Consider the following 41406-nt stretch of genomic DNA (forward strand, 5'->3'; position numbering starts at 1 on the left):
ATTCATCAGTAACTTTGTCCTGTATATTTTTCATCACTTTTTATAAATTTACCATTGGTAAAATAATGAAAAGATCCTCCACCTGCACTTTTACGACTTATGCTTGAAAAGCTAAATCCTCTTCCTTCATCTCCAAATAATCCATAATTTTTTACTTTATAATCTATCATGGTAGCAAAAACAACAGGATATTTTTTACCCTCACACACATAATAAGTTGTCATACCTAAATAAGGTCTTAATTTTTTATAGTTTTCTTCACCCATATATGCTTTAAATTGATCTTCATAGTATGCAAATTCGGGTTTATCATCGAAGTTAAAATCATAATCTGGGTCTTTTACATCATAATTATAATCATTACGATAATATTTACAACCATTAGAAAGGACTTGGGGGAATTTTTTTTCTATGACTTTTAATTGATCCCAAAAATCATCCCCTAAAGACATTTTTTCATTGCCTCTCCTTTCTTTCTTTCATTTTCCAATATCTCTTCTCTTATTTTTTTATCAAAGATATAAATTCCACCATAATTACTTGCAAGAGTTTCTATGTTCACTTGCTTTTTTTTCTTTAAAAGCACATGCACTTAAAAATACTAAAGAAAATAAGCTTAGAATTATCATTGTGATTTTCATTTAATGCTCCTTTGTTTAAAATAAGCATATTATAAAATAATTTTTATATGAATTGATTTTAAACACTAAGCATTTTTTCATAGTTTATAAACTACATGCTTGCTTGTTAATTATGTATGATTTGAAAAATCTAGATTTAGATAAAAAATATTTTACCCATTTTATCTAGAAATTTCTTTTATAGTGCATTTGTTTTTATATTGATAAACAAAAACAAACCAAATAAAAACATAACAATAAGTCCAAAATATTCTAAAAAGATTCTTATTTTTGTATGTGAAATGCTTTTATAAAATTGATTTGCTCCTAATGCAAAAGCAAACAATACTAAACACATTCCCAAAGTGATAAAAATAGCAGAGCTTAACGCATACCAAAAACTAAACTCATAGGCAAATACTATAAGTAAAACAACCCCGGGACAAGGCACTAAAGCAGCACTAAGTATAATACCCCATTCACTGCTTTTATGATGAGCACAGCAGCATTGCTTTTTATCGCTTAATATCTTTTTACTAATCATAAATAAAGCAATAAAAATAATAAACAAACTCGTAATCTTAGTCAATACAAAACCAGCTTCATTATTGACATCTTTTAACAAATGCTCAAGCAAAACTACTCCAACACTTACCAATAAAAACGCACTCAATATATGAATAACCCCTATCCTAGATACAAAGTACAATATCTTTAAGGGTGTACTTTTATGGGTTAAAAAATACGAACTTGTCAGCATTTTAGCATGACCTGGAGCACTAGCATGAAAAACACCATACGCAAAAGAAATCACTAATAAAATCAAAAAGGATTTAAAATCAAATTCTTTTCTTAATATATCTTTAATATGGGCAAAAAGTGTATTATTAAATTCAATCAATTTTTCTAAAAAATTTTTTGAAGGAGAAGGACTTGGAGCATTATCTATATATACATCTTGAGGTAATTGCCCTTGATATACTTCAAAAGATGCAGTGCTTGAATCAATACTAGAAATGATATAATTTTGCGAATTTAGGCTTATAGAATTTTGATTTTTTATATTAAAATTAAAAAATCCTCCATCATCGTGAATTTTTATGCTAAAGGTGTTATAATCTTTAATGGGCATATCTAAAACAACTTGATAACTAAAGAACAAACGAGGAGACTTTATCTGCAATTTAGGATTTTTAAATTGCTTGATATTTATATTTTTTTCCAAGCCATTAAAGCTAAATTGAGTTAAAAAATGCTTAGGTTTTATGTAGTCTAAAAGTGTGTATTTTACAATTTCAAGTTCATCAGGATCAAATTTATCATTATAATTAAAGTCATAATTTTCAAGCAAAACATTAAAAAATTCTTCTGAAAATTCCCAGCTTATATCTACTTGTTTGATTTTTTCATTGCTCATATTAAAATCTAAATTTACATCTACATTTGGGGTGTAAGTTGCGCACAAGGCGCAAGAATATAAGTTGCTTAAAGCTAGAAATATTAAAACAAAAATCGCTCTCATTGCAAAGCCGAACTTAAAGCTTGGATACTTTTTAGAAGCTCCTCATCCCAATTTCTAGCCAAATGATTAATAGAAACAATTTGAGCATTTAATTCTTTAGCTAACACTTTTGCAGAATTTTCTGGAAAGCCAGGCTGAACAAAGATAACGCGTATATCTTTTTCTTTTGCAAGCTTGATAAGATTTTGCAAATCTTTACTTTTAGGTTCTTTGCCATCAATCTCTACAGGAATTTGCACGAGATTATATCTTTTAGCCAAATAAGCCCAACTTGGATGATAAACTATAAATTCATTTCTTTTAATATTTTTAAGTTTCTCTGCTATTTGAGCATCCATTTGATCAAGCTCTTTTAAAAAATTAGCCAAATTTGCTTCATAAAATTCTTTGTTGTTTGGAAAACTTTGCACTAAAACTTGGGTAATATTTTGTGCCAATTTTTTAACCAAAATAGGATCAAGCCAAACATGAGGGTCATTATGCTCATCATGCTCTTCTGCGTGATGTCTATCGTGATCATGATCGTGTTCATGCTCATGATCATGCCCTCCTTCAAGAAGATGAATACCTTCATTAATATTAACAATTTTTACATTTTTTAATACACTTTTAAATTTTTTTTCCAAAATTTTTTCAAGCTCTAAATCTGCTAAGAAATAAATTTCACTTTGCTCTAATTTTTTCAATGCTTGAGGCTTAAACTCCATAGTATGCTCATCTGAATTTGGTAGTATGAGTATATTTATTTCAACGCTGTCTTTAGCTATTTTTTCCACAAAAAAAGCTTGAGGTGGAATGCTGACACTAATTATGGGCTTTCCAAAAGCAAAAACACATAATACACTTAATAATAAAATTCTCAACATAGATTTTCCTTATAATAAAATATTTTGAAATTATACAAAATGCAACTTAGTTGCAACTTAAACACAAAGTTGCAAACATAAAGCTTTTTTTATGCTACAATAAAATATAATTTATATTTTAAAGGTAAATCTTATGGAAGCTCTTGAATTATTAAAAAAACACGATATAGCTATAACAGACCTACGCGTAGAATTACTACAAATTTTATCCCTTGCAAAGGCTCCATTAAGTTACGATCATTTTGATATCAAAGCCAATAAAACCAGTTTTTATCGTAATATGGAACTTTTTGAAAAAAAGGGTATTGTTAGCAAAAGTGAGTTAAACCGCAAAAGTTTTTATGAATTAGCAGATCACGCTAAGGCACATTTTGTTTGTGATAAATGCCATAAAATTAGCGATGTTCAAATGCCAAAAGTAAAAGGTACGATTAAAAGTGTGCTTATAAAAGGCATTTGTAGTGATTGCGAAAAATAAAATAAGCCAAATTTAAGAAAGTGATTTTATTTACTGTTTATACAGAAAACAAAATCAACTCAATTTATCCTCATCATCATGATCATGAATGTATTCTTCTTCATTTTCCAAAGTATCAACAAAACGCCCTATCCTTTCCCAGCGAACATTTTTATCTTGATCCCATGAAAAATAAACAAACCAAGGCTTTCCTACTATCAAACGATAAGGAACAGAGCCCCAAAAACGGCTGTCATAAGAATAATCTCTATTGTCCCCTACCATAAAATATTCTTCTTCGGCCACATCAAAAACATAGGCATTACCACCACTAAAGCCTATATTATTTCCAAGTTCTTTAAAATAAGTTGGCGACATAGCAAATTTGCCCGCACTAAGAAAACGCAAAATATCACTTTCTATATCTTTGTTTAAATCATAATGAATCCCTTTTTGCTTATAAGGCTCTTTAACATAAATTTGCCCTCCAAGGGTTGCCAAATCATCAGGATAATGTTCTTTCATAAATTCATCACCCTCATGCATTCTTACATAAAGTGTTTTATTAGCATAAACGATTCTATCTCCGCCCACTCCTACACAGCGTTTTACAAAATGCTCTTTTTCATTTTTAGGGTTTCTAAAAACCACTATATCGCCTCTTTGGGGGCTTTGCCCTTTGATTAAATGTCCATCTTTATCAAAATCCGGTAAAACTGGAATTTCAAGCCACGGAATATGTGGAGTTGGAATTCCATAGCTGAATTTTTTAACAAATAAAAAATCACCTACAAGCAAGGTATTTTTCATCGAACCTGAAGGTATAACAAAGGCTTGTATAAAGAAAAAGATTACTAAAAGAACGATAACAACCGTTCCTGTCCATGATTGTGAAAATTTATAAAGTTTTTTTAAAAAATTCATTTATATTCCTGATTTTAAACTATTTTTAGCTGATTTTACTGTGTTTTCCAAAAGCATCGCTATAGTCATAGGGCCTACACCGCCTGGAACAGGGGTTATAAAACTGGCTTTTTTTGAAACCTCTTCAAAATCCACATCGCCTACTATTTTGCCATTTTCAAGGCGATTAATTCCTACATCAATTATAATAGCACCCTCTTTAACCATATCTGCACGAAGCAAATTAACACATCCTGCTGCTACTATAATCAAATCTGCTTTTTGAGTATAAGCGCTCAAATCTTTTGTTTTTATATGACAAATACTTACCGTACAACCCGCATTTAAAAGCATGGTAGCCATAGGACGACCTACTATATTTGAAGCACCGATTACAACGCTATCTAGTCCTTCAAGATTGATATCATAAGCTTTTAAAAGCTTCATAACGCCAAGTGGAGTGCAAGGTAAAAATCCACTTTCTAAGCCTAAATTTAAATAACCCACATTAATAGGATGAAAGCCATCCACATCCTTACTACTGATGATACTTTCTAAAATTAAATCCTTGCTGATATGTTTTGGTAAAGGAAGCTGAACTAAAATTCCATGAACACTGTCATCGTGATTTAAGGTATTAATAAGAGCTAAAAGCTCATTTTGAGTTGTATTTTCATCCAAACGATAAACCAAAGATTTTATATCACATTCTTCGGAAGCTTTAGCTTTAGAATTGACATAAGTTTGACTTGCTGGATCATTACCTACTAAAATTACCGCAAGGCAAGTTTCTACTCCATTTTCTTTTAACATTTTGTTTTTTTCTTTAAGTTCTTGTTTAATCTTGGCGCTTAAAGCTTTACCATCAAGCAAAGTCATTCTTTTCCTTTATAAATTTATCACTTTTTTAAAGTAAAAATTGTATCATATTAAAACTTCATTAACAAGGTGAAATTTTGAAAGCTGTTTTAATATTTCTAGGAGCTATTTTAAATCTTTTTGCTTCCGATTTCATAACACTTAAAGAGTATTCGAAAATGCTCTATGAAAACCCAAGGGGTATTAGTTGTAAAAAATGCCATGGTAACGATGGAAGCGAACAAACTCTAGGTTTTTATATGAAAAATGGAGTTAAAACAGCCTATAAAGTCCCAAGTATTCAAAATCTTAGTTTTGAAGAATTTCGAAATTCTCTTAATCAAGACAAAGATGCAAAATCAATCATGCCAAATTACTCATTAACCAATGATGAAATTATAACCTTATATAATTACATCAAGCAATCTAAAAAGGAGCAAAAATGACAAACAAAAAAGCTTTTAAAATAGCTTGCAGTCTTATTGCAGGAGGTGTAAATTCTCCTGTGCGTGCTTTTGCCAATGTGCAAAGTGAGCCTAGATTTATATCCCATGGAAAGGGAGCTCATATTTTTGACATAGAAGGCAATAGCTATATTGATTATGTACAAAGTTGGGGACCTTTGCTTTTTGGGCATTGCGATAAAGATATATTAAAAGCTTGCAATGAGGCTTTAAAAAAGGGTTCAAGCTTTGGTGCGCCGACTTTGCTAGAAACACAATTGGCCGAGCTTGTTTTAGAAGACTTTCCGCATTTAGATAAAATTCGCTTTGTAAGCAGTGGTACAGAAGCGACCATGAGTGCCATACGCCTTGCTCGCGGTTTTACCAAAAAAGATAAAATTCTAAAATTTGAAGGTTGCTATCACGGGCATTCAGATTCTTTACTTGTAAGCGCTGGAAGTGGCGCTGCTACTTTTAATTCACCGAGCTCTTTAGGGGTTTTAGCAGATGTAGCAAAGCATACTCTAGTAGCAACTTATAACGATATAGAAAGCGTAAAAGAGCTTTTTGAGAAGAATAAAGACATTGCTTGTGTTATTATCGAACCTATTGCAGGAAATATGGGATTAGTTCCTGGCAAGCAAGATTTCTTAGAAGAGCTTGCCAAAATTTGCAAAGAAAACGATACCTTGCTCATCTTTGATGAAGTGATGAGTGGATACAGAGCTTCATATCTTGGCTCTTATGGTATCAATCACATACAAGCAGATATCGTTACTTTTGGCAAGGTTATAGGTGGAGGCTTACCTGCAGCAGCTTTTGCGGCTAGAGCAGAAATCATGGATATTTTAAGTCCATTAGGAGGAGTTTATCAAGCAGGAACACTCAGTGGAAATCCTTTGGCAATGGCCGCAGGAATTGCAAGTTTATCTAAAGCCAAAAAGAAAAAAGATCTTTATACTAAACTTGGAAAATTAGCCAAAAGGCTTACTAAGGGAATGAAAGAACTTGCAAATGAAAGAGGTATTGCTTTACAAACTTGCTATGTGGGTTCTATGTTTGGATATTTTTTCACGCAAGATCCAGTATATAATTATAAAGATGCTTTAAAATCTGATCTTAAACTCTTTTCTAAATTTCATCAAAACATGCTTAAAAATGGAATTTATCTAGCTCCTTCTCAATTTGAAACAGGATTTATCTGCGCTAAAATGAATAAAGAGCATATCGATAAAACCCTACAAAGTACACATGAAAGCTTTAAGAAACTATGAGTAAAAATTCTAATAAAAGACAAAAAATCATTCGCAAGACTATAGAAGCCGCAGATGGGCTTAGTCTTGGAATTTCTATGGTGGTGGCTATTTTAATCGGGATTGGCGTGGGGTATTTGTTGAAAAAATTTACACCCTACCCTTGGCTTTTTTGGTTGGGTGTATTTTGGGGTGTTGCAGCAGCAATACTTAATGTTTATAAAGCCTATAAATCACAAGTTAAAAGCTATGGAGAATTTCAACAAAGAGACGAGTTTATAAAAGAGAAAATTCGCCAAAAAGAACAAGATAATGGAAAATAAAAAAGCTTTTTTTATTATCTTGTGCTTAATTCACGTCTTGTTTTATTGCATTCTTGTTATTTTTAAATGGATAAATTTAAATATAATTTTAAGCTATGAATTTGCTTTTTTTAGCATTTTATTGATCGTTTTTACTTCTTATTCTAATTATAAGAAATTTATCCTAGCTCAAGCAAAAAACCATCAAAAAGATTTCATTTATCCGAGTTTATTTTATATAAAAAAGATAGAAAAGTTACCTAGAATTGTTAAATTTATTTCCATTAAAGACGATTTATCTCTAAATTTTAAAGATAGGTTACGCTTTTTTACTTTGTTTTTTGCCTTATTTAAATTGATAGCCTATGGGGTTTTAGTTGCGGGATTTTTATTTTTACATCGTCAAGATAAATTAGATATTTTATCCTATATATGTGGAATTTCATCCTTGCTAGTATGTGTTTTTATTTTTATGCTGTATATAAGAAGGTATGAGTCCAAAAAAAATCATTAGATCCATGACAGCACTTTTTGCCAGTATGACATTTTTGTTTGCAGGCAATGCCTTGATCGTAAGCTCCATAGGTGTTATTTTAAAAGAAAATAAAGAAAGCTCCTTGGCTGTTGGAGTGCTAAGCTCTTGCTTTTTTATAGGAGCCCTTATAGGCACCATCGGAGCACATAAAATCATCTCTCGCATAGGACATATAAGATCTTTTGGTTTATTTGGTGCGGTGTTTGGAATTTCTGCTATGCTTCATACCCTTAGTGAAAATCTTGTTTTTTGGGCGATTTTAAGATTTTTTATAGGAATTTGCTATTATGGGCTTTTAATGGTAATAGAATCATGGCTTAATGAAAAAAGCAAAAACGCCGTTCGTTCTAGAATTTTAGGTTTTTATGAAATCGTATTTTATCTTGCATTTGGTATTGGGATTTTGATTATTGCTTTAGATTTAAACAAGCATAATATATTTATTTTAAGTGCAGCACTTATCTTGTTTTCATCATTGCCTTTAAATTTAATCAAGATCAAAGAACCCGTCTTGCCCGCACCAAGTCCTATTTCTATACCTAAAATTTTTGATATAGCTCCTTTAGCTATTGTTACAAGTTTTATAGCTGGAATGCTTATTAATGGATTTTTTTCTATGGCGTCTTTGTTTATACTTTTACAAGGCTTTGGAGCTCAAGAAGTTTGTTATTTTATGTTTTGTGGGGTGCTGGGTGGATTTTTAGCCCAAATTGTAATAGGAAGTATTTCTGATAAAATGGGGCGAAAATTCGCAATCATCACTTGCTCAAGCATAGGTTTTTTTACCATGCTTATCTTTGCTTTTTTTAAACTTCATTTGTATATGCAATATTTTTTAGGCATTTTACTTGGTATAGGAGTTTTTTGTCTTTATGCTCTAGCTCTTGCAAGGGCTAATGATATGCTAACAAACAAAAATCAAGGCGTTGAACTGGGTCGTGGGGTTTTATTTTGCTATTCTTTAGGCTCTTTGTTTGGTCCTTTAATTTTAGGATTTTTAATACAATATTTTAATACAGATGGTTTTGTTTGGTTTTATATAGCCTCTCTTGGATTTCTTATCCTTTTTGCAGTTAATAAACCCAATATTTTAAATAAAAAATTTAAGAAAAAACCAGGAAATATGGTGATGCTTGATGATTAATACTCAACTTACAAGCCAAATTGCAAATGCACAAAAAAATGACATAAAAACCGATAGTGGGATAAGTAAAGATAAATTAAATTCTAAAGATAATCCTAAAGAAGCACTTTCTCAAGCCTTAAAACAAAATTTGGGACTAAGTAAAAATGCAAGCGATGAAGAAGTTTTAACTCGTTTTGTTCAAAATGAAACAAGCGCAAAATTAAAAGAACTTGTCAATAAGCTCTTAGATCAAATCAATGCACAAAAAAATCCTGACTCACCTATGCTTAAACAAGGAAAAAATCTAAATTTAGCCCCTAATTTTGCCAATGAATTAAAAGTCTTAAGCACAGAACTTGCAAAAAGCGATACCTTTACTCAAGTTTTAGACAAATTAAATCAAATTTTAAAACCCGCAAGTGAAATAAAAAATAGTAATTTAGCGCCATTGTTAAAAAATTCGGGTATCTTTTTTGAAGCGAAATTAAAAGACGCTTTAAACGAGGAATTATTACCCAAAAGTTTTCATTCCCTTATAAGCACGATTAAAAGTCTCAGCAGTGAAAAGATTGGTGCACAAATTGCACAGCTTGCAAATGCAAATTTAAGTCCTAAAGACACCTTAAAAGAATTAAGAAATATTATTTATTCTAATAAAAATGAAAATAAGCAAATTTTAAATCAAAGCTCTTTTAAAGCTCTTTTAAATTTAAGCTCAAAACTAGAGAATTTTAAAAACTATATCGCTAAAAATCCAAGCCATACTCAAGAAAAAATTCTTCCTATAGCTAGTAAAATTGCAAAAGAATTAAATGCGATAAAAAATGATTTTTTTAAAGCTTTAAACAGACCAGAAAATTTAATGATAAAAGATACCGAGCTTTTAAAACAAAGTGCAAAAGCTTTTGAAAAATTAGAAAATACCTTAAAAAATATCCTAGGTGATCATTTTCCTAAAACACCCCAAAAAGAAAGTATTTTAGAAAGTCTTTTAAATCATAAAGAAAACATTAAAAATGAAAATATTAAAGAAGATATAAAAGCTCAAAACGAAGACATTAACAAGAATGATGAATATACCAAAGATGAAAGCCCCGACTCTAGCATCAAACAAGAAGAAAGTGAAGAAAAATCCCCTCAAGTACCAAAAAAAGAAAATTCATTAGATGATAATGATGCGGATATAAAACAAGATATCAAAAAAGAAGAAAATTTAGAATCTCAAGAAGATTTTCATCCAAAAGAGGATCAAGATTTGGATTCTAAAACGGAAAATCGTAAAGACAATACTCAAGATTCAAAAAATAAAACAGAAGAAAATCAAGCAGAAAACAATACAAAAAATTCCACCTCAAACCAGGATAAAATCAAAGATGAAAAACAAGAAAAAATTAAAGAAAATATAACCAAAGAAAATCCTAAATTTTACGAAACAAAAACAGAAAACAAAACTTCAGCAAACACCCATAACCCAAACAATAATCCAAGCAATACACAAAATACAAACAATACTCAAAATACACAACAATTAAACAACCAAACCACTCAAAACATCATAAAAAATCAAGAATTTATAAAACAAAATATTGTAAAAAATTTGGCCTTTAGCGTAGAAAATTTGGACTTAGAGCAAGTGCAGGATTTAAGCAAAAGCTTAAGCAATCTTTCAAGAAAAGTCAATGAAAGCCTAAAAGAACTCGAACCCCATACTCAAAATGCCAAACTCAATCAAGCAGAATTAAAAACCTTAGAACATAAATTAAATTTATCCATAAAAGATTTAGCACAAATTAAACCAAAAACCGAGCAGGATATAGCCGAATCTTTACATCATGATGTAAAATCAACCCTTTTGCAAATTTCAAATTTAGCCAAAAACGAAGGTAACGAAGCTGTATACAATCAAGCCAATCGTCTTTTAGCACAAATTGAACTCAATCAACTCATGTCTTTAGCTAATGATTCTATCAATACCTATCTGCCCTTTTCTTGGGAGGATTTAGATGATTCTAAGATCATGTTTAGGCGAGGAAAAAAGGATAAATTTTTTGCTCAAATCAAACTTGAATTTGCCAAGCTTGGCGATTTGGAAATTCTTATCTCTTTAAACAATGATAAATACATAGATATTAATATCATGGCAGAAAATGTTGAATTTAGAAAAACCATCTATGAAAATGCTCACGAACTTAAAAGAAATATCAATAAAGCGGGACTTTTAAGTGCAAATTTCTTTGTAGGAGATATCATAAGAAGCAAATTTGATACAAGAAATGTCAAAAATTTAGATCTTGAAATGGGTATGGATAAAAAAGTATGAGCAAGATAAAAAAATCAATCAAAAAAGCTGTCGCTCTAGGCTATCAAAAAGAAAAAAATTCAGCACCTAAAGTTCTTGCTAGCGGCAAAGGAGAAAGTGCTGCTAAAATTATCTCTTTAGCTAAAGAACACGGAGTTCCTATCAAAGAAGATGAGGATTTGATAGAAATTTTAAGTAAATTAGACTTAGGAGATGAAATTCCACCCAATATGTATAAAGCTGTGGCTGAAGTTTTTGCTTTTATTTATCAAATGGCAAATAAAACACCTAAAAATTAATCTGCTATTTTTTCTCCAAATTTAACATTCTGCCCTGCTTTAAGCTTGATATCTAAAAGTCCTTTTTGAGCAATTAAAACTATGGTAGAACCTAATTCAAAATTTCCCAATTCTTCACCTTTTTTAAGCTCTAAATTTTCATATTTTCTAGTAAAATTATGAGAAAATTTTGCATTAGTTTGTATGCTTGTATCAAATTTAAAACGCATTTTTCCTACATTTTGAGCTCCTACAAACACAAGCCAAAAAATACCCTTTTCATTTTGACATTTTAAACTCACTCTTTCATTTTTTACATATAAATTACTAATACGCTCTAAATGCTTTTCATTAACACTATAAAGTGCCCCGCTTGTATAAGTTGCACTTAAAATTTGCATATTGCAAGGACTATGATAGCGGTGATAATCTCTTGGAGAAAGATAGATATTAACATAATCAAGCCCATTTTCCAATTCTTCTTTTTTAAAACTATCCTTTAAAAGCTCTTCTATACTATAAGTATGCCCTTTAATCGAAAAAGCAAAGGGTGCATTATCTGCTAAAAAAGCACTTCCGCACTCTAAAATTTTCCCATCACTTGGACTTATAAAACCCTCATTTATCTCTCTTGGAATTTGCAAAGATCTTGTAAAAAGTGCATTTAAGCTTTCATATTCACAAGGAGCTTTAAATTCGCTCATATCGATCTTAAAATAAGTGACATATTTTTCATTGATTATTTTTTGTATAAAACTAGGAAATTTAACCCCTGCTATAAGTCCAAAAATTCTTGAACTCTCATTAGAAAAACTCATTTTTCACCTTTCAAATTTAAAATCGCAATTTCATTGGGAGCAAAAACTCTTAAACTAGGCCCCCAAAAACCTGCCCCACTGCTAACAAAAAGTTTGGTATTTTCTCCTAAATCATAAAGCCCGCGTATAAAACCTTGATGAAGCTTTACTAAAAACATAAAAGGGAAAATTTGTCCCCCATGCGTATGACCACTTAAAATAAGATCAAAATCACTTAAATTATAGAGCAAGGCTGTTTTAGGCTGATGAGCAAGCAAAATACTAGCTTTACTTGTGTTTAAATCTACTTTAACCCTTGCTAAATCAGGAGCATACAAACCCTTACTAAGCCCTGCTAAATCTCCAAGTCCTGCGATATTTATAAAACCTAGATCTAAATTTTGATTGAGTAAAATTTTCATATTGGTGTATTCTTTAAGTAAATTTAAAACTTCATCTACTCCATGATAATACTCATGATTGCCCAAAGCATAAAAAGTTCCATAGGTAGATTTTAAATCATTAAGCCTTGAAATATAATTTTGCAATTCTTTAGGATTTGTATCTACTAAATCCCCCACTATAACCACCATATCAGGCTTTTGCAAATTTACTTCAACGATGAGCCTATCCAAAAAATCCTTATGCAAATTTTTACCCAAATGTATATCTGTAAGCATAGCTATTTTTAAGTCACGATCAAGTTTGGCAAGATAGATATCCGTACTTTGAATTTCAGGCACTCTTATAGCGTTATTTATACTCGTATAAATCAATACTACTGCTAAGCTTATGATAGTTAAATCAAAAACCGAGCGCAGAGCAAGACTATATTTTTTATGCGTCTTACCCATCAACATTAAAATAAGCCTTATAAAATCAAGTCCCAAAGTTATAAAAAATAAACAATAAGTCGGTGCATACAATGCAGCCAAAAATTCGTACCAAGTATCGCTTAGGTATTCATTTCTGCGAAAGATTAAAAATATCGCTTGAGCTAGAAAAAGCAGAGTAAAAACAAAGGCAAAAATTTTATAAAGATATCTAAAGATAAAAATTTTCTTAATCAATCTTTTATAAATATAAATATTTGCCAAACCAAAAATCAATAACGTAACGAAAGAAAAAATAAAAAATATCATAATCCTAATTATAGCAAAGCAAATTAAATATCCATATAAATTTTTCTGCTATAATAAGCTTTTAATAAAATCAAAGGTTATCAAATGTATCGTTTTGCACCTTCTCCAACAGGCGATATGCATATAGGAAATTTACGCGCGGCTTTATTTAATTATATATGTGCTAGACAAAAAAATATGGATTTCATTTTGCGTATCGAAGACACCGATAAGGCTAGAAATATAACAGGAAAAGAAGAAGAGATTAAAGAAATTTTGCATCTTTTTGGCATTTCATGGCAGCATTATTATGTACAAAGTGAAAATTTAAAATTTCATCGTCAAATGGCTTTAAAGCTTGTAAGTGAAAAAAAAGCTTTTGCTTGTTTTTGCACCGAAGAAGAGCTTGAAGCAAAAAAAGAACTCGCCAAAAAGCAAGGCAAGGCCTATCGCTACGATGGCACTTGTCAGAATTTAGCAGACATTGATGTTTTAGAATGTGAAAAACCCTTTGTAATTCGCCTTAAAAAACCTACTCACACTATGAAATTTACAGATTTTATCAAAGGGGAGTTAAGTTTTGAGCCTGAAAATATCGATTCTTTTGTGATTATGCGAACAGATAAAACCCCTACTTACAATTTTGCTTGTGCGGTAGATGATATGCTTGAAAATGTAAGTTGCATCATACGCGGTGAAGATCATGTTTCAAATACCCCAAAACAAGAACATATTCGTGCAAGTTTAGGTTATGATAAAACTATGACTTATGCACATTTACCTATTATCTTAAATGAAGAGGGTGTAAAAATGAGCAAAAGAGAGGCTCATTCTTCTGTGAAATGGTTACTTGAGAGTGGAATTTTACCTAGTGCGATCGCAAATTATCTTATCATGCTAGGCAATAAAACTCCTTGTGAAATTTTTACCTTAGAAGAAGCGATTGAGTGGTTTGATATTAGCAAAATTTCTAAAGCTCCAGCGAGATTTGATCTTAAAAAACTTTTGCAAATCAATCGCGAACATATAAAAATGATGGCAAATAATGAACTCAATACTGCTTTAAATTTAAATAAAGATCTAGCACAACTTGCCAAATTTTATACCCAAGAAGCAAGCACCATCAAAGAAATCAAAGAAAAACTAGAAGCTATCTTTGGTGCTAAAGATTTTAACGAATTTGAACCAGAATGTAAAATTTTAAAAGATCTTTTAAGTCAAATCGAACCTTTTGAGAGTTATGAAGAGTTTAAAAGCTATCTCTTAGAAAAAAGTCAACTAAAGGGTAAAAAATTTTTTATGCCTCTAAGAATTATCCTAACTGGAAATACTCATGGCCCTGAATTAAATGATCTTTACCCTTATATAAAAAATTATATTAACGAATTAGCAAGGATATAAATAATGGTTGTAGATTCTTTGATTATTTCTATTTTTCAAGTGATTCAAATTATTATCAATATTTACACTTGGATTATCATCATCACAGCACTTTTAAGTTGGGTAAATCCTGATCCTTACAATCCTATCGTTCAAATTTTATATAAGCTAAGCTCTCCTGCTTATGCTTTAGTGAGAAAAATTCCAACACGCATAGGAAGCATAGATCTTGCGCCTTTGATTATCGTTTTAGCCTTACAATTTCTTAGTATTTTTCTTGGAAATATCCTAAGGAGCTTATTGTGAGAAAAATACTTATCTTACTTAGCTTAAGCTTGGTATTTTTAAATGCTAGCCCCTATAATTTAGAAAGATTAAAACAAGAGGAAAATTCCATAGCTAAAGATTATTATATCTATCGTCTTTTAGAAAAAAAAACAATAAGTAAAAAAGAGGCTGAAGGCTTAAATTCTCATATCTTCCGCTATGTAGGTAAAATCAAATCCGAACTTGAAAAAATAATTCCTGTAAAAATTTTCATCGATCCTAAATACGCTCCATGCTACAACTACACCAAAGCTAATATACTTGATGCAAATCAAACTTGCCAAAGTGTAAGATTAAACTCAATAGCCTTTATAGCAAGCCTTGATAATGCTAGCCGAAGTGCCTTAGCTCAAAAACTTAGTCATCAAAGAGACGATTTGGCTAATTTACTTTTAGCTTTTAACACTCCCGAACCTATGGCTTATATCATTCAAAAAGAAGATGTTAATGGTTTTTTTAGACTTCGTAATTATTCTAAAAAATATGATTTTGATTTAAATGCTAGTTTTGCCAATAAGCTACCCACTCATGTAGGGTTTAAGAATTTTGCACAAAATATTATCATAAAAAAAGAAAATCCCAAATTTAGGGCTTCAATGCTAAAAATAGATCCAACATTTGTAAATGAGGATTCTGCTTTTTATTTAGGCATTAATGCCTTAGCCTATAATAAAGAGGAACTGGCTTACAATTTCTTTGCCAAAGCAGCACAAACTTTTAAAATGCAAAGCAACAAAGACAATGCTATATTTTGGATGTGGATGATTAAAAAAGATGATAAAGATTTGCAAACTTTAGCCAAAAGCTCTTCTTTAAATATCTATAGTCTTTACGCTAAAGAATTAACAAATTCTGAATTTCTTAAAATTGAAGTCATAGATTCTACAAATAAGAAAAAAAACAATTTCAATATGCAAGATCCTTTTGCATGGCAAAAACTCAACAAACAAATTCGCGAAGCTAATGCAAGCGAACTTGATAGATTGGCTAAAGAATTTGACTCAAAAGAAACTCTGCCTATCTATGCTTATATCTTAGAAAGAAAATCAAAATTTAAAAACCATTATTTTATAATGCCTTATTATGAATACATTAAAAATTATAGCGCCCCAAGACAAGCGCTTATCTTAGCCATTGCTAGACAAGAAAGTCGTTTTATCCCTACTGCGATATCGGTTTCTTATGCTTTAGGTATGATGCAATTTATGCCATTTTTAGCCAATCATATCGGCGAGAAAGAATTAAAAATTCCAAATTTTGATCAAGATTTTATGTTTGAGCCAAAAAATGCCTATTATTTTGGAAATCATCATTTAAATTATTTAGAAAAACATTTAAAATCTCCTCTTTTTATTGCTTATGCTTATAATGGAGGCATAGGCTTTACCAATCGTATGCTTGCAAGAGATGATATGTTTAAACAAGGCAAATTCGAACCTTTCTTATCTATGGAATTTGTCCCTTATCAAGAAAGTCGAATTTATGGAAAAAAAGTATTGGCTAATTATATTGTGTATCGACGTCTTCTGAACGATAGTATAAAGATTTCGGATATTTTTGAAAATTTAACTCAAAACAAGGCAGGTGATTTAAACAAATCTTAGCGATAATTTTGTCTTCTTTTTTTACGCTTGGAAGAGTTATTTTTAGATAACGGGTATAACGATTTTGTATCAAGTATTTAAAAAACTCTTCATCAAGTTCTTCTATATTAGCCTTTCTTTCATTGATAAAAATTTCTAAATTTTCTATCTTCAAAGTATCAGGAGTGATAGTCAAAGCAAAAATATCCTCCTCGCTAGCTTTATCTAAAATAGGATTTAAATAAGACAGGGTAATTATAGCATTCATTTTATCTTGAGTAATTTTATATTTTTGAGCAAACATTAAAGTTTGAGTTTTCAAATTCGCATCCACAACCGCTTCTTCCTTTAAAGAACAAGCACCAAAAATTAACGCTGCAAGGGCTAAGGTATAAATCTTCATATTTTTCCTAATTTTTTTCTATATTTTAACCTTTTAACTCTATTTTTTGGTTTAAAATACTATAATTTACATTTTATTTTAGGAAAATGGTAATGAAAAAATCAATCATAGCTTTTAGCGGTCCCTCAAATTCAGGCAAAACAACACTGATCACAAAAATTGCAAATGAATTTATAAAACAAAACCTAAAAGTTTTGATTATCAAACACGATCCTGCAGATAAAGCTCAATTTGATTTTAACGGTAAAGATAGTTTTAAATTTTTTCAAAGTGGAGCTGAAGTCATGGTTTTAAGCCCTACAAGAACAACTTTTTTTTCTCATGAAAATAGAAATATTTTAAAAGCTTTAAAATTAAGCCCTGATTTTGACATTTGTTTGGTTGAAGGATTAAAAACTCTTGATTTACCACGCATTAGCGTATTTTGCAAAGAAATTGATGAAAGTTATTTTATTTTTTCAAACGCCATTGCAAGCTATGAAAAAATTTCTCACCCTTATCTTACTTGGCTTGATTTAAACGATATACAAGCTATTTGCCAATACATACTTAAAAATGCTAAAAATTTACAAGGAGAATTATAAAATGCAAGAAGTGATTTCTTATATACAAAAAGCGGTTTTAGAAATTTCTAACGCTTTAAAATTTCCCGATACAAGCTACAGTCAAAATCAAAATTTTACAGGCGATACCCAACTCAAATTTGATGTTTTAAGTGATGAGATTATCACAAATACTTTAAGTCAGTGCCCTAGCATTAAAGCTATTATCAGCGAAGAAAAAGATGAAATTTTAAATATCAATGAAAATGCGAAATTTATCGTCGCTTACGATCCGCTTGATGGCTCAAGTTTAATGGATGTTAATTTTGCTATAGGTTCTATTTTTGCTATCTATGAAGAAAAAGCAAGTGCTAAAAATTTAAAAGCTGCGCTTTATAGCATGTATGGAGCTCGCTTGGAGCTTGTGATTTGCAAAGATCAGCCAAAACTCTACCGTCTTGATAAAAACAACGAATTTGTTTTTGTAAAAGACCTTCAAATGCAAGAAAAAGGTAAAATCAATGCTACAGGCGGTACTCAAAAATTTTGGGAAGAAAAGCATGCTAAGTTTATCAAAAAATTATTCGATGAGGGTTATCGTTTAAGATATTCAGGAGCTATGGTAAGTGATATCAATCAAATTTTGCTCAAAGGTGGTGGACTTTTTAGCTATCCAGCAACTAGTGATGCGCCTAAGGGTAAATTGCGCGCTTTTTTTGAAGTATTTCCTTTAGCTTTTATTATAGAAAAAGCAGGAGGTAAAACCACAAATGGAAAAAATAATTCTTTACTAGAGCTTGATTTTGATGAAATTCACGCAACCACACCTTGTTTTTTTGGCTCAGAATATGAAATTTCAAAACTTTTAAAGGCTTATAATGAATGAAGTTAGAGATGAATTTGAGCAAGATATGGATAAAAAAAAAGAAATTTTACTTTCATGTCAAAGCTCAAAAGGCTTAAAGTCTTGCTATAATTGCGATGAAATTTTTAATTGCTCTACAAGAAAAGATTATGTAGATGCGGTTTATAATAGTATGTCTAAGGGTAAAACCGAAGGCGGATTTGATTTTTAAAGGAATAAAATGCGTTATCTTACAACTCCAATTTATTATGTAAATGATGTGCCTCACTTAGGACATGCTTATACCACTATCATTGCAGACACTTTAGCTAGATTTTATCGTTTGCAAGGGCATGAGACTAGATTATTAACAGGCACTGATGAACACGGACAAAAAATAGAACAAGCAGCAAAAATAAGAAACTCAACCCCAAAAGAATACGCTGATAAAATCAGTTCTGAATTTAAAAAACTTTGGGATGAGTTTGAAATCACTTATGATATATATGCAAGAACAACCGATACTAGGCATGTTGAATTTGTTAAAGCTATGTTTTTAAAAATGTGGCAAAAAGGAGATATTTATAAGGATGAATATGAGGGACATTATTGTATTTCATGTGAAAGTTTTTTTGCAAAAAGTCAACTTGTAAACGAATGTGGATGTCCTGATTGTGGCAAAGATACTTCTTTATTAAAAGAAGAAAGTTATTTTTTTAAGCTTTCAAAATATCAAGATAAGATTCTTCAATGGTATGATAAAGAAGATCCTATCTTGCCTAAAAATAAAAAAAATGAATTGATTAATTTTGTCCAAAGTGGACTTAAAGATCTTTCTATCACTCGAACAAGCTTTGATTGGGGTATTAAAATCCCAGAAGAAATTAAAGACGATAAACACATTATTTATGTATGGCTTGATGCGCTTTTTATTTATATAAGCTCGCTTGATTATCAAAGCCAAGGAGAAAATGCTAAATTTTGGCCAGCCCACATACACTTAGTAGGCAAAGACATCTTGCGTTTTCATGCGATTTATTGGCCAGCCTTTTTAATGAGTGTGGATTTACCTTTGCCTAAATTTATCGGGGCACACGGTTGGTGGACTAAAGAGGGTGAAAAAATGAGCAAGTCTAAAGGTAATGTCGTAAAACCTAAAGAAGTGGTAGATGCTTATGGCTTAGAGGCTTTTAAATATTTTTTATTAAGAGAAGTTCCTTTTGGCAATGATGGTGATTTTAGCGAAAGTGTTTTGATTAATAGAATCAATACAGAACTAGGCAATGAATTTGGCAATTTACTCAACCGCATCATAGGAATGAGTATAAAATACAATCAAGGTAATATTTCTCAAGAAGGCGTTTTAGAATTTTATAAAAACGAACTCGATACGGCTAAAGAGCACTTAGATAACGCTATAAACTTTTTAGAAAACCTACAATGCAATCGCTATCTAGAAGAGCTTTTTAAAGCCTTAAGTGTTGCAAATTTAGCCATTAGCAAATACGAACCTTGGAATTTAATCAAAGCAAATAAAATCAAAGAAGCCAATGCTCTTATAGGACTTTGTGCAAATATCTTAGCTAAAACAAGTCTTTTATTAAGCCCTACTTTGCCAAAATCTTGTCAAAAAGTAGGTTTGGCTTTAAATTTTGAAATTTCTCCTACAAACTATCAAAAACTTATCTTACAAAATGAACTTTTAGATTTTAAGGCTAGCACCTGTGAAGCTTTATTTCCAAAAATAGAAAAACCTCTCTTATCTCAAGAAGAAAAACAAGAAGTCAAAAAAGAAGAAAAGCCTAAAATCAAAATCGATGATTTTGCAAAAATAGAGATTAAGGTAGCCAAGGTGATTGATTGTCAAAATATAGAAGGCAGTGAAAAACTTTTAAAATTTAAACTCGAACTTGACAATAAAGAAATTCGTCAAGTGCTTTCAGGTATTGCTAAGTATTATAAAGCAAGTGATTTGATAGGAAAGCAAGTTTGTGTTATAAGCAATCTTAAAAAAGCTAAGATTTTTGGACATGAAAGCGATGGTATGATACTTTCTGCAAAAAGCGGGGATAAACTTGTGCTCATAAGCCCTGAACAACTTGTAGAAAACGGCTCTTTAGTAGGCTAGGATGAATATTAGCAATCTAAGCGAACTCATTCATGCAAATATGCTTAATGAAGGCAGTGTTTTAAGCGTTACAGGCTTTGCATTAAGTCTTCATGAGCTTAAAAATGGCTTCGCTTTTTTTAGCAATAATAAAAAAGAGATAATCCAAGCAGTGCAAAAAGGCGCATTTGCTATTATTTCAGAGCATGAGCTTTGTATTGATGATAAAGAAATTTATTATCTTCAGGTGGATAATCTAGAATCAGCCTTAATTAAACTCTTGCGTTTTTTATGCGAAGAAAAAGAGTGTGAATTTTTAGCACTACAAGCTTATGAATTAGGAATTTGCAAAGCATTTTCTTTAAACATTTTAAAAGGAAATATATTTGTAGATTTTAACTCACTTATCAAGGCTAAAAAGGGTGAAATTTTTTGTTTTAGCGATGAGAATTACCTACTTCAACTTTGCGCATCTTTAACAATCCTAAAAGAAGCAAATTTTACCCTACTTTCTCGCTCTAGCTTTTTTTTTACGACTCTAGTTTGTGATAATTTGTATTTTAAAAACTTAAATCTTCCCTTTATTTATGCCAAAATTTTTGCAAAAATTATGTTTTACCTCAAAGAAAAAAATACAAAAATGAGTTTTGATTTCAATAAAATAGATGATTTTAAAATTTATTTCATGGATGAAAATTTTAATATTTCTGAATTTGGCTCAAGTGCAAGAGCATTTATCATCGTAAGCAATCAAAATACCTTTGATTTTTGGCAAGAAAATTTTAAAAATATAAAGGGTTTTAAAACCGCTTTGCATAATTCATTATTCTGCGATTTTTCATACGACAAACTTTTAGATCTTAAAAACTTAAAAAATTTTAAATACTGCCTGCTTTTAGAAGATTATGAAGCTTTTGAGCGTGAATTTAAAAATGAAGAAAATCAATCTCCGAGCTTATTTTTAAACTGACTTAAATCAACCCCCTCACATTCTAACAAAAATCTTTTTATAGCAAGACCGCCATTATATCCACCCAAGCCATTACTAGCTATAACCCTATGACAAGGAATAAAAATAGGAATTAAATTTTTAGAGTTTGCATTACCCACTGCGCGAAAAGCTTTGGGGTGGTTGATATTTATAGCTATTTCTTTGTAAGTAACAAGCTTTGCATAAGGGATATTTATCAATTCTTTATATACTTTTTGTTCAAAATCACTCCCTTGTATCCATAAAGGTGTTTGAAATTTTTGAAGCTTTTTAGCAAAATAAAGTCTGAGTTCTTCTTTGGCAAATTCAAGCAAGGAGCAAGTATTTTCAATATCCAAACGATCGCAAAAATCGATTTTTGTTAAGAAATCTCCATTACTATGTAGAGATAAGTAACAAAATGGTATTTTATAATAAACTTTAAACATATTTTATCCTTTAAATAGTTAAAATTATACTAAAAAATATTTAAGGAGTAAAAAATGTCTTTTATGCAAGATTACAATAAGCTTGTTGAAGAAAGAGCAGCTTTGGGTATCCCACCCCTTCCTTTAAATGCAGAACAAACTAAAGAACTTTGTGAACTTTTAAAAACCCAAAATGATGAAAAATTGGTATCTTTATTGCAAAATCGTGTCAATCCAGGCGTTGACGATGCAGCCTTGATAAAATGTGAATTTCTAGATGGAATTTTAAAAAATAAATTTCAAGCTCCAGCTATAGATAAAAAACTCGCTTTAAAAATGCTTGAAACAATGCTAGGTGGTTATAATGTAAAAGTTTTAATCGATGCATTAAAAGATGAAAGTATAGCTAGCGATGCAGCAGAAGTACTTAAAAATATCATCTTTGTACATGATAATTTCCATACCGTAGCAGAACTTAGCAAAAGCAATAATCATGCTAAAGCTGTTTTGGAAAGTTGGGCAAATGCAGATTGGTTTAACAAAAAAGAAAAATTACCTCAAGTGATTCAATGTGTAGTTTTTAAAGTAGCAGGAGAAACCAATACAGATGATTTAAGCCCTGCTGGTGATGCTTTTACAAGAAGCGATATCCCTTTACATGCTAATGCTATGTTAAAAGTAAGACAAACAGGCTCTTTAGAAAAAATCAAAGAACTTAAAAAAAGTGGTCGTGAAGTCGTATATGTGGGCGATGTCGTAGGTACAGGTTCAAGTAGAAAATCTGCGATTAACTCCATACAATGGCACTTAGGAAAAGAAATTGATGGTGTGCCAAACAAACACAGTGGTGGTATAGTAATGGGCTCAACCATAGCTCCGATTTTCTTTAACACAGCTCAAGATAGCGGTGCTTTGCCTATTATTTGTGATGTATCTAATCTAGAAATGGGAGATGAGTTTGAAATTCACCCTTATGAAGGAAAGATTGTAAAAAATGGTTCTGTTGTTGCAGAGTTTAAACTCAGTCCAAATACCATTTTAGATGAAGTTAGAGCAGGAGGAAGAATTCCACTTATCATAGGTCGTGGACTTTGTGCTAAAGCTAGAGAATTCTTAGGAATGGAAAATGAAAATATCTTTACTAAGCCAGAACAGCCTGAAGCTTCAAGCGGTGGATATACTTTAGCTCAAAAAATGCTAGGGCATGCCTGTGGAGTTGAAGGTGTGCGTCCAGGTATGTATATAGAGCCTCGCACACTTACTGTAGGTTCTCAAGATACTACAGGTCCTATGACAAGAGATGAGATTAAAGAGCTTGCAAGCTTAGGATTTAATGCAGATTTTGTAATGCAAAGTTTTTGCCATACCGCTGCTTATCCAAAGGTTAGTGACTCAAATTTACACAAAACTTTACCTAATTTTATGACAAGTCGTGGTGGAGTAAGCTTAAAACCAGGCGATGGGGTAATCCACTCTTGGCTTAATCGTTTTGTTTTACCTGATACAGTAGGAACAGGTGGAGATTCTCACACTCGTTTTCCTATAGGAATTTCATTTCCTGCAGGAAGTGGACTTGTAGCTTTTGCTGCAGTAACTGGCTCTATGCCTTTGAATGTACCTGAAAGTGTTTTGGTGCGTTTTAGCGGAGAATTGCAAGCTGGAGTTACTTTAAGAGATCTTGTAAATGCTATACCTTATTATGCAATCAAACAAGGACAACTTACTGTTGAAAAGAAAAATAAAAAGAACATTTTTGCGGGAAAAATTCTAGAAATCGAAGGTTTGCCGAATTTAAAAGTAGAACAAGCTTTTGAATTAAGTGATGCTAGTGCGGAAAGAAGCGCTGCTGCTTGTAGCATTGATTTAAGTATTGAAAGTGTAAGCGAGTATATCAAATCAAATATTTCACTTATAGAAGCAATGATAGAAGCAGGATATGAAGATAAAGCCACTCTTGCTAGAAGAGCAGATAAAATGAGAGAATGGCTTAAAAATCCCACTCTTTTAAGAGCGGATAAGGATGCAAAATATGCGTACATTATCGATATTAATCTTAATGATATCAAAGAGCCAATTCTAGCTTGCCCTAACGATCCTGATGATGTGGCGACCTTAAGTGAAATTCTAGCCGATGATAATCGTCCAAAAAATATCGATGAAGTTTTTGTAGGCTCTTGTATGACAAATATAGGACACTATAGAGCTTTAGGGGAAATTCTAAAAGATAAAGGCATACTTAAAACCAGACTTTGGGTAGTGCCTCCAACAAAAATGGATAAAGCACAACTCACCAAAGAAGGGTATTATAGTATCTTTGGCTCTGCTGGCGCAAGGATAGAAGTTCCAGGTTGTTCGCTATGTATGGGAAACCAAGCAAGAGTAAATGATGGTGCTGTTGTCTTCTCAACCTCTACAAGAAACTTTGACAATCGTATGGGTATGGGTGCTAAAGTATATCTAGGAAGTGCTGAACTTGCAGCAGTTTGTGCGATTTTAGGTAAAATTCCAAGCAAGGAAGAATACTTACAAATTGTTAGCGAAAAACTAAGTGATGAGCATAAGGCAAATATCTATAGATATTTAAATTTTAATGAGATTGAAAATTTCAAACTTGAAAATTAATTCAAATTTAATACTTATTCGGATTAAATAACAAAATTAAAATTTTCAAAGGAAAAATATTGAAGTTATTATTCACTTCCTTTTGTTGTTTTGCAAGTTTAATGGCTAGTGATGCCATTAACTGCGACAACATTAAAAATAATAAAACATTGCTAAATGAAAGTTCAAATTTAGATTATTTAAATATAGCTTCAAGCTGTAAAGAATCTTTAAAAAATCAAGATTTTACAAAAAAACTCTATGCAATTTCCAATGAAATTCGCGGAAGCAATAGCTCTTGTAATGGTGTGGCTTATTTGCCAAAATTACAACAATTTGATTTTTTATTATTAAAAATAGCTATCGATCCCATCGCTTATCAAAAAACTTTAGATACACCCGAAAATTTAGAAAAAAAATATGATATTTTAAGATCTTATTTTAGATATTGGGCATATCAAAGTATAGGAAATTTTAGACTTTACAAAGCTTTTTGGAAAGAATACAATAACGCTATAGAACCTTTAGAAAAGTATTTTGAAAGTAATTTTAATTTTGATAAAGGTAGTAATATTTACTATACTAGCAATGCCTTAAACGAATTTTTAAATTGGGCTGTTGGTGAAACAAAAATTTACAAAGACATTAGTCCTTTAGCAAAAATCATGTCAAATAAAAATTATTCGGTATCTTATATACAAGATTTTATTTTTTCAAATAATCCAAGCCAAGATGATCTTACTATAGCCTTGCAAGCAGCGCTTCTAAATCAAAGAGAAAAAGAAATTTTAGAACTTTTGATTCGTTTTGGTGCTAGGATTGACGAAGGTTATGAAAGTGCTATTTTTTACGCATTGAAAAATTATGAAAATACAAATTTTTTAATCCAAAATGGAGCAAATGTTAATCAAGCCAATGCCTTTGGTAAAACCCCGCTTTTTTATGCCATAGAGTTTAATCGTCTTGATATCATAAAACTACTTCTTGATAATGGAGCAAATGTTAATCAAAAATATATTAATAACAATGAAAAATTAGCATTAAGTGCGAACATAGGTTCAAATACGCCTTATTTTATTACATTTTGCGCTCTAGAGCACACTTCAAAAAATGTTTTAATGCATGCTGCAGCCTATGGAAATGTTGAAATTTTAAAACTTCTTATTTCAAAAGGGGCAAATTTTAACGCTGTTGATGATCTTGGTTTTAATGCACTTGACTTTTCGCTAGCAGCAGGTAAAAAAGAAAATGCTGATTATCTAAAAAGCTTGGGTTTAAAAGCAAACGAAAATCTATTTTACGGAGGTAGTTTAGAATGAAAACCGCATTTATTACAGGAGCGAGTTCAGGTTTTGGTAGAGCTTGTGTTGAAGCTTTTATACAAGAAGGCTACAAAGTAATCGCCCTTGCTAGACGCAAAGAGCGTCTAGAAGAGCTAAAAAATGCTCACAAAGATAAGATTTACTCCCTTTGCATAGATGTAAGAAATCAAAAAGAAATCTTTGAAGCTATTGAAAATTTACCTAAAGAATTTCAAGAAATTGATGTGCTTTTTAATAATGCAGGTTTAGCTTTAGGGGTAGATGAATTTGATAAATTAAACCTTGAAGATATTAACACTATGGTAGATACAAACATCAAAGGATTTTTATATGTTGCAAAAGCTGTTATTCCTATACTTCGTAAACAAAAAAATGCTTATATTTTTAACTTAGGTTCGGTTGCAGGACGCAATCCTTATTTTGGAGGCAATGTGTATTGTGGAACCAAAGCCTTTGTAGGACAATTTTCATTGGCCTTAAGAAATGATCTTAGAGGAAGCAATATCAAAGTAACAAACATTGCTCCAGGACTTTGCAAAACTGAATTTAGTGAAGTGCGTTTTAAAGGAGATATCCAAAAAGCTGATGCAGTGTATGAAAATACGCAATTTATCAGTGCTAATGATATTGCCAAAGTGGTAATGTCTATCATTAACCTACCAAGCCATATTAATGTTAATGAAATCGAGCTTATGCCGGTAACACAAACTTGGAATGGATTTTATATAGAAAGAGATGAATGAATAAATTTTTAGTTTTATTGTTTTTACCTTTAGTTGCATTTGCAAACTCCTCAGAAGCAGCTGCAAATGCTAATTTATTTGGAGCTTTTACGCTTATACCGCCTTTAGTTGCTATTGCTTTAGCCTTTATCACAAAAGATGTTATTTTGTCACTCTTTGCTGGAGTTTTAAGCGGAACTTTTCTACTTAGCCTTTCTGCAAATATTTTTAAAGCACAACATTTAACTTTTGTAAATTATTACAATACTGCAGTAGAATCTTTTTCAAAAATTATTTCCTATATCTTAGGTTCAACTTCAGATCCAGTAAATGCAGGAATCATTTTACAAATTCTTTGTATAGGTGGTCTTGTGGCACTTATCACAAAAATGGGAGGTGCAAAAGCTGTAGCATTAAAATTTGCCAAAAGAGCCAAATCAGCTGTATCAGCTCAAGTTAACACTTGGTTTTTAGGGCTTTTAATATTTTTTGATGATTATGCTAATTTACTCATCGTAGGTCCAATTATGCGTCCTTTGGCGGATAAATTTAAAATTTCTCGTGAAAAATTTGCCTTTATTATCGACTCTACTGCAGCTCCTGTGGCAGGAATAGCTGTAATTTCTACTTGGATAGGCTTAGAAGTTTCCTTAATTAAAACCGCTTATGAACACATAGGCATTAGCGATATTAGTGCTTTTGGAATTTTTGTCGAAACCATACCTTATCGTTTTTATAATATCTTCATGCTTTTTTTTGTAGTCATGACTGCAATCATGGGGCGTGAGTTTGGTTCTATGTACAAGGCTGAAGTGCGTGCAAGAACTACAGGACAAATCGCTCCTTTATCAAAATCAAGCACCCTAGATACCGCAGAACTTGAAGATCAGTTTTTAGCACCAAAAGAAGGTATTAAAATTCGTGCTTTTGATGCTATTGTTCCTATTTTTACTTTAATCATTTTAGCTATATTAGGATTTTATTTTAATGGACTAAGTGCTTTAGAAGGCGAAGAACTTGCAAAAGTAAGTGCCAATCCTTTATCTTTTGAAACTTTTAGGGCTGCTTTTGGAAATGCTGATTCTTCTGTGGTGTTATTCCAAGCTGCTTTGTTTGCTGCTATTGTAGCGATTTTTATCGGGGTGCGTCGTAAAATTTTCAATCTTAAAGAAGCGGTAGAAACTTGGATATATGGCTGGAAAACCATGATTTTTACCATAGTATTGCTTTTATTTGCTTGGTCGCTTTCAAGTATAGTAAAAGATCTAGGGACTTCTTTATTTATCACTAGTTTACTTGCAGATAAATTGCCTGAGTTTATTTTACCTGCTACTATTTTTGCTTTTGCTTCAGCCATTTCTTTTGCCATAGGAACAAGCTATGGAACTATGGGGATTTTAATGCCTTTGGCTGTGCCTTTAGCTCATGAAATCGCCAAAATCAATGGCATGGATGCAAATGCAATGCATCATTATATGGTGATTAATATAAGTTGTGTCTTAACTGGAGCCATTTTTGGAAACCATTGTTCGCCTATTTCAGACAATGTAATCCTTTCATCAATGAGTGCAAAATGTGATCATATGGAGCATGTTCGCACTCAAATTCCTTATGCTTTATTTATTTGTGTAATTTCTTTATTTGCTGGTTATATACCTGTTTCTTTGGGGCTTAGTGTATGGTTGGTTCTTCCTTTAAATTTAATTCTTATTGCATTTTTGCTTAGAATTATCGGAAAGAAAACTTCATGAGTCTTCAAGAATTTGGAAATTTTTTAAAATTAGAAGAAAAAGCTTCTTTTATAAAAGAATTTTTCAAAGATTTTTATCAAGGAAATTTCGAGCTTTTTTCTTCTAAAGATAAACATTACCGCACAAGAGCAGAGCTTTCATTTTATCATGATAAAGACGAAATTTATTATGCGATGTTTGAAAATAAAAAGAAAATCATCATAGAAAGCTTAGATTTTGCAGATGAAAAAATCACCGCTTTTATGCCCAAACTCTTAAAACAAATTCGCAACAATACAAATTTAAAAGAAAAACTTTTTGGTGTAGAGTTTTTAGCGACTAAAAACGAGTTAAGCACCACTCTACTTTATCATAAAAATATAGAGCTTATTTACAATGACTTAAATAATTTAAGCTTAGAACTTGATGCAAATTTAATCGCAAGAAGCAAAGGTAAAAAACTTGTTTTTAAAAAAGAAAATTTAAGACAAGAGCTTGATATACAAGGTAGAAAAATATTTTATGAATTTAACAATGATTGTTTCATACAGCCTAATACCTTCATCAATGAAAAAATGATAACTTGGGTGTGTGAAAATTTAAAAACCCAAGAAAGAAAAGACTTGCTTGAACTTTATTGTGGATATGGAAATTTTACTCTAGCTTTAGCAATTTTTTTTAACAATGTACTAGCCACTGAAATTTCAAAAAGCAATATTAATTTTTCCTTGCTTAATTGCAAGATCAACAATATCTCAAATATCCATTTTACAAGACTTTCAAGCGAGGAATTATCCCAAGCTTTAAAAAAAGAAAGGGAATTTTTTCGTTTAAAAGATATCAATTTAGATAATTTTAGCTTTTCTCATATTTTAGTCGATCCACCGCGTGCAGGGCTTGATAAAAGCGTGATTGACTTGATTAAAAACTATGAAAATATCATTTATATTTCTTGTAATCCTATCAGCTTGAAAGAAAATTTAAAAGAACTTGCTCTTACGCATAAAGTTGAAAAATTTGCGCTTTTTGATCAGTTTGTTAATACTCCGCATTTAGAATGTGGAGTACTTTTAAAATCTTTACATTCTAAGCAATCTTCAATTCGAAAGTTGATAAATTATAAAAAATAATAATTCATTAACTTAGCTAAAACCACGATAAAAATACAAAGCACAAAAACAAAAGGATGTATAAAACGCGTTAAAGGATTTTTTCTCTTTAGCACAAAATGAAAAAATAAAGAAAACACTACCAAAGACAAAATACTAAAGGCTAAAATCAATTTTATCAAAAAAATTAAATTTAAAGGATTAAGATGAAAGCTTATCATCGCACCACCACTTAAAAATAGCAATAATACGATAAAAGGCATAATCTTAACACTCACGGAAGAAAAAAGATTTTTATCAAAATTTGGATTTTTTCTCTTAATTGTATTGAGTATAAAAATATCGACAAATAAATAACCTATAAAAAAGATTGCACAACTTAGATGAATGATTAAAATATAAGGATAAGCTTGAACCATATTTCACTCCTTTTTTAATAGCTTTTAATATTCTAGCAATTTTTTATCTTTAAAAAATTCACTTTAGTTAATTTTATATAAATATATTTTTAAATTAAAATCTATTTTTAAGCGAAATAAGATTATGATTAAATTTTTAAAATTTTTATATAAAGTAACAACGATGGATGAAAATTTAATCATAGATAAAATACTCAACAACACAAAAACCATTACCATAGTAGGACTTAGCCCCGATGAAAGCAAGCCTTCTTTTATGATAGGACAATTTTTACAAGAAAATCATTATAAAATTTATCCTATATATCCTAAATGTGATGAAATTTTAGGAGAACGCGTTTATCGAAGCTTAGATGATATCGATGAAAAAATAGATCTTGTTTTAATGTTTCTCAAGGGCGAATTTGCCTCTTCATTACTCCCAAGTATTATCCGTAAAGGAATTCAAAATTTTTGGCTGCAGCTTGGAATTTGCAACAATGAAGTTGCTAAAGAATGCGAAAATTTAAAGATTAATTTTATACAGGATAAATGCATTATGCGTGAATTGCCACTTTATCAAGATAGGATAAGCAAATGTTAGAACTGAACAAAATTTATCAAGCCAAACAAAAAATTGCTGATTTTGTAAGCAAAACTCCTTTTATACACTCTTCTTTTTTAAGCGAACTTTGCAAAAGTGAAGTGTATTTAAAAAATGAAAATTTGCAAATTACAGGAGCTTATAAAATTCGCGGTGCATATAACAAAATAGCTAATTTAGACTCAGAAGCTAAAAAAGCAGGAGTTATAGCTGCTAGTGCTGGAAATCACGCTCAAGGTGTTGCCATAAGTGCAAAGAAATTTGGCACAAAAGCTATAATCGTGATGCCAGAATCCACCCCTCTCTTAAAAGTTTCTGCTACCAAAAGCTTGGGTGCAGAAGTTATCTTAAAGGGTGATAATTTTGACGAAGCTTATGCTTTTGCAACAAACCATGCGAAAGAAAATGGATTAAGTTTTATTCATCCTTTTGAAGATGAACTTGTAATGGCAGGACAAGGCACACTTATGCTTGAAATGCTTGATGATGTAAGCGATCTTGATACCATCATAGCTCCTGTAGGGGGCGGTGGGCTTATTAGCGGGATAGCAAGCGCTGCAAAGCAGATTAATCCCAATATCAAAATTATTGCAGTAGGTGCTAAAGGAGCTCCTGCAATGCATGATAGCTTTAAAGCAAAAGAGGTTAAAAACTCTAAAAGTGTCCGTACTATAGCAGATGGTATTGCTGTGCGCGATGCTAATCCTATTAACCTAGGTATCATCCTTGAATGCGTGGATGAATTTGTTCAAGTAGACGATGAAGAAATCGCTAATGCGGTATTGTTTTTGCTTGAAAAACATAAAATTATAGTCGAAGGCGCAGGTGCTGCAAGCGTAGCCGCCCTACTTCATCAAAAAATAGATATAAAAGATTCTAAAAAAATCGGCGTTGTTTTAAGTGGCGGCAATATCGATGTGCAAATGCTAAATATCATCATAGAAAAGGGTCTTTTTAAAGCTTATCGTAAAATGCAAATCAATGTTACTTTAATCGATAAACCAGGAGCCCTACTTAATCTTACAGATAGTTTAAAATCAGCCAATGCAAACATAGTCAAGATTGATTATGATAGATTTTCAACCAAGCTTGATTATGGCGATGCTATGATTTCTATTACCTTAGAAACCAAAGGCAAAGAACATCAAGAAGAGGTGAGAAATATCTTAAAAGATAAAGGTTTTGATTTTTACGAAACTTTCTAATAAGAAATTCTACTCAGATAAAGTCCGCAAGGCGGGGCTAAAAAATGATTGTATTGTTTTTTAGCTTCGATTTGCTCTTTTAGCTCTTCTATACTCATCTTATTTTCTAAAACTTTTAAAACACTCGCAACCATTAGTCTTATTTGCGCCCTTAAAAAACCATTAGCCTTAAAACGAAAAATGGTAAAATTCTTATAAGAATACGCTTTAGCTAAAAATATTTCTCTGATAGTCGTTTTATTATCTCCTCCGCTCTTGCAAAAGAATTTAAAATCCTTAATACCTACAAAATTTTGCAAAACAAGATCAGCCTTTAAAACATCAATAAAAGGATAAAAATGAACATAAGAAGCTAAAAAAGGATTATAAGCTCCATGATAAAAAATATAGCGATATTCTCTACTTTTTACATCGTATCTTACTTCAAAATTTGAAGGCATGATTTTTAAATTTTTAACATGTATAAAAGGATGAGAAAATTTATTGATTTGTTTTTTAAGATAGTTTAAATCCCTAAAATGCTCCCCGCATTCCACGCAAGCAACAGCATAGCTTGCATGCACCCCTTTATCTGTGCGAGAAGCCATCAAAACAGAGGAAAAAATTCCAAGATGACTTAAGGCATCTTGCAAGGCATCTTGAACGCTTTTTTTGTGAGGTTGGGTAGCTGAACCTAAAAATTTCGATCCATCATAGGAAAAAATAATTTTTAATTTCATCAATAACGACTCAAAATCATCTTTTTAAAACAAACAATAGACGCGATAAAACTTAAAGCAAATATTCCAATACAAGCTAAAATAGGAGGCTGTGAAAAAGAACTTAAAAGCCCAAAATACACAGCAATAACCCCAAACATCCCAAAATAAATAAAACCTTTTTCATAACGATAAGTTACTATACCAAAAGAAAGGGCAAAAAGCGTGCTTGCGAGTGGAAATAATGCTATGGTTACATAGATTACAAATTCTTTCGCGCGTTTGGGATTTGTATTTAAATCATTCCAATACTCATAAAATTTTTTAGTTTGTAAATTTTGATCATTAAATTGTGTATTGACTATAAGCTTATCAAAATTTCCAATAAAAAGCGTTTGGCCATTTTCAAAATTATACATTTTGCCATTAGAAAGCTTAAAAGCAAAGCTGTCTTCATTTCTTTGTGCTGTTGCTTCTTTTGCGATAATCAATTGCTCTTTGTCTTCTATATTGCGTTTTGGATGATACATGATGATATTTTCATATCTGTCACTTTCTTGCTTCTCAATAAAAATCATCCATTCAAGAAATCTTTGTCCAAATTCACCCGTTTTATAATTAAATTTAACCTGAGTTTTTTTAAAATTAACAAAATTATCTTGCAATTCAAACACTATAGGTATCATAACCAAAGCTATAATTAACATCAATGCACTTACTAAAGCGGCGATTTTTAAAAAAAACTTAGCTAAAATTTTAGGTGAAAATCCCAAGGTAAATAACACTATGCTTTCATTCTCTCTAGAAAGCCTAAAAAGAGCCAAAGTAAGAGCGATAAAAAAAGCTATAGGCAGGGTAAAAATAAGAATTCTAGGCAGCATAAAGCCGTATAATTTAAGCAAATCTGCAAAATTAATCTCTATACTAGAAGTAAGCTTAGCAAGTTGTATAAAAAAAACCATAGAAACTATAGCAAAAAGCACAAAAAAAATCGATAAATTTGTACTTAAAAATTGATTTAAAACATATCTTAAAGCAAGTTTCATATTAATTCCTGAACAATCAAATATATCAAATATATCACAAAAGCAGCATTGATAAAGGGTAAAAATGCTAGTTTTGTATTTTTATTATGGATAAAAAAGGGTAAAGACAATAACGAAGCAAGAAAAAGAATTATAAAAGCACCCTTAAAACCAAATACCCCTGCCATACTAGCAAGGATAATAATATCCGCATCACCTAAATTTTCTTGTATGTCTTTTGTTCTAAAATTTTTTAAAAATGCTATAAAATTTTTAAGTAAAAACAAAAAACCAGCAAAAATAAAAGCTTGAACCATAAATCCATTTTGGAAATTTTCAAATATAAAAAAATACGCAAATTCATCGCTATTAAAAGCAAAAGAAAATGCAATAAAAAAAATCAACCAAAGCAATTTTTGAGGCACAGCTTGAAATTTTAAATCTATGCAAGAGAGTGCAAATAAAACAAATAGAAAAATCAGCAAATGGATAAATTCCTCTATATTTTGGCTTAGCAAATAAGCAATCCAAGCAAAAATCATCCCCAAAACTTCAGTCAAAAAAACATAAAAAGGGATTTTAGCATGGCAAGTTTTGCACTTAAAACGAAGAAAAATATAAGAAAAAATAGGTATTAACTCCAAAGGCTTAAGTTTTTGATGACAAGAAAAGCAATAAGAACGCAAGCTTAATAAGGGCTTGTTTTCACAAAAACGCATTGTTAAGCTCATACAAAATGAACCCAAGCTCGCTCCTAAAATAGCTAAAATCAAAAAAGCTATGGGATTATTTTCCAAAAGTTCTCTCTCTTTTTCTGAATTCTTTTATGATTTTTTTAAATTCTCTTTTTGTAAGAGAAGGAAATAAGGTTTCGCTAAAATAAATTTCTGCATAAGCGCATTGCCAAAGCAAGAAATTAGACAATCTTTTAGCATTTCCCACACGAAGCATCAAATCCACATCCAAAGGCAAATCTAAATTATCGCTTATGTTTTTTTCATTGATTTCCAAACCTTTTTCAATCAAGCGTTTAACCGAACGCACGATTTCATCTTTTGCTCCATAACTGATAGCTAAATTCACACAAAGCAAATCACAATGCTTGGTTTTTTCTTCCACAAGGGCTATTTTTTCTTGTAAATGTGTATCAAGTCTTGATAAATCCCCGATAGCTCTTAATCTTGCATTGTTTTTTTCAAATTCTTTTAAGGCTTCATCCAAACAACGATCCAAAAGCTCAAAAATAAATTCAATCTCATCTTGAGGTCTGTTCCAATTTTCCGTGCTAAAAGCAAAAAGGCTTAAATTTGAAATTCCCTCCTCTACACAAGCTTCCATGAGCTTTTGCATGGTTTTAACACCTTGAGAATATCCAAGCTTAGCTAAAAAACCTTTTGCCTTAGCCCAACGCCTATTGCCATCCATTACAACAGCAAGATGTTTTAATTCATTCATTATCACCCTTTAAAATCAAATAATTTTTTAAATACAAATAAAGGTTGTATATTTTTATCTTGCAAAACATTAAATTGCAAGTGCTCGTTTAAAAATTTTTGCACCTTAAAAAATGGGGTAAATATCGAAATTCCACCCTCATCGATCAGAATTTTCAAAGCTCCAAAAACGCCAAAATAAAGATAAATTTCTAAAAATTTAACCTTTTTTTTCATCTGAAACAAACAAGCTTTACCCTCAAAGATAAAAGGGATATGATAAATATTTTCAAAACTTGCAAAAAGCATTTCTTTTAAAATATGATATTTATTTTTATCTTTGCACTCTAAAAGATTTGAAATAATATATTTTTTATAATCAATCCTACCCTCTAAAATTTCAACCATCAAAGATAATCCCTCTTCAAAGGGATGAAAATCAGGCCTTTTAGATAAATGCTTAAATGCGATCGCGCCGCCTTTTTCTATATAAAGCTCGGCTAAATACTCAGCTCCAATTTCTAATTCTATCATGCTTTTGGTTTGAATTTTTCTATGATTGAGCAAAAGTGTGTAGTGTGCATAGCCTGATTTTGCTAAAACTTTCATTTGTATAGGTAGGGTTGAGTTTATCATATTCATATTTTTTCACACCAAGAAACCAAATCAAAAGCCAAATCTTCCTTGCTTTTTAAACCGCTTTTTTCTATCTTATTTACTGTAATAAAATGAATTTCATTCTTAGAACTTCCAAAATAATTTTCTTCTTCTAAGATATTTAAACAAACCATATCAAGCTTTTTATCATCAAGCGATTTTTTGGCATTTTCTAAAGCATTTTGAGCGTCAAATTCCATCTTAAAGCCTATTTTTTTACCTTTAAAATTTAAATTTTTAAGCAAATCCTCATTTAATCTTAAATGCAAATTTAAACCTTCTAAATGCTCATTTTTTTTGATTTTGCCTTTTTTAAATTCAGGTATAAAGTCACTTACAGCCGCTGCCATGATTAAATAATCTTTATTTGAATTTTGCTCCAATAATTCTTTTAATTCTAGCGAGCTTTCAAAACTCTTAAGAGAATAAGGCGTATCAAAATAAACCGAACTTAAAAGCGTTACTTTAGCCCCCAAAAAATAAAACGCATCAGCGATTGCCTTTGCCATTTTTCCACTTGAAAAATTACTCACACAACGCACATTATCAATCTTTTCTTTTGTCCCTCCACCACTAATGACAACTTCTTTATCACACCAAAATGATTGCTTGAAAAGCTCTCTTTTGCTTATATTAAAGATATCTTTTACTTCAGCCAAAGCTCCGATACCTTCATCTTTACAAGCTAAAATTTTTGAAATTGGTTCTATAATCAAAGCTTGATTTTTTTTAAGTAAGGCTAATGAATTTTGAGTGCTAAAATGATGATACATGTTAGTATTTGCAGCAGGAGCTATGATCAGCGGCTTGTTTGTAGCAATTAGGGTTTGTATGAAAAGATTATCAGCTATTCCTAAGGCCAGTTTATTGATAGAATTTACGCTTGCAGGTGCAAAGAGAATCAAATCCGCATCTTTACTAAAGCCAATATGATTATTTGAGTTTTTCCAGCTCTCATTCTCTTCGCATAAAACTTCATCTGCTAAAGCTTCAAAGCTCATTTTAGAAGCAAATTTTAAGACTCCATTAGAGAGCAAAACTTTTACCCCAAAACCTTCTTTTTTAAACAAAGATATAAGCTCATAAGCCTTATAAAAAGCTATACTACCGCTAATGGCTAAAAGTATGGTTTTCATTTTTGAAATTTCTTATAAAAATAATCTTTGACAAGTTTTTTCTCTGCACGGTTGATAAAAAGAACTCCACTTTCAACATTACAATCAACCGAACTTCCAGCAGCGATAATCACATCATCTTCTATCTTTACAGGCGCGATAAATTGAGTATCAGAGCCTACAAAAACATTTTTTCCTATGATGGTTTTATGTTTTTTAACTCCGTCATAATTGCAAGTTATAGTTCCACAGCCTATATTTGTGCCACTCTCTATCTCACAATCTCCTAAATAGCTCAAATGCCCTGCTTTTACGGTATTTAACTTTGCATTTTTGCATTCTACAAAATTTCCTATATGAGTGTTTTTTAACTCACAATTTGGACGCAAATGTGCCAAAGGCCCTACATCGCTATTTTCTACGATGGAATTTTCTATCACGCTTGAACTTTTAATGATAGAGTTTATAATCTTACTTTTGCCCTCTATCCTTACATTTTCATATACTTCACATTCACCTACAAATTCAACATCTGCACCTATAAAAGTGCTTTGCGGTAAATGAAAAATCACACCCTGTTGCATCCAGTATTTTTTAATTTTTTCTTGCATGAAATTTTCAGCTATACTGAGTTCAAATTTATCATTAATCCCCATAAATTCATCTTCATCTACAAAAACTGCTTTAATCATCACATCTTTTTCTTTTGCTAGTTTTACAATGTCGGTTAAATAATACTCTTTTGCCGCATTATTGTTATCAATCAAAGGTAAAAGCTCTTTTAAAAGTCTCGAGTCAATCACATAAACCCCAGCATTGCAAGTATTTATCTCTTTTTCTTGCGTATTTGCATCTTTAAATTCAACAATTTTTTCAACGCTATCGTTTTTTATCACCACCCTACCATAACTTTTAGGATCTCTTGCTTTAAAAACTGCTAGATTTAATTTTGCATTATTACTCAACAAAGCTTCCAAACTTGTTTGCTCAACCAAAGGCATATCACCACAAAGAATCAACACTCTTTCATTTTTAGGCTCAAACCCACTTAAAGCTCCCGCAGTTCCTGGATAATTTTGCAAATCTTGCTCTAAAATTTGTGTTTTTGGAAAATATTCTAAAATTTCTTTTTCAACGCGTTCTTTTTGATGAGATAAAACCACGCTCACATCTTCACTTATAGCAAAAGCTTTCTCTAAGATATGTAAAATCATACTTTTTTGACACAGCTCTTGTAATACTTTTGGTTTTTCAGATTTCATTCTTGTTCCAAGTCCTGCTGCTAAAATCAAAATGGAAGTTTTCATTATAAAAAGCCTTTTGAGGATAATTTTATTTTAATTTTAACATTTTAAAGTTAAATTTTTCTCTAAATTAAAACAAGTTAAACTCTTTTTTAGTGAGTAAAAGTTAAAATTAAGTTTCATTTTTTAATCAAGGTTTATTTTTGAAAAAAATTTTAACATTATTGTTTATCAGCGGTTTTTTTAGTGTTATTTTCGCTGCCGAAGCAACAATTCCTACAGTAAATTTAAGCCTAAGTGCTCCTGATACTCCTAATCAACTTGTTACAACATTAAACATAGTCATAGTCTTAACCATACTTGCATTAGCTCCAAGTATAATTTTTGTTATGACTTCTTTTTTACGCTTGATTGTAGTTTTTTCATTCTTGCGTCAAGCTATGGGAACTCAAAGTATGCCGCCTAATACCATCTTAGTAACCTTGGCATTGATTTTAACCTTTTTTATAATGGAGCCTGTGGCTACAAAGTCTTATAATGAAGGCATCAAGCCTTATTTAGCAGAGCAAATAGGCTATGAAGAAGCTTTTGCAAGAGGTGTGAAACCTTTTAAAGATTTTATGCTTAAAAATACACGCGAAAAAGACTTAGCTTTATTTTACCGCATACGAAACCTGCCTAATCCTAAAACCATAGATGATGTTCCACTTACGGTTTTAGTTCCTGCTTTTATGATTTCAGAACTTAAAACTGCTTTTGAGATAGGCTTTTTGATTTATTTGCCATTTTTGGTTATCGATATGGTTGTGAGTTCGGTTTTGATGGCGATGGGGATGATGATGCTTCCTCCTGTTATGATTTCATTGCCTTTTAAACTTTTGATTTTTGTATTAGTGGATGGATGGAATTTGCTAGTGCAAAGGCTTGTGGAAAGCTTTGTAACTTAAGATTTATAAAATCTTAAAAACAAAATTCCAAGAAAAAGATACAAAAGCAAAAATAATTCTAAAGCTAAAAGTATATACAAAAACAAGCCTTTAACGCAAAAAAGAGCTATAAAAACAACAAAAAGAATTACTAAGGCTGTTCGCCCTAGAAAGACTTTTTCTAGGGTCTTGATAGAATAAAAAGTAAAATCTAAAATAAGAGTAAAAATAAATTCTAGCATTGTAAAATACACCCAAAAACTAAGCTTAGCGGCATCTTGCAGCCATCATGTCAATTTTTGAATTGTAAGTACTTCCGCCCGGTGCAGGTGCATTCGCAACCCCAGCACCTACTACCCCCAATCTTATTCCATAATTTAAAATTAAAGGTATAGCTCTATCTTCTTGATAAGCATATTTGCAATACTCCCTAGCTGCGTTTAGTACAGTGCAAGATAAAAACAAAAATAACAAAAAAAATGCAACTTTTTTCATTATCTTAAATCCTTTTATTTAAAATTTAGATAATGATATTGTATATCAAGATTTATAAAATTAATATTAATTATCAATATTTTATTAAAAGCCTACAAGAAAAAAGTGATATTATTTTGCTTAAAAACTTCTTTAATGTCTTTTAAATACTTATTGCCCAAAAAATCTAAAAAGCCATTTTTCCTACTCTCATCAATGAAATTATCAAGCTTGTCCTTTAAAGCTTCATCACCTTTTCTTACAGCTATACCCCAAAACTCAGGATTTTCTTGAAAAGGCGCTAAAATGGCTCTGGTTGTATCTTGATGCTTTTGCCAAGTCCGATAAATCGTAAGTTGATCATAAAAAAATCCATCAGCCTTGCCTTGAATCACTTCCAAAATAGCAGCATTTTCTTTATCAAATAAATTAATAGTTGCATTTTTTAAATTTTTAACCGCATATAAATGCCCTGTAGAACCACGCTTTAAAGCCAAAACTTTGCCCTTTTTATCTAAATCTTTGATATTTGTAATATCAGAGTTCAAAGGAGTTAAAATAGCCAAATTTGCCTTAGCATAAGGAATGCTAAAATCCACCACTTTCTTTCTCTCATCGGTAATTGTCATAGAGGACATAATAAGATCTATCTTGGCTGTTTTTAAAGCAGGTATTAAACCATCCCAAGCGATATTTTTTACTACAAGTTTATAGCCGTTTTTCTTTGCAAAAGCTTCTAAAAAATCCACGCTAATTCCACTTGCTTTGCCTGTTTTATCGCTCATTTCAAAAGGCGGATATCCAAGCTCCATTCCTACAACCAAATCTTTTGCACTCAAATTTAAAGCAAAAAAAGAGATAAAAATCAAAATAATTTTTTTCATAATTTCCTTTCAAATTTTTTTGTAAAAAAATTATACTAATTTTATCTTATTTTGTTATTAGAAAGAAAATGAATTTAAAATCTCAAATTTTACAAATCTATTTTACCTAAATCTTTGAATTTTGAAATTGAACCTTTTGGATTTTAATATCAAAATATTAAAATCCTTAATTAAAAGCCTAAACCCTAGTCTGTCCTATAAGATTATTTAATCTATCCATTATAGATCCAACATAAGAATTTATACTTTCACTGCTTGCTTTCCAGCCATTAGCCTTTGCTTGATTAAACTGATTATCAAACCAAGCTCCACCATAGCCTATGCTTGTATTTTGCCAAGCAACTCCTTTTTCCATTGCATATATATCTGCATCAAGCCAACCATCTTGTGCATAGCCTTTTAATAAACTTGCAAAATCTACTTTGCCTGTCATAATGTCATCGAAATCTACATTAGAGTATTTTGGAATACTTTGTTTGGCAACATTAAGATTATAATTCATTGCTTGCGGTGCAATAGTTGTATTTTTTCCTGCAACCATATAACCACCTTCTGATTTTAAAAAGCTCATAAACAAAGCTTCTTTAGAATAACTTCCATCTTCATTTTGTGGATAAACTGACATATCAGGATTAAATCCACCTTCCATTAAAGCTCCTTGTGATAAACTTTGAGTTGATATATTTAATTTTTGCGGATAAAAATCAATACCCATCATTCCCATTTGTATTGCTTGAGCTTCATGAAATTCATCATCTGTTTTAAAAACATTAGTTACTTTTGTGTTAGAATGATTAACTAGTCCTAATGCATTATAAGGATTGGATTGATCTGAAAAATCTAAACCTTTATAGCCAACAGAAATATAACCCTTGGGCATAGAATTTATATCTGCTTCAGTGAAACTTGTTTTATTGGTATCATTAAAAGTATGATTAAGAATTTGATTAAATTGATTATAGTATTGTTTTATGGTATCAGCCATATCTATATTGGTAAAATAGCGAGAAATTCCTAGCTGTTCTTTTATATCTTGATATTGTGCTTCATTAAAGTTATATATCTCATCCAAAGTAGATTTATGTATCTTAAAATCATTTGGCAATCCTGCAGCTTTGTTAAAGTCACTTCCCATATAACCATCTTTATCTACACTATAACCATAGGCTGTATCAGTGCTTAAATCTACTTGTTTATATTTTAGAGTATAAATAGAGTTTTTAAATTCACTAGATATATCATAATTAGGAGAACTTGTCTTACTACTTATACTAAAATTAGTATTATTGCTAGTA

General features: G+C 31.0%; 45 protein-coding genes. 24 read left to right on the forward strand and 21 right to left on the reverse strand.

The features are described from left to right. Nucleotides 1–5 precede the first annotated feature (5 nt). The 3 genes from BGS43_RS09715 to BGS43_RS00245 all read right to left on the reverse strand — a co-directional run bounded on the left by BGS43_RS09715 (nt 6) and on the right by BGS43_RS00245 (nt 3008). Nucleotides 6–452, reverse strand: coding sequence for a hypothetical protein (locus BGS43_RS09715; RefSeq protein ID WP_002826681.1), 447 nt, complete (start codon nt 450–452; stop codon nt 6–8). A 367-nt stretch (nt 453–819) separates the two neighbouring features. Then, nucleotides 820–2142, reverse strand: coding sequence for a HoxN/HupN/NixA family nickel/cobalt transporter (locus tag BGS43_RS00240; RefSeq protein WP_096568344.1), 1323 nt, complete (start codon nt 2140–2142; stop codon nt 820–822). After that, nucleotides 2139–3008, reverse strand: a complete 870-nt coding sequence (locus tag BGS43_RS00245; protein ID WP_025398916.1) for a metal ABC transporter solute-binding protein, Zn/Mn family — start codon at nt 3006–3008, stop codon at nt 2139–2141. Before BGS43_RS00245 ends, BGS43_RS00240 begins: the two co-directional genes overlap by 4 nt. 133 nt (nt 3009–3141) lie before the next feature. Between BGS43_RS00245 and BGS43_RS00250 the strand changes: the two genes are divergently transcribed. Then, nucleotides 3142–3486 (forward strand): Fur family transcriptional regulator, encoded by a 345-nt coding sequence (locus tag BGS43_RS00250; protein ID WP_002825591.1) that lies wholly within the window; start codon nt 3142–3144, stop codon nt 3484–3486. A 54-nt stretch (nt 3487–3540) separates the two neighbouring features. Here BGS43_RS00250 and lepB read toward each other — a convergent pair whose 3' ends face one another. Further along, nucleotides 3541–4389: a signal peptidase I gene (gene lepB / locus BGS43_RS00255; protein ID WP_002825590.1), complete on the reverse strand. Its 849-nt coding sequence runs from the start codon at nt 4387–4389 to the stop codon at nt 3541–3543. Further along, the gene (folD, locus tag BGS43_RS00260; RefSeq protein WP_096568347.1) at nt 4390–5247 is read right to left on the reverse strand and encodes a bifunctional methylenetetrahydrofolate dehydrogenase/methenyltetrahydrofolate cyclohydrolase FolD; all 858 of its coding nucleotides are present in this window, start codon (nt 5245–5247) and stop codon (nt 4390–4392) included. Nucleotides 5248–5324: 77 nt separating this feature from the next. Between folD and BGS43_RS00265 the strand changes: the two genes are divergently transcribed. Genes BGS43_RS00265 through BGS43_RS00295 form a run of 7 tightly spaced genes read left to right on the forward strand, consistent with a single transcriptional unit; the run spans nt 5325 to nt 11483 of the window. Beyond that, nucleotides 5325–5672, forward strand: a complete 348-nt coding sequence (locus BGS43_RS00265; RefSeq protein WP_025398914.1) for a c-type cytochrome — start codon at nt 5325–5327, stop codon at nt 5670–5672. Next, nucleotides 5669–6943 (forward strand): glutamate-1-semialdehyde 2,1-aminomutase, encoded by a 1275-nt coding sequence (hemL, locus tag BGS43_RS00270; protein WP_096568350.1) that lies wholly within the window; start codon nt 5669–5671, stop codon nt 6941–6943. Before BGS43_RS00265 ends, hemL begins: the two co-directional genes overlap by 4 nt. Beyond that, nucleotides 6940–7245 (forward strand): AtpZ/AtpI family protein, encoded by a 306-nt coding sequence (locus BGS43_RS00275; RefSeq protein ID WP_002825585.1) that lies wholly within the window; start codon nt 6940–6942, stop codon nt 7243–7245. Before hemL ends, BGS43_RS00275 begins: the two co-directional genes overlap by 4 nt. Continuing rightward, a complete protein-coding gene (locus BGS43_RS00280; protein ID WP_002776794.1) occupies nt 7235–7738 on the forward strand; it encodes a hypothetical protein in 504 nt (167 codons plus the stop codon). The genes BGS43_RS00275 and BGS43_RS00280 overlap by 11 nt, the downstream gene beginning before the upstream one ends. Continuing rightward, nucleotides 7716–8903, forward strand: a complete 1188-nt coding sequence (locus BGS43_RS00285; RefSeq protein ID WP_096568352.1) for an MFS transporter — start codon at nt 7716–7718, stop codon at nt 8901–8903. Before BGS43_RS00280 ends, BGS43_RS00285 begins: the two co-directional genes overlap by 23 nt. Continuing rightward, nucleotides 8896–11205: a flagellar hook-length control protein FliK gene (locus tag BGS43_RS00290; protein WP_002825583.1), complete on the forward strand. Its 2310-nt coding sequence runs from the start codon at nt 8896–8898 to the stop codon at nt 11203–11205. The genes BGS43_RS00285 and BGS43_RS00290 overlap by 8 nt, the downstream gene beginning before the upstream one ends. Continuing rightward, a complete protein-coding gene (locus tag BGS43_RS00295) occupies nt 11202–11483 on the forward strand; it encodes a FlhB-like flagellar biosynthesis protein (protein WP_002776788.1) in 282 nt (93 codons plus the stop codon). The genes BGS43_RS00290 and BGS43_RS00295 overlap by 4 nt, the downstream gene beginning before the upstream one ends. Here the strand turns inward: BGS43_RS00295 and BGS43_RS00300 are convergent. Both BGS43_RS00300 and BGS43_RS00305 read right to left on the reverse strand, forming a co-directional pair. Further along, nucleotides 11480–12280: a phosphatidylserine decarboxylase gene (locus tag BGS43_RS00300; protein WP_096568355.1), complete on the reverse strand. Its 801-nt coding sequence runs from the start codon at nt 12278–12280 to the stop codon at nt 11480–11482. The genes BGS43_RS00295 and BGS43_RS00300 overlap by 4 nt on opposite strands. Beyond that, nucleotides 12277–13401 (reverse strand): metallophosphoesterase, encoded by a 1125-nt coding sequence (locus tag BGS43_RS00305; protein WP_002825581.1) that lies wholly within the window; start codon nt 13399–13401, stop codon nt 12277–12279. Before BGS43_RS00305 ends, BGS43_RS00300 begins: the two co-directional genes overlap by 4 nt. 84 nt (nt 13402–13485) lie before the next feature. Between BGS43_RS00305 and gltX the strand changes: the two genes are divergently transcribed. From gltX to BGS43_RS00320, 3 genes are read left to right on the forward strand one after another with little or no spacing between them, the layout of a single operon-like run. After that, nucleotides 13486–14781 carry a glutamate--tRNA ligase gene (gene gltX / locus BGS43_RS00310; protein ID WP_096568358.1) on the forward strand — a complete coding sequence of 432 codons (1296 nt, stop codon included), beginning with the start codon at nt 13486–13488 and terminating at the stop codon, nt 14779–14781. A gap of 3 nt (nt 14782–14784) precedes the next feature. Beyond that, nucleotides 14785–15066: a YggT family protein gene (locus BGS43_RS00315; RefSeq protein WP_002788553.1), complete on the forward strand. Its 282-nt coding sequence runs from the start codon at nt 14785–14787 to the stop codon at nt 15064–15066. After that, on the forward strand, nt 15060–16691 hold the full coding sequence (locus BGS43_RS00320) for a lytic transglycosylase domain-containing protein (RefSeq protein ID WP_025431515.1): 1632 nt from the start codon (nt 15060–15062) through the stop codon (nt 16689–16691). Before BGS43_RS00315 ends, BGS43_RS00320 begins: the two co-directional genes overlap by 7 nt. Here BGS43_RS00320 and BGS43_RS00325 read toward each other — a convergent pair. Next, nucleotides 16588–17073 carry a hypothetical protein gene (locus BGS43_RS00325; protein WP_002790406.1) on the reverse strand — a complete coding sequence of 162 codons (486 nt, stop codon included), beginning with the start codon at nt 17071–17073 and terminating at the stop codon, nt 16588–16590. The genes BGS43_RS00320 and BGS43_RS00325 overlap by 104 nt on opposite strands. Before the next feature lie 92 nt (nt 17074–17165). Here BGS43_RS00325 and mobB point away from each other — a divergent pair, with 92 nt between their 5' ends. The 5 genes from mobB to BGS43_RS00350 are packed head-to-tail and all read left to right on the forward strand — an operon-like array spanning nt 17166 to nt 21536. Further along, the gene (mobB, locus tag BGS43_RS00330) at nt 17166–17657 is read left to right on the forward strand and encodes a molybdopterin-guanine dinucleotide biosynthesis protein B (RefSeq protein ID WP_057044953.1); all 492 of its coding nucleotides are present in this window, start codon (nt 17166–17168) and stop codon (nt 17655–17657) included. 1 nt (nt 17658) lies between these two features. Beyond that, the gene (locus tag BGS43_RS00335) at nt 17659–18501 is read left to right on the forward strand and encodes a class 1 fructose-bisphosphatase (protein ID WP_061474922.1); all 843 of its coding nucleotides are present in this window, start codon (nt 17659–17661) and stop codon (nt 18499–18501) included. Further along, nucleotides 18494–18691: a hypothetical protein gene (locus BGS43_RS00340; protein WP_042963467.1), complete on the forward strand. Its 198-nt coding sequence runs from the start codon at nt 18494–18496 to the stop codon at nt 18689–18691. The genes BGS43_RS00335 and BGS43_RS00340 overlap by 8 nt, the downstream gene beginning before the upstream one ends. Nucleotides 18692–18700: 9 nt before the next feature. Beyond that, nucleotides 18701–20587 (forward strand): methionine--tRNA ligase, encoded by a 1887-nt coding sequence (gene metG, locus BGS43_RS00345; protein WP_096568361.1) that lies wholly within the window; start codon nt 18701–18703, stop codon nt 20585–20587. Nucleotide 20588: 1 nt separating this feature from the next. Next, entirely contained in the window at nt 20589–21536 is a 948-nt protein-coding gene (locus BGS43_RS00350) for a hypothetical protein (RefSeq protein ID WP_025398905.1), read from the forward strand. Here the strand turns inward: BGS43_RS00350 and BGS43_RS00355 are convergent. Continuing rightward, nucleotides 21509–21985: a methylated-DNA--[protein]-cysteine S-methyltransferase gene (locus tag BGS43_RS00355; protein WP_002825571.1), complete on the reverse strand. Its 477-nt coding sequence runs from the start codon at nt 21983–21985 to the stop codon at nt 21509–21511. The genes BGS43_RS00350 and BGS43_RS00355 overlap by 28 nt on opposite strands. A gap of 54 nt (nt 21986–22039) precedes the next feature. Here BGS43_RS00355 and BGS43_RS00360 point away from each other — a divergent pair, with 54 nt between their 5' ends. Genes BGS43_RS00360 through trmA form a run of 5 tightly spaced genes read left to right on the forward strand, consistent with a single transcriptional unit; the run spans nt 22040 to nt 29469 of the window. Beyond that, on the forward strand, nt 22040–24586 hold the full coding sequence (locus BGS43_RS00360) for a bifunctional aconitate hydratase 2/2-methylisocitrate dehydratase (RefSeq protein WP_096568364.1): 2547 nt from the start codon (nt 22040–22042) through the stop codon (nt 24584–24586). A gap of 59 nt (nt 24587–24645) precedes the next feature. Next, complete coding sequence (locus BGS43_RS00365) at nt 24646–25884, forward strand: ankyrin repeat domain-containing protein (RefSeq protein WP_096568367.1); 1239 nt, start codon at nt 24646–24648, stop codon at nt 25882–25884. Next, entirely contained in the window at nt 25881–26630 is a 750-nt protein-coding gene (locus BGS43_RS00370; RefSeq protein WP_061474924.1) for an SDR family NAD(P)-dependent oxidoreductase, read from the forward strand. Before BGS43_RS00365 ends, BGS43_RS00370 begins: the two co-directional genes overlap by 4 nt. After that, nucleotides 26627–28360 carry a Na+/H+ antiporter NhaC family protein gene (locus tag BGS43_RS00375; protein WP_096568370.1) on the forward strand — a complete coding sequence of 578 codons (1734 nt, stop codon included), beginning with the start codon at nt 26627–26629 and terminating at the stop codon, nt 28358–28360. Before BGS43_RS00370 ends, BGS43_RS00375 begins: the two co-directional genes overlap by 4 nt. After that, on the forward strand, nt 28357–29469 hold the full coding sequence (gene trmA, locus BGS43_RS00380; protein ID WP_002825562.1) for a tRNA (uridine(54)-C5)-methyltransferase TrmA: 1113 nt from the start codon (nt 28357–28359) through the stop codon (nt 29467–29469). The genes BGS43_RS00375 and trmA overlap by 4 nt, the downstream gene beginning before the upstream one ends. On the opposite strand, the gene BGS43_RS00385 is transcribed toward trmA, so the two are convergent. Further along, nucleotides 29457–29867, reverse strand: coding sequence for a hypothetical protein (locus BGS43_RS00385; RefSeq protein ID WP_002825561.1), 411 nt, complete (start codon nt 29865–29867; stop codon nt 29457–29459). The genes trmA and BGS43_RS00385 overlap by 13 nt on opposite strands. A 163-nt stretch (nt 29868–30030) precedes the next feature. Between BGS43_RS00385 and BGS43_RS00390 the strand changes: the two genes are divergently transcribed. Both BGS43_RS00390 and ilvA read left to right on the forward strand, forming a co-directional pair. Next, on the forward strand, nt 30031–30450 hold the full coding sequence (locus BGS43_RS00390; protein WP_096568373.1) for a CoA-binding protein: 420 nt from the start codon (nt 30031–30033) through the stop codon (nt 30448–30450). After that, the gene (gene ilvA, locus BGS43_RS00395; protein ID WP_002826261.1) at nt 30444–31655 is read left to right on the forward strand and encodes a threonine ammonia-lyase; all 1212 of its coding nucleotides are present in this window, start codon (nt 30444–30446) and stop codon (nt 31653–31655) included. Before BGS43_RS00390 ends, ilvA begins: the two co-directional genes overlap by 7 nt. Here the strand turns inward: ilvA and truA are convergent. From truA to glmU, 7 genes are read right to left on the reverse strand one after another with little or no spacing between them, the layout of a single operon-like run. Continuing rightward, nucleotides 31652–32377, reverse strand: a complete 726-nt coding sequence (gene truA, locus BGS43_RS00400) for a tRNA pseudouridine(38-40) synthase TruA (RefSeq protein WP_096568376.1) — start codon at nt 32375–32377, stop codon at nt 31652–31654. The genes ilvA and truA overlap by 4 nt on opposite strands. Beyond that, nucleotides 32374–33399, reverse strand: a complete 1026-nt coding sequence (locus BGS43_RS00405; protein WP_052784963.1) for an LptF/LptG family permease — start codon at nt 33397–33399, stop codon at nt 32374–32376. Before BGS43_RS00405 ends, truA begins: the two co-directional genes overlap by 4 nt. Then, complete coding sequence (locus tag BGS43_RS00410; protein ID WP_002826265.1) at nt 33396–34175, reverse strand: prepilin peptidase; 780 nt, start codon at nt 34173–34175, stop codon at nt 33396–33398. Before BGS43_RS00410 ends, BGS43_RS00405 begins: the two co-directional genes overlap by 4 nt. Beyond that, nucleotides 34165–34833, reverse strand: a complete 669-nt coding sequence (gene uppS / locus BGS43_RS00415; protein WP_002798823.1) for a polyprenyl diphosphate synthase — start codon at nt 34831–34833, stop codon at nt 34165–34167. Before uppS ends, BGS43_RS00410 begins: the two co-directional genes overlap by 11 nt. Before the next feature lie 2 nt (nt 34834–34835). Beyond that, a complete protein-coding gene (locus tag BGS43_RS00420) occupies nt 34836–35453 on the reverse strand; it encodes a hypothetical protein (RefSeq protein ID WP_096568379.1) in 618 nt (205 codons plus the stop codon). Next, nucleotides 35450–36604, reverse strand: a complete 1155-nt coding sequence (gene coaBC, locus BGS43_RS00425) for a bifunctional phosphopantothenoylcysteine decarboxylase/phosphopantothenate--cysteine ligase CoaBC (RefSeq protein ID WP_096568382.1) — start codon at nt 36602–36604, stop codon at nt 35450–35452. Before coaBC ends, BGS43_RS00420 begins: the two co-directional genes overlap by 4 nt. Beyond that, nucleotides 36601–37890 carry a bifunctional UDP-N-acetylglucosamine diphosphorylase/glucosamine-1-phosphate N-acetyltransferase GlmU gene (glmU, locus tag BGS43_RS00430; protein WP_096568387.1) on the reverse strand — a complete coding sequence of 430 codons (1290 nt, stop codon included), beginning with the start codon at nt 37888–37890 and terminating at the stop codon, nt 36601–36603. Before glmU ends, coaBC begins: the two co-directional genes overlap by 4 nt. A gap of 140 nt (nt 37891–38030) precedes the next feature. Between glmU and fliP the strand changes: the two genes are divergently transcribed. Then, on the forward strand, nt 38031–38774 hold the full coding sequence (fliP, locus tag BGS43_RS00435) for a flagellar type III secretion system pore protein FliP (protein ID WP_002776740.1): 744 nt from the start codon (nt 38031–38033) through the stop codon (nt 38772–38774). Here the strand turns inward: fliP and BGS43_RS00440 are convergent. The 4 genes from BGS43_RS00440 to BGS43_RS00455 form a co-directional block, all read right to left on the reverse strand. Further along, nucleotides 38771–38995: a hypothetical protein gene (locus BGS43_RS00440; protein WP_002780361.1), complete on the reverse strand. Its 225-nt coding sequence runs from the start codon at nt 38993–38995 to the stop codon at nt 38771–38773. The two genes, fliP and BGS43_RS00440, sit on opposite strands and share 4 nt — an antisense overlap. A gap of 25 nt (nt 38996–39020) precedes the next feature. Continuing rightward, nucleotides 39021–39248: a hypothetical protein gene (locus BGS43_RS00445; RefSeq protein ID WP_057041910.1), complete on the reverse strand. Its 228-nt coding sequence runs from the start codon at nt 39246–39248 to the stop codon at nt 39021–39023. A 92-nt stretch (nt 39249–39340) separates the two neighbouring features. Then, nucleotides 39341–40111, reverse strand: a complete 771-nt coding sequence (locus tag BGS43_RS00450; protein ID WP_002776733.1) for a transporter substrate-binding domain-containing protein — start codon at nt 40109–40111, stop codon at nt 39341–39343. A gap of 178 nt (nt 40112–40289) precedes the next feature. After that, nucleotides 40290–41406, reverse strand: a 1117-nt coding sequence (locus BGS43_RS00455) for a Cj0814 family flagellar-dependent secreted protein (RefSeq protein WP_257841410.1), incomplete at its 5' end; no start/stop codon positions are given.

Source organism: Campylobacter sp. 110 (assembly GCF_002383965.1).
GTDB lineage: Bacteria > Campylobacterota > Campylobacteria > Campylobacterales > Campylobacteraceae > Campylobacter_D > Campylobacter_D coli.

Coding starts and splice junctions, on each gene's coding strand:
- trmA (WP_002825562.1), top strand. CDS start 28,357: ATGAGTCTTCAAGAATTTGGAAATTTTTTAAAATTAGAAGAAAAAGCT.
- uppS (WP_002798823.1), bottom strand. CDS start 34,833: ATGAATGAATTAAAACATCTTGCTGTTGTAATGGATGGCAATAGGCGT.
- hemL (WP_096568350.1), top strand. CDS start 5,669: ATGACAAACAAAAAAGCTTTTAAAATAGCTTGCAGTCTTATTGCAGGA.
- BGS43_RS00385 (WP_002825561.1), bottom strand. CDS start 29,867: ATGGTTCAAGCTTATCCTTATATTTTAATCATTCATCTAAGTTGTGCA.
- BGS43_RS00250 (WP_002825591.1), top strand. CDS start 3,142: ATGGAAGCTCTTGAATTATTAAAAAAACACGATATAGCTATAACAGAC.
- BGS43_RS00315 (WP_002788553.1), top strand. CDS start 14,785: ATGGTTGTAGATTCTTTGATTATTTCTATTTTTCAAGTGATTCAAATT.
- BGS43_RS00325 (WP_002790406.1), bottom strand. CDS start 17,073: ATGAAGATTTATACCTTAGCCCTTGCAGCGTTAATTTTTGGTGCTTGT.
- BGS43_RS00450 (WP_002776733.1), bottom strand. CDS start 40,111: ATGAAAAAAATTATTTTGATTTTTATCTCTTTTTTTGCTTTAAATTTG.
- BGS43_RS00360 (WP_096568364.1), top strand. CDS start 22,040: ATGTCTTTTATGCAAGATTACAATAAGCTTGTTGAAGAAAGAGCAGCT.
- BGS43_RS00350 (WP_025398905.1), top strand. CDS start 20,589: ATGAATATTAGCAATCTAAGCGAACTCATTCATGCAAATATGCTTAAT.
- BGS43_RS00405 (WP_052784963.1), bottom strand. CDS start 33,399: ATGAAACTTGCTTTAAGATATGTTTTAAATCAATTTTTAAGTACAAAT.
- BGS43_RS00290 (WP_002825583.1), top strand. CDS start 8,896: ATGATTAATACTCAACTTACAAGCCAAATTGCAAATGCACAAAAAAAT.
- BGS43_RS00295 (WP_002776788.1), top strand. CDS start 11,202: ATGAGCAAGATAAAAAAATCAATCAAAAAAGCTGTCGCTCTAGGCTAT.
- BGS43_RS00445 (WP_057041910.1), bottom strand. CDS start 39,248: ATGAAAAAAGTTGCATTTTTTTTGTTATTTTTGTTTTTATCTTGCACT.
- ilvA (WP_002826261.1), top strand. CDS start 30,444: ATGTTAGAACTGAACAAAATTTATCAAGCCAAACAAAAAATTGCTGAT.
- folD (WP_096568347.1), bottom strand. CDS start 5,247: ATGACTTTGCTTGATGGTAAAGCTTTAAGCGCCAAGATTAAACAAGAA.
- BGS43_RS00335 (WP_061474922.1), top strand. CDS start 17,659: ATGCAAGAAGTGATTTCTTATATACAAAAAGCGGTTTTAGAAATTTCT.
- BGS43_RS00275 (WP_002825585.1), top strand. CDS start 6,940: ATGAGTAAAAATTCTAATAAAAGACAAAAAATCATTCGCAAGACTATA.
- BGS43_RS00370 (WP_061474924.1), top strand. CDS start 25,881: ATGAAAACCGCATTTATTACAGGAGCGAGTTCAGGTTTTGGTAGAGCT.
- BGS43_RS00420 (WP_096568379.1), bottom strand. CDS start 35,453: ATGAATATGATAAACTCAACCCTACCTATACAAATGAAAGTTTTAGCA.
- BGS43_RS00280 (WP_002776794.1), top strand. CDS start 7,235: ATGGAAAATAAAAAAGCTTTTTTTATTATCTTGTGCTTAATTCACGTC.
- BGS43_RS00355 (WP_002825571.1), bottom strand. CDS start 21,985: ATGTTTAAAGTTTATTATAAAATACCATTTTGTTACTTATCTCTACAT.
- BGS43_RS00240 (WP_096568344.1), bottom strand. CDS start 2,142: ATGAGAGCGATTTTTGTTTTAATATTTCTAGCTTTAAGCAACTTATAT.
- BGS43_RS00390 (WP_096568373.1), top strand. CDS start 30,031: ATGGATGAAAATTTAATCATAGATAAAATACTCAACAACACAAAAACC.
- BGS43_RS00305 (WP_002825581.1), bottom strand. CDS start 13,401: ATGATATTTTTTATTTTTTCTTTCGTTACGTTATTGATTTTTGGTTTG.
- lepB (WP_002825590.1), bottom strand. CDS start 4,389: ATGAATTTTTTAAAAAAACTTTATAAATTTTCACAATCATGGACAGGA.
- BGS43_RS00285 (WP_096568352.1), top strand. CDS start 7,716: ATGAGTCCAAAAAAAATCATTAGATCCATGACAGCACTTTTTGCCAGT.
- BGS43_RS00340 (WP_042963467.1), top strand. CDS start 18,494: ATGAATGAAGTTAGAGATGAATTTGAGCAAGATATGGATAAAAAAAAA.
- BGS43_RS00300 (WP_096568355.1), bottom strand. CDS start 12,280: ATGAGTTTTTCTAATGAGAGTTCAAGAATTTTTGGACTTATAGCAGGG.
- gltX (WP_096568358.1), top strand. CDS start 13,486: ATGTATCGTTTTGCACCTTCTCCAACAGGCGATATGCATATAGGAAAT.
- BGS43_RS00440 (WP_002780361.1), bottom strand. CDS start 38,995: ATGCTAGAATTTATTTTTACTCTTATTTTAGATTTTACTTTTTATTCT.
- mobB (WP_057044953.1), top strand. CDS start 17,166: ATGAAAAAATCAATCATAGCTTTTAGCGGTCCCTCAAATTCAGGCAAA.
- BGS43_RS00375 (WP_096568370.1), top strand. CDS start 26,627: ATGAATAAATTTTTAGTTTTATTGTTTTTACCTTTAGTTGCATTTGCA.
- glmU (WP_096568387.1), bottom strand. CDS start 37,890: ATGAAAACTTCCATTTTGATTTTAGCAGCAGGACTTGGAACAAGAATG.
- metG (WP_096568361.1), top strand. CDS start 18,701: ATGCGTTATCTTACAACTCCAATTTATTATGTAAATGATGTGCCTCAC.
- coaBC (WP_096568382.1), bottom strand. CDS start 36,604: ATGAAAACCATACTTTTAGCCATTAGCGGTAGTATAGCTTTTTATAAG.
- BGS43_RS09715 (WP_002826681.1), bottom strand. CDS start 452: ATGTCTTTAGGGGATGATTTTTGGGATCAATTAAAAGTCATAGAAAAA.
- BGS43_RS00245 (WP_025398916.1), bottom strand. CDS start 3,008: ATGTTGAGAATTTTATTATTAAGTGTATTATGTGTTTTTGCTTTTGGA.